The sequence below is a fragment of the Bradyrhizobium sp. GW821-FHT13H06 genome, assembly GCF_058803975.1.
Window position 1 is genome coordinate 57167 of sequence record NZ_JBXAPN010000006.1, and the last position, 55611, is coordinate 112777.

Annotated in this window: 53 protein-coding genes and 1 tRNA gene (1 of these 54 running past the window's edge); 20 read left to right on the forward strand and 34 right to left on the reverse strand. The window is 65.3% G+C overall.

Annotated features, from left to right (window positions below; genetic code table 11):
• Together tcuB and tcuA are read right to left on the reverse strand one after the other, a co-directional pair.
• Nucleotides 1–1028, reverse strand: partial view of a tricarballylate utilization 4Fe-4S protein TcuB gene (gene tcuB, locus AC1RQP_RS24185; RefSeq protein ID WP_492938784.1) — the 5' portion only. The gene continues 73 nt to the left of window position 1, outside the view; 1028 of the gene's 1101 nt are visible here — the first part of the coding sequence; the start codon lies at nucleotides 1026–1028; its stop codon lies off the left edge, out of view.
• Complete coding sequence (tcuA, locus tag AC1RQP_RS24190) at nucleotides 1015–2406, reverse strand: FAD-dependent tricarballylate dehydrogenase TcuA (RefSeq protein ID WP_492938785.1); 1392 nt, start codon at nucleotides 2404–2406, stop codon at nucleotides 1015–1017. Before tcuA ends, tcuB begins: the two co-directional genes overlap by 14 nt.
• A 151-nt stretch (nucleotides 2407–2557) precedes the next feature.
• Here tcuA and AC1RQP_RS24195 point away from each other — a divergent pair, with 151 nt between their 5' ends.
• The gene (locus AC1RQP_RS24195; protein WP_492938786.1) at nucleotides 2558–3241 is read left to right on the forward strand and encodes a GntR family transcriptional regulator; all 684 of its coding nucleotides are present in this window, start codon (nucleotides 2558–2560) and stop codon (nucleotides 3239–3241) included.
• 5 nt (nucleotides 3242–3246) lie between these two features.
• Here AC1RQP_RS24195 and AC1RQP_RS24200 read toward each other — a convergent pair whose 3' ends face one another.
• From AC1RQP_RS24200 to mobB, 15 genes are all read right to left on the reverse strand, one after another.
• On the reverse strand, nucleotides 3247–4002 hold the full coding sequence (locus AC1RQP_RS24200) for an IclR family transcriptional regulator (RefSeq protein ID WP_492938787.1): 756 nt from the start codon (nucleotides 4000–4002) through the stop codon (nucleotides 3247–3249).
• 8 nt (nucleotides 4003–4010) lie between these two features.
• Complete coding sequence (locus AC1RQP_RS24205; protein ID WP_492938788.1) at nucleotides 4011–4892, reverse strand: NAD(P)-dependent oxidoreductase; 882 nt, start codon at nucleotides 4890–4892, stop codon at nucleotides 4011–4013.
• A 62-nt stretch (nucleotides 4893–4954) separates the two neighbouring features.
• Nucleotides 4955–6151: an ABC transporter substrate-binding protein gene (locus AC1RQP_RS24210; protein WP_492938789.1), complete on the reverse strand. Its 1197-nt coding sequence runs from the start codon at nucleotides 6149–6151 to the stop codon at nucleotides 4955–4957.
• 16 nt (nucleotides 6152–6167) lie between these two features.
• The gene (locus tag AC1RQP_RS24215) at nucleotides 6168–7025 is read right to left on the reverse strand and encodes an alpha/beta fold hydrolase (RefSeq protein ID WP_492938790.1); all 858 of its coding nucleotides are present in this window, start codon (nucleotides 7023–7025) and stop codon (nucleotides 6168–6170) included.
• Nucleotides 7022–7465, reverse strand: coding sequence for a hypothetical protein (locus tag AC1RQP_RS24220; RefSeq protein ID WP_492938791.1), 444 nt, complete (start codon nucleotides 7463–7465; stop codon nucleotides 7022–7024). Before AC1RQP_RS24220 ends, AC1RQP_RS24215 begins: the two co-directional genes overlap by 4 nt.
• A gap of 173 nt (nucleotides 7466–7638) precedes the next feature.
• Nucleotides 7639–8721 (reverse strand): HupE/UreJ family protein, encoded by a 1083-nt coding sequence (locus AC1RQP_RS24225; protein WP_492938792.1) that lies wholly within the window; start codon nucleotides 8719–8721, stop codon nucleotides 7639–7641.
• Between the two features lie 12 nt (nucleotides 8722–8733).
• A complete protein-coding gene (gene ybaK, locus AC1RQP_RS24230) occupies nucleotides 8734–9207 on the reverse strand; it encodes a Cys-tRNA(Pro) deacylase (protein WP_492938793.1) in 474 nt (157 codons plus the stop codon).
• Nucleotides 9208–9430: 223 nt separating this feature from the next.
• Complete coding sequence (gene fdhF, locus AC1RQP_RS24235) at nucleotides 9431–12199, reverse strand: formate dehydrogenase subunit alpha (RefSeq protein ID WP_492938794.1); 2769 nt, start codon at nucleotides 12197–12199, stop codon at nucleotides 9431–9433.
• Nucleotides 12196–13902, reverse strand: coding sequence for an NADH-ubiquinone oxidoreductase-F iron-sulfur binding region domain-containing protein (locus AC1RQP_RS24240; RefSeq protein ID WP_239621653.1), 1707 nt, complete (start codon nucleotides 13900–13902; stop codon nucleotides 12196–12198). The genes fdhF and AC1RQP_RS24240 overlap by 4 nt, the downstream gene beginning before the upstream one ends.
• A gap of 383 nt (nucleotides 13903–14285) precedes the next feature.
• Complete coding sequence (locus tag AC1RQP_RS24245) at nucleotides 14286–15938, reverse strand: OFA family MFS transporter (RefSeq protein ID WP_239621652.1); 1653 nt, start codon at nucleotides 15936–15938, stop codon at nucleotides 14286–14288.
• 350 nt (nucleotides 15939–16288) lie between these two features.
• Nucleotides 16289–18313 (reverse strand): sensor histidine kinase, encoded by a 2025-nt coding sequence (locus AC1RQP_RS24250; RefSeq protein WP_492938795.1) that lies wholly within the window; start codon nucleotides 18311–18313, stop codon nucleotides 16289–16291.
• Nucleotides 18306–19739, reverse strand: a complete 1434-nt coding sequence (locus AC1RQP_RS24255; RefSeq protein ID WP_061878740.1) for a sigma-54-dependent transcriptional regulator — start codon at nucleotides 19737–19739, stop codon at nucleotides 18306–18308. The genes AC1RQP_RS24250 and AC1RQP_RS24255 overlap by 8 nt, the downstream gene beginning before the upstream one ends.
• Nucleotides 19740–19881: 142 nt before the next feature.
• The gene (locus tag AC1RQP_RS24260) at nucleotides 19882–20115 is read right to left on the reverse strand and encodes a sulfurtransferase TusA family protein (RefSeq protein ID WP_061024365.1); all 234 of its coding nucleotides are present in this window, start codon (nucleotides 20113–20115) and stop codon (nucleotides 19882–19884) included.
• Between the two features lie 46 nt (nucleotides 20116–20161).
• The gene (locus AC1RQP_RS24265; RefSeq protein WP_492938796.1) at nucleotides 20162–21418 is read right to left on the reverse strand and encodes a molybdopterin molybdotransferase MoeA; all 1257 of its coding nucleotides are present in this window, start codon (nucleotides 21416–21418) and stop codon (nucleotides 20162–20164) included.
• Nucleotides 21419–21427: 9 nt separating this feature from the next.
• Nucleotides 21428–21955: a molybdopterin-guanine dinucleotide biosynthesis protein B gene (mobB, locus tag AC1RQP_RS24270; protein ID WP_028181370.1), complete on the reverse strand. Its 528-nt coding sequence runs from the start codon at nucleotides 21953–21955 to the stop codon at nucleotides 21428–21430.
• 208 nt (nucleotides 21956–22163) lie between these two features.
• On the opposite strand from mobB, the gene AC1RQP_RS24275 reads away from it, so the two are divergent.
• Together AC1RQP_RS24275 and mobA are read left to right on the forward strand one after the other, a co-directional pair.
• A complete protein-coding gene (locus AC1RQP_RS24275) occupies nucleotides 22164–23054 on the forward strand; it encodes a formate dehydrogenase accessory sulfurtransferase FdhD (RefSeq protein ID WP_131873679.1) in 891 nt (296 codons plus the stop codon).
• Nucleotides 23035–23691, forward strand: a complete 657-nt coding sequence (mobA, locus tag AC1RQP_RS24280; protein ID WP_492938797.1) for a molybdenum cofactor guanylyltransferase MobA — start codon at nucleotides 23035–23037, stop codon at nucleotides 23689–23691. The genes AC1RQP_RS24275 and mobA overlap by 20 nt, the downstream gene beginning before the upstream one ends.
• A gap of 5 nt (nucleotides 23692–23696) precedes the next feature.
• Here the strand turns inward: mobA and AC1RQP_RS24285 are convergent, their stop codons facing one another.
• The 4 genes from AC1RQP_RS24285 to AC1RQP_RS24300 all read right to left on the reverse strand — a co-directional run bounded on the left by AC1RQP_RS24285 (nucleotide 23697) and on the right by AC1RQP_RS24300 (nucleotide 28050).
• Nucleotides 23697–24008, reverse strand: coding sequence for a hypothetical protein (locus AC1RQP_RS24285; RefSeq protein WP_239621646.1), 312 nt, complete (start codon nucleotides 24006–24008; stop codon nucleotides 23697–23699).
• A 90-nt stretch (nucleotides 24009–24098) separates the two neighbouring features.
• On the reverse strand, nucleotides 24099–26048 hold the full coding sequence (locus AC1RQP_RS24290) for a molybdopterin biosynthesis protein (protein WP_492938798.1): 1950 nt from the start codon (nucleotides 26046–26048) through the stop codon (nucleotides 24099–24101).
• A 13-nt stretch (nucleotides 26049–26061) separates the two neighbouring features.
• Nucleotides 26062–27168: a molybdopterin-binding protein gene (locus AC1RQP_RS24295; RefSeq protein WP_492938799.1), complete on the reverse strand. Its 1107-nt coding sequence runs from the start codon at nucleotides 27166–27168 to the stop codon at nucleotides 26062–26064.
• Between the two features lie 54 nt (nucleotides 27169–27222).
• Entirely contained in the window at nucleotides 27223–28050 is an 828-nt protein-coding gene (locus AC1RQP_RS24300; protein WP_492938800.1) for an ABC transporter substrate-binding protein, read from the reverse strand.
• A gap of 286 nt (nucleotides 28051–28336) precedes the next feature.
• Between AC1RQP_RS24300 and AC1RQP_RS24305 the strand changes: the two genes are divergently transcribed.
• The gene (locus tag AC1RQP_RS24305; RefSeq protein WP_492938801.1) at nucleotides 28337–29230 is read left to right on the forward strand and encodes a substrate-binding domain-containing protein; all 894 of its coding nucleotides are present in this window, start codon (nucleotides 28337–28339) and stop codon (nucleotides 29228–29230) included.
• A 99-nt stretch (nucleotides 29231–29329) separates the two neighbouring features.
• A complete protein-coding gene (locus AC1RQP_RS24310; RefSeq protein ID WP_492938802.1) occupies nucleotides 29330–30544 on the forward strand; it encodes an ABC transporter substrate-binding protein in 1215 nt (404 codons plus the stop codon).
• 189 nt (nucleotides 30545–30733) lie between these two features.
• Here AC1RQP_RS24310 and AC1RQP_RS24315 read toward each other — a convergent pair whose 3' ends face one another.
• Entirely contained in the window at nucleotides 30734–31708 is a 975-nt protein-coding gene (locus AC1RQP_RS24315; protein WP_492938803.1) for a TAXI family TRAP transporter solute-binding subunit, read from the reverse strand.
• 104 nt (nucleotides 31709–31812) lie between these two features.
• On the opposite strand from AC1RQP_RS24315, the gene AC1RQP_RS24320 reads away from it, so the two are divergent.
• From AC1RQP_RS24320 to AC1RQP_RS24330, 3 genes are all read left to right on the forward strand, one after another.
• Nucleotides 31813–32787: a Bug family tripartite tricarboxylate transporter substrate binding protein gene (locus tag AC1RQP_RS24320; RefSeq protein ID WP_492938804.1), complete on the forward strand. Its 975-nt coding sequence runs from the start codon at nucleotides 31813–31815 to the stop codon at nucleotides 32785–32787.
• Nucleotides 32788–33305: 518 nt separating this feature from the next.
• Nucleotides 33306–33381 (forward strand) — tRNA-Ile (locus tag AC1RQP_RS24325).
• Nucleotides 33382–34064: 683 nt separating this feature from the next.
• Nucleotides 34065–34910 carry a hypothetical protein gene (locus AC1RQP_RS24330; protein ID WP_492938805.1) on the forward strand — a complete coding sequence of 282 codons (846 nt, stop codon included), beginning with the start codon at nucleotides 34065–34067 and terminating at the stop codon, nucleotides 34908–34910.
• Nucleotides 34911–35341: 431 nt separating this feature from the next.
• On the opposite strand, the gene AC1RQP_RS24335 is transcribed toward AC1RQP_RS24330, so the two are convergent.
• The 5 genes from AC1RQP_RS24335 to AC1RQP_RS24355 form a co-directional block, all read right to left on the reverse strand.
• On the reverse strand, nucleotides 35342–35677 hold the full coding sequence (locus AC1RQP_RS24335; RefSeq protein ID WP_492938806.1) for a helix-turn-helix domain-containing protein: 336 nt from the start codon (nucleotides 35675–35677) through the stop codon (nucleotides 35342–35344).
• Complete coding sequence (locus tag AC1RQP_RS24340; RefSeq protein WP_492938807.1) at nucleotides 35674–35901, reverse strand: type II toxin-antitoxin system RelE/ParE family toxin; 228 nt, start codon at nucleotides 35899–35901, stop codon at nucleotides 35674–35676. The genes AC1RQP_RS24335 and AC1RQP_RS24340 overlap by 4 nt, the downstream gene beginning before the upstream one ends.
• 27 nt (nucleotides 35902–35928) lie before the next feature.
• Nucleotides 35929–36726 (reverse strand): adenylate/guanylate cyclase domain-containing protein, encoded by a 798-nt coding sequence (locus tag AC1RQP_RS24345; RefSeq protein ID WP_492938808.1) that lies wholly within the window; start codon nucleotides 36724–36726, stop codon nucleotides 35929–35931.
• 268 nt (nucleotides 36727–36994) lie between these two features.
• Nucleotides 36995–37207, reverse strand: coding sequence for a hypothetical protein (locus tag AC1RQP_RS24350; RefSeq protein ID WP_061879353.1), 213 nt, complete (start codon nucleotides 37205–37207; stop codon nucleotides 36995–36997).
• 1 nt (nucleotide 37208) lies between these two features.
• A complete protein-coding gene (locus tag AC1RQP_RS24355) occupies nucleotides 37209–37433 on the reverse strand; it encodes a hypothetical protein (protein WP_061879354.1) in 225 nt (74 codons plus the stop codon).
• A 516-nt stretch (nucleotides 37434–37949) separates the two neighbouring features.
• Between AC1RQP_RS24355 and AC1RQP_RS24360 the strand changes: the two genes are divergently transcribed.
• Both AC1RQP_RS24360 and AC1RQP_RS24365 read left to right on the forward strand, forming a co-directional pair.
• Complete coding sequence (locus AC1RQP_RS24360) at nucleotides 37950–38318, forward strand: rhodanese-like domain-containing protein (RefSeq protein ID WP_492938809.1); 369 nt, start codon at nucleotides 37950–37952, stop codon at nucleotides 38316–38318.
• Nucleotides 38319–38525: 207 nt separating this feature from the next.
• A complete protein-coding gene (locus AC1RQP_RS24365) occupies nucleotides 38526–38705 on the forward strand; it encodes a hypothetical protein (RefSeq protein WP_239621628.1) in 180 nt (59 codons plus the stop codon).
• Nucleotides 38706–39002: 297 nt separating this feature from the next.
• On the opposite strand, the gene AC1RQP_RS24370 is transcribed toward AC1RQP_RS24365, so the two are convergent.
• Nucleotides 39003–40193 carry an adenylate/guanylate cyclase domain-containing protein gene (locus tag AC1RQP_RS24370; protein ID WP_492938810.1) on the reverse strand — a complete coding sequence of 397 codons (1191 nt, stop codon included), beginning with the start codon at nucleotides 40191–40193 and terminating at the stop codon, nucleotides 39003–39005.
• A 116-nt stretch (nucleotides 40194–40309) separates the two neighbouring features.
• Nucleotides 40310–40894 carry a HutD/Ves family protein gene (locus tag AC1RQP_RS24375; protein ID WP_492938811.1) on the reverse strand — a complete coding sequence of 195 codons (585 nt, stop codon included), beginning with the start codon at nucleotides 40892–40894 and terminating at the stop codon, nucleotides 40310–40312.
• 214 nt (nucleotides 40895–41108) lie between these two features.
• Between AC1RQP_RS24375 and AC1RQP_RS24380 the strand changes: the two genes are divergently transcribed.
• Nucleotides 41109–41564, forward strand: coding sequence for a hypothetical protein (locus tag AC1RQP_RS24380; RefSeq protein WP_492938812.1), 456 nt, complete (start codon nucleotides 41109–41111; stop codon nucleotides 41562–41564).
• 5 nt (nucleotides 41565–41569) lie between these two features.
• On the opposite strand, the gene AC1RQP_RS24385 is transcribed toward AC1RQP_RS24380, so the two are convergent.
• Complete coding sequence (locus AC1RQP_RS24385; protein WP_492938813.1) at nucleotides 41570–43666, reverse strand: adenylate/guanylate cyclase domain-containing protein; 2097 nt, start codon at nucleotides 43664–43666, stop codon at nucleotides 41570–41572.
• 305 nt (nucleotides 43667–43971) lie between these two features.
• Here AC1RQP_RS24385 and AC1RQP_RS24390 point away from each other — a divergent pair, with 305 nt between their 5' ends.
• Genes AC1RQP_RS24390 through AC1RQP_RS24405 form a run of 4 tightly spaced genes read left to right on the forward strand, consistent with a single transcriptional unit; the run spans nucleotide 43972 to nucleotide 46516 of the window.
• The gene (locus AC1RQP_RS24390) at nucleotides 43972–44277 is read left to right on the forward strand and encodes a BufA1 family periplasmic bufferin-type metallophore (RefSeq protein WP_239621623.1); all 306 of its coding nucleotides are present in this window, start codon (nucleotides 43972–43974) and stop codon (nucleotides 44275–44277) included.
• Between the two features lie 43 nt (nucleotides 44278–44320).
• The gene (gene bufB, locus AC1RQP_RS24395; protein ID WP_492938814.1) at nucleotides 44321–45238 is read left to right on the forward strand and encodes an MNIO family bufferin maturase; all 918 of its coding nucleotides are present in this window, start codon (nucleotides 44321–44323) and stop codon (nucleotides 45236–45238) included.
• Nucleotides 45228–46010, forward strand: a complete 783-nt coding sequence (locus tag AC1RQP_RS24400) for an HvfC/BufC N-terminal domain-containing protein (protein ID WP_492938815.1) — start codon at nucleotides 45228–45230, stop codon at nucleotides 46008–46010. Before bufB ends, AC1RQP_RS24400 begins: the two co-directional genes overlap by 11 nt.
• A complete protein-coding gene (locus AC1RQP_RS24405; RefSeq protein WP_492938816.1) occupies nucleotides 46007–46516 on the forward strand; it encodes a DoxX family protein in 510 nt (169 codons plus the stop codon). Before AC1RQP_RS24400 ends, AC1RQP_RS24405 begins: the two co-directional genes overlap by 4 nt.
• Before the next feature lie 183 nt (nucleotides 46517–46699).
• Here AC1RQP_RS24405 and AC1RQP_RS24410 read toward each other — a convergent pair whose 3' ends face one another.
• Genes AC1RQP_RS24410 through AC1RQP_RS24420 form a run of 3 tightly spaced genes read right to left on the reverse strand, consistent with a single transcriptional unit; the run spans nucleotide 46700 to nucleotide 48783 of the window.
• On the reverse strand, nucleotides 46700–47545 hold the full coding sequence (locus tag AC1RQP_RS24410; protein WP_492938817.1) for an SDR family NAD(P)-dependent oxidoreductase: 846 nt from the start codon (nucleotides 47543–47545) through the stop codon (nucleotides 46700–46702).
• 1 nt (nucleotide 47546) lies between these two features.
• Nucleotides 47547–48107, reverse strand: coding sequence for a carboxymuconolactone decarboxylase family protein (locus AC1RQP_RS24415; RefSeq protein ID WP_492938818.1), 561 nt, complete (start codon nucleotides 48105–48107; stop codon nucleotides 47547–47549).
• Nucleotides 48085–48783, reverse strand: coding sequence for a TetR/AcrR family transcriptional regulator (locus AC1RQP_RS24420; protein WP_492938819.1), 699 nt, complete (start codon nucleotides 48781–48783; stop codon nucleotides 48085–48087). Before AC1RQP_RS24420 ends, AC1RQP_RS24415 begins: the two co-directional genes overlap by 23 nt.
• Before the next feature lie 165 nt (nucleotides 48784–48948).
• Here AC1RQP_RS24420 and AC1RQP_RS24425 point away from each other — a divergent pair, with 165 nt between their 5' ends.
• The 5 genes from AC1RQP_RS24425 (at nucleotide 48949) to AC1RQP_RS24445 (ending at nucleotide 53983) form a co-directional block, all read left to right on the forward strand.
• Nucleotides 48949–50160 (forward strand): ABC transporter substrate-binding protein, encoded by a 1212-nt coding sequence (locus AC1RQP_RS24425; RefSeq protein ID WP_492938820.1) that lies wholly within the window; start codon nucleotides 48949–48951, stop codon nucleotides 50158–50160.
• A 2-nt stretch (nucleotides 50161–50162) separates the two neighbouring features.
• Nucleotides 50163–51056, forward strand: coding sequence for an MBL fold metallo-hydrolase (locus AC1RQP_RS24430; protein ID WP_492938821.1), 894 nt, complete (start codon nucleotides 50163–50165; stop codon nucleotides 51054–51056).
• A gap of 230 nt (nucleotides 51057–51286) precedes the next feature.
• The gene (locus tag AC1RQP_RS24435; protein ID WP_239621614.1) at nucleotides 51287–52255 is read left to right on the forward strand and encodes a Bug family tripartite tricarboxylate transporter substrate binding protein; all 969 of its coding nucleotides are present in this window, start codon (nucleotides 51287–51289) and stop codon (nucleotides 52253–52255) included.
• Between the two features lie 244 nt (nucleotides 52256–52499).
• Entirely contained in the window at nucleotides 52500–53039 is a 540-nt protein-coding gene (locus AC1RQP_RS24440) for a VOC family protein (RefSeq protein WP_239621613.1), read from the forward strand.
• 131 nt (nucleotides 53040–53170) lie between these two features.
• Nucleotides 53171–53983, forward strand: a complete 813-nt coding sequence (locus tag AC1RQP_RS24445) for a class I SAM-dependent methyltransferase (RefSeq protein ID WP_239621612.1) — start codon at nucleotides 53171–53173, stop codon at nucleotides 53981–53983.
• A gap of 28 nt (nucleotides 53984–54011) precedes the next feature.
• Here the strand turns inward: AC1RQP_RS24445 and AC1RQP_RS24450 are convergent, their stop codons facing one another.
• On the reverse strand, nucleotides 54012–55565 hold the full coding sequence (locus AC1RQP_RS24450; RefSeq protein ID WP_492938822.1) for a L,D-transpeptidase: 1554 nt from the start codon (nucleotides 55563–55565) through the stop codon (nucleotides 54012–54014).
• Nucleotides 55566–55611 lie beyond the last annotated feature (46 nt).

Below are 55611 nucleotides of genomic sequence, written 5' to 3' on the forward strand. Positions count from 1 at the left end.
CCGTAGGGCATGGTGATGAACAGCGCGAACACGGCGCCGAGATGCAGCGCGAGCAGCGGCCCCATCGCGCCGGTCTCGCGCAGGACCAGCAGCAGCATTCCCGTGAGGCCGGTCAGGAACAGCATGGCGATGAAGCCGACATCCATGCCGTAACGGCTCTCGTCAAGCAATGCCGGATCGCGGCGCATCTTGGCCGTGAACAGGCCGATCGGCCCGACGATCAGGCCGATGCCGCCGAGCGAGCCCAGCACCACGGGCAGGTCCCACCACGGATACGGCGCCTCGCGCCCGAGCAGATAGTGATAGAGCGTCGCCACCGACGTCGCGGCGAAGCACAGCAGGAAGCCGTAGAAGGTCAGGTGATGACAGAGCTTGCGCCGGTCGGTCGGCTTGTCGTCCTCGTTGTAGCAACCGACGCCGCCGCCATGGAGATAGCGCAGCTCGCCGGCATCGCGGATCGCCTGAAAGATCGAGCCGCCGTCGGCATGGCCACCAATGGGTGCGCCGATGTCGCGCCAGAAGGCGCGCACGCTCATGACGAGGGCCAGGATGGCGTAGAGGAAGGCGGCACTGAACAGAGCGGCCATGGTGTTATGTGGCATCAGCTTGTAGAAGGCGCCGGGGCCGGTGTGCACGCCGAACAGCACGCTGCGATCGTTGAGCGCGGCGAAGCCGAGGATGAAGGCGGCCATGCTGAGCGCGGCGATGACGCTGATGACGAGCCCGTTGCGCGCGAACGCACCGGACAGCGCCCGCGGCCAGGCGTAGGCCGCATAGGACTCCGCGCGCGCGACCGCGAGCGTCTTGGGGACGTTGACGTTGAACTCGTGCGGCGGCGAGAACTGGCAGTCGACGTAGCAGGCACCGCAGCCATGGCAGAGATTGGCGAGATAGTTGAGGTCGCCGTCGGAGAAGGCGCGGCGCATCTCCATGGCCGGAAACACCGCGCACAAGCCCTCGCAATAGCGACAGGAATTGCAGACCGTCATTAGACGGTCGGCTTCGTCCAAAATCCTAGTTCCGTGCATGTTTTGCCGCTTCCCGTCCCGCGATCCGCCCGAACACGCTGCCGATGGTCATCCCCATGCCGGCGGCATAGCCCTTGCCGAGCACGTTGCCGGCCATGATCTCGCCGGCCGCGAACATGTTGCCTGACGGCTTGCCGCCCTTCATCAGCATCCGCGCCTCCTTGTTCACGCGCGTGCCGAGATAGGTGAAGGTGATGCCGGGCCGGACCGGATAGGCGAGATAGGGCGGTGTCTCGATCCGGCGCGCCCAGTGTGTCTTCGGCGGCGTGATGCCTTCGGTACGGCAGTCGTCCAGGATGGTATGGTCGAAGGTGCCTGATAGCACCGCGGCGTTGAACTCGGTGATGGTCTTCTCCAGCGCGGCCGGATCGAGCTCGAGCTTACCGGCGAGTTCCGCCACCGTCTGTCCGGCGATCGGCGGAAACAGCGTCGGCATGAAAGAGGTGACCACGGTGGAATCGAAGATGATGTAGGCGATCTGGTCGGGCTGCGCCGCAACCAGCCGGCCCCAGATCGCATAGCGCTTCGGCCAGATGTCCTCGCCCTCGTCGTAGAAGCGCTGCGCGTGCCTGTTGACGACGATGCCGAACACGACCGAGTCGTGCCGCGTGATGATGCCGCCGTCGAATTTCGGCGCACGGGCGTCGATCGCGACCGCGTGGCACTGGGTGGGATCGCCGACCTCCTGCACGCCCTTGTCGAGCAGCATCTTCAGGACCGAGCCACGATTATAGGGCGTGCCGCGGATCAGGAAATTGTCGGCGGCCTCGCCCCAATATTGCTTCAGCCATTCGATGTTGGCCTCGAATCCGCCCGCGGCGGCCACCAGCGAGGTCGCGCGGATCTCGGTCTCGCCCTTGATCGGCCGCTTGAGGCGGGCAGCGAGGAACATGCCGTCCTCGATCACGAGGTCGGTGACCTCGGCGTCGTATTCGACCTCGACGCCGAGCCGTTCGGCGGTGAGATAGAGCGCGTTGAGCATCGCGCGGCCCCCGCCGAGAAAGAAGGAGTTGGTGCGGCCGAGGCTCAGCGTGCCGCCGAGCGAAGGCTGCCAGCGCACACCCTGCTCCACGATCCAGTTCAGGATGTCCTTGGATTCGTGGATCATGTGGCGCGCCAGCACCTCGTCGGTCTGCCCGCCGGTGACGCGCAGCAGGTCCTCCCAGAACTCATCTTCCGTATAGGGACCGGTCAGGATTTCGGTCGCCGCGTCGTGGGCGCAACGCATGTTGCGGGTGTGACGGGTATTGCCGCCGCGATAGAACTTTGGCGCCCCCTCAAGCACCAGCACCGAGGCGCCGCCGCGCCGGGCGCTGATCGCTGCACACAGCGCCGCATTGCCGCCGCCGATCACCAGCACGTCGTATTTGCTGCTCATGCCGTCTGCCCGATGGCACCCGAGATTAGAGATTTTCTGTCCGTCAGCGGCATGCTCGACCAGTTCCACCATTGCGCACGTTTGTATACAAAGATATACATCGGGCGTGCAAGCGGCGTCTCTGCATGGGCAGGATGCGCATCGAGGGATCATGGCCAGACGCCCGGCAAGGACAGGCGGGTCGATTTCGCGCAGCGCCGGCGTTGCGTTGGGCGAAGCCGTGTTCCGCTCTCTGTGCGAGGCGCTCCAGGCCGGCAGCTACCGCGCGGGCGACCGCCTGCGCGAGGAGGAAGTCGCCCAGCGGCTCAAGGTCAGCCGCACTCCGGTTCGCGAAGCGCTGGGCCGCCTCGCGGCACGCGGCTTCGTCGAGCCTGCCGGCGGCCGCGGGCTGATCGTCCGCAATCTCGACATTTCCGAGGTGCTCGAGCTCTACGCCATGCGCGAGATCATGGAAGGTGCCGCGGCGCGCCTCGCCGCCGAGCACGCCTCAACGACGGAGATCGACGCGCTCCGAGACATCGAGCAGGCTTTTGTCGAGGCGTCCGGAACCGACACGGCGGAGATGGCGCGGCTCAACCGCGCCTTCCACGAGGCCATTTGCCGCGCCGCCCGCAACCGCTATCTCGACAACGCTTCACGGGAATTGCAGGACTGGATCGCCCTGCTCGGCCCGACCACCTTCACCGTATCGGGCCGCCCCTCGACCAGTCGCGGCGAGCATCAGGCCATGATCGAGGCCATCGCTGCGCGCGACGGCGACACGGCGGAAAAGCTGGCACGCGCGCATATCCGGGAAGCGCTGCGCTGCCGGCTGAAATTGTTGCAGAAGCAATAGGCCGCCTACCGCCTCACCCTGCGCGCGGGACGCGCCTCTTCAGCCGAGGCCGGCAAGGCTTCGTCAAGCAGTTCGGTCGGACCGCCCAGCGTGCGCGTCAGGCGGACGGCAGCCTTCAGCAACAGCGACGTCATCGCCTTGATATTGTCCCGCGTGAAGCGCAGCTTCGGCCCCGAGAGCGACAGGGCACCAACGCATTTGCCAGCGGGGCCGAACACCGGGCAGGCAAGTCCGGCGCAATCCGGATCACGCTCGCCAAAGGACACGGCGACGCAGTCCTTTCGGATCTCGTCGTAGCCCTCGCCTTTCTCCCCGTCGAAGGCGAGAATAACGCGGCCGGCTGCGCCGCGGTCGAGCGGCAGGAGCATGCCGGCCTCGACCCGGTCGAGCGTCGAATGCCGGGAATCGACACGAAAGACGCACAGCCTGCGCCTGGCGTCATGCCGCACATGATACGACGGGCTTTCGGTGCCGTCGGCCACGAGCTGCCGCAACAGCGGCACCACCTGATCATGCAGATTGTTGCTGCGCTGGTAGACCGCGCCGAGCCGGAACGGCGTCGGGCCGAGGTGATAGCGACCGTCGGCGAACTGCACGAGATAGCCGAATTCCTGAAGCGACGTCATCAGCCGCAGCAGCGTGCTCTTGTACATTTTGGTGCGCCGGGCGAGCTCGGCCAGAGTCATCGGCTCCGGCGCATCCTCGAAGGCCGCAAGGATGCTCAGAGCGCGGTCGACGGCGGCGACACCGGACGAAGGCATGCGGTCTCCTAGTCAGGGAATCCGGAGGGATCGATGAGCTTTGCGATGACGGGAAAATAAGCGTCGCCCATGCCCTTGTCGATCGTCTCCTGGAAGATCGTGCGCATCAGCGCCGCGCCGCGCAGATTTAGCCCGGCCTGCGCACCCAGCTCCAGCGCGTAAGAGAGATCCTTCATTGCATACTCGGTCGAGAAGGCGCGCAGCGGAAACTCCCTGGCGACGATCGCCTTCATGCCATGGTTACGCAGCGCGAAGCTATCCGCCGACCCCTTGGACAGGGTCTCCAGCAGCAGCTTCGGCTCGACGCCGCTGTGCTTGGCGATCGCGACCGCCTCCGCCAGCGCATTGACGGTCTCGAACAGCACCATGTTGTTGAGGATCTTCGTGACCTGTCCGGCCCCGGTGTCGCCGCAGAGGGTGACATCCGTGGCGAAATGCCGGATCAGCGGCTCGACCTTCGCGAACTGCTCGACTGTCGCGCCGACCATGACGCTGAGCGTGCCGTCCTGCGCAGCCTGACGCGTGCGCGCGATCGGCGCGTCGATCCAGAGCGCACCCTTGTCGGCGAGTTGCCTCGCGAACGACCGCGTCAGGCCGACATCGGAGGTGCCGAGATCGACCACGGTCTGGCCGCTTCCGATGGCCGGCAGGATGCTTTCGAAGACCGACATCACATGCCTGGCACTGGGAAGGCACAGGAAGATCGTCTCGGTGCCGCCGACGACATCTTCGACCGACCTTGCCGCGGTCCCTCCATCCGCAACGATCCGCGCCAGTGGCTCTGCGGCGAGGTCGAACGCCAGCACCGGCCGTCCGCTCTTGCGCAAGAGGTTGCGGCAGATCGGCTCGCCCATGACCCCGAGACCGATGAACCCAATCGAACCAGACATTCCGTTATTCTCCCTCGAAAATCCTGCGGCCGGGCGGGTGCGGGCCCGCCCGGCCGACGCAGTTACTTCACCAGCGGACAGCCGCCCTCGCTCATCGGCCGGAACACCTCTTCACCCGGCTTGGAGCTGACGATCCGGTAATAGTCGAACTTGTACTTGGACTCCTCCGGCTTCTTCACCTGCACCAGATACATCGCATGCAGCACGCGCCCGTCGGGACGGATCGCAACGTCCTTGTTGTACATATCGTTGACTTTCATCTCGTGCATCTTGGCGGCAACGGCCGTCGCATCCGTCGTGCCCGCCGCCTTCACCGCGGCAAGGTAGTGATGCACGCCGCTATAGACCCCGGCTTGCACCATGCTCGCGACCTTGCCGTCCATCAGAGCGGCATAGCGCTTCGACCAGGCCCGGGTTTGCTCGTTGAGGTCCCAGTAGAACGAAGTCGTCACCTGCAAGCCCTGGGTGACCTTCAGGCCGAGGGAATTCACGTCCGTGATGAAGACGAGAAGACCGGCGAGCTTCTGGCCGCCTTCGACGATGCCGAACTCGCCCGCCTGCTTGATCGCGGTCTGCACGTCCGCGCCGGACGTCGCCAGCCCGACGACGTCGGCCTTGGAGCCCTGCGCCTGCAACAGGAACGACGCGAAATCGGCGGTGCCGAGCGGATGCGCGGCCGAGCCGATCACCTTGCCGCCGGCGGCCTCGATGAATTTGGTCGCGTCGCGCTGAAGCGCGTGGCCGAAGGCATAGTCGGCCGTCACGAAGTACCAGGTCTTGCCACCGGCCCGCGTGATCGCATCGCTGGTGAGCTTCGACAGCGCGTAGGTGTCGTAGTTGAAGTGGAAGCTCACCGGCGAACAGGACTTTCCGGTAAAATCGGACGAGCCGGGGCCTGAGATCACGAAGATCTTGTTCTTCTGCTTGGCGACTTCAAGGATGGCAAAGCCGGCCGAAGAGGCTGCGCCGTCCGCAATCATGTCGACGCCTTCATTGTCGAACCATTTGCGCGCGGTGGCCGATGCGATATCCGGCTTGTTCTGGTGGTCGGCCGAGATGATCTCGATTTTCTTGCCGAGCAGCTCGTTGCCGAAATCCTCCGCGGCGAGTTTTGCGGCGGCAACCGAGCCGCGCCCGCCATTGTCGGCGAACACGCCGGACTGGTCGTTGAGCACGCCGATCCTGATCACATTGCCGGCTGCTAGCGCTGTGCTCGCCTGTGCGGCCAGAATTGCCGCCATGATCCAACGCAACTTCATAAGATACGCCTCCCGTTTACGAATTTTGCTTGTTGAGGATGTCTTGCAGCACCGGCGCGATGTAGCGCCGGAACTGTTCCGGGTTCTCACTCATCGGAAAATGGCCGAGCCGCTCCATCACGGTAGCCTTCGCGCCGGGAATGCCGGCGGCTGTCCGCAGCGTGTCCTCCGGCGTGCAGGAGAAATCGTACTCGCCGGTGAGGAGATAGAGCGGACACTGGTTGACGTCGATGTTACAGGTGCGCCCGCGCAGATCGCCATCGACGCGATAGAAATATAGATCGCCCTTGAAGATGCCGGGGCCGCCCTGCTTGTAGCCCCACAGCGTCTCGTTGCGCGAAGCTTCCGGGCCGCCAGGCGCGATCAGCCCGGACACCAGGGCGGCGCAGACCTCGCCGCCATGAACGTCGGGCCGGTTCAGCCAGGCCGTGTCGTACCAGGGCTGCTGGAAGTCCGCAGCCTCGAGGCCGATCAGGGCGCGGAATTCGCCCGCATGCTCGATGGCGAGATTGAGCACGATACGGCCGCCGATCGAACAGCCCATCACCACCGGCCGCTCCAGCTTCAGCGCGTTGCAGAACGCACGGATGGTCGCGGTGTAGCTTGCGGTGGTCAGCCGATATTCGGTGCCGTATTGGCTGTCCGGCGGATTGGACTTGCCGTGCCAGGGCATGTCGAAGGCGATGACGCGGAAATGCCTGGTGAACTCGTCATCCACGAGCAGATGCCGCCATTGCCGCGCATCGGAGCCGGCGGTGTGGAGGCAGACCAGTGGAATGCCGCTGCCGTTTTCCTCGAAGTAGATGCGGTTGATCTCTCCATTGATTTCGACATGCACGTAGCGCCCGACGATCGGCTCGACGAAGCCGCTCATGACGCACCTCCAAAACCGTTCTGTCGGGGCAGCGCCAAGAGATCCTTGAAGTACTGAAGATGCGTCATGAAGGGATGCAGATCCCCTTCAAGTGTCGCCTGTCCGCGCTTGGTCAGCGCGAGCAGGTCATGCCAACCCGCCGGCGGCATCTTCTGCCAATAGGCGGCAAACGCCGCCGGCGTCGCACGGTAGGCGAACCGCCACGAGCGCATCAGGACAGGAGCCGGCGTCATATCCACGATCTGCCCGGCGCGGATGGCAAGGTGAAATGGCTGCGTGCTCGGCCCGAGCAGGCAGTCGACGTCGAGCCAGCGCCCGCGGGCGGCCAGGGCGGCATCGCGTGCCAGCAAGTCGGGGATCGCCGTGAAAGCCGCGATGACGGCGTCGGGCGAAAATGACACCGGCTGGCCGTCGCCTTGATGGACGCGTTCGGATTCCATCGTTCCGTCCCTTCCTATCCATCGTTCTGTCAGGCAGAACGTTATTCTATTTCATCTTCGCTTCTATACAGAGCTTGTCGGCGAACTCAAGTGCATGGGGCCCGCATGCGGTGCCGCGGGGATGCCACCAGTTCGGGGATGAAGTTTTGTCTCGCCGCCGGCGTAGCCCGAGATCAAGCTTCGAGGACGCGCGCGAGCAGCCAATAGCCGCCGAGCAGGCCGATCACCGCGGACACTGCATAGACCAGCCCCGCCGCCCTCACCGGCTCGGACCGATCCTCAGCACTCAGTCGATCGGCCACGCGGAGGATCGGCAGCGCGACTGCGACGATCGCAACCTGTCCGATCTCGACGCCGATGTTGAAGGCGGCCAGCGCCGGCACCGCCGCGTTGGGTGGCAGCCCGATCTCGCGAAGCGCACCGGCGAAGCCAAAACCGTGGATCAGCCCGAACAGAAAGGCCATGCGCCAGCGCTTGTCGACATCGCGCGAGAAGAAGTTCTCCACGGCGACGAAGACGATCGAGGCCGCGATCGCGGGCTCCACAAGGCTGCTCGGGATGACGAGGACATCAAGCGCGGCCAGCGACAAGGTGATCGAATGGGCGATGGTGAAGGCCGTCACGATCTTGACGACCGGAATGAGCCGTCTTGCCCACAGCACCACGGCAATCAGGAATGCGACGTGATCGTAGCCGAGGAAGATGTGCTCGATGCCGGTGAGGAGATAGCGCTGCATCGTCGACCACAGCGGCGGCGCGGTCGAGAGGGTGACCGTCGTGTTGCCAGCGTCGAGCAAGGCCTGCGCCTCCGATCTGCCCTGCGCGACCAGCACGACCTGTCGCGCGGCCGGGTCTTTCTCGGTCAGCACGGTCGAGCGATAGATGAGGTCGCCGGGGGCGTCGGCGCAGGCAAAGCTGTTGCGATAGATGATGCCGTCGCCGTCCGCCAGGATCGCTGCATTTCCGGCCGAGCAAGCCCTGGCGTCGGCTGTCACATTCAGGTGCGTGCTCATATAGACGAGGATGGCGGATCTGGCTGCTTCGACCGCCGCAGGATCGACCGCGTCCTGCCGCGTATCATAGATCCTCGTGCCGATCAGGCGATCGACATCGCTGCCCTTCAATCCGATCTCGACGCTCACCGTGCGATCGGCGGTCAGCACCACGCGCGCCGTGACGAGGTTGACCTGATGCGCTTCGGCCGGGAGAGCGATGGCGAGCAGCGCCGCAAACCACAGGAGCAGCGTGCACCTCACGATCCCGCTCCGTCACGCCAGCACATCCGCCACGACCGCCTTCAAGACATCCCGCACATCGGCCGGCTTCAGCCGCACCTGCAAGCCGCGCTGGCCACCATTGAGATAGACCAGCTCATGCGCGAGCGCGCGCTGCTCGATTACGGTACCGACCTGCTTGCGCTGGCCGAACGGGCTGATGCCGCCGACCTTGTAGCCGGTAACGCGCTCCGCCTCGGGCGGCTTCATCATCTGCGCCGACTTGCCGCCCGCGGCAGCGGCGAGCTTCTTCATAGAGACCTCCTGGTCGGACGGCACGATCACGCAGACCGGCTTGCCATCCACCAGCGCCATCAGCGTCTTCAGGACCCGCGCCGGGTCCTCGTCGAGCGCGGCAGCCGCCTGGAGGCCGATACTCTCGGCGTCGGGATCATAATCGTAGGCATGGACGGTGAAGGCAACACCGGCGGCCGTGAGCGCGCGCGTGGCTGGGGTGACTTTGGACATGCGCCAAATCTACCACCCTGATTGCGAGGAGCGAAGCGACGACGTGGGCACATTTGCCCACCACACAACTACTGTCATCGCCCGGCTTTGACCGGGCGATCCAGTACTCCGAGACAGTTATGGCTCAATGGATGAGCCGCGGCGTACTGGATGCCCCGCCTTCGCGGGCATGACAGCGGTTTGTATGGCAAGTCTCGTGCGCGCGGTAACGGCGAGACCTTCCCTACTCCGCAGCGTCGCGCATCTCCGCGCGTTCGGCTCTGACCGCGCAGAACTTGAACTCCGGGATCTTGCCGAACGGATCGAGCGCCGGGTTGGTCAACAGGTTCGCCGCCGCTTCCGCATAGCAGAACGGCATGAACACCATGTTCTCCGGCACGTCGCGGTCGGATCGGACCTTGACCTCGACGGCACCGCGGCGGGTCTCCAGGCGAATGAAATCGCCGGGCGCGAGCTGCTTCCTGCGCATGTCCTTCGGCGACATGAAGGCGACCGCCTCCGGCTCGATCTGGTCGAGCACCTGCGCACGGCGCGTCATCGAGCCGGTGTGCCAGTGCTCCAGCACGCGGCCGGTCGAGAGCACCATCGGGTATTCGTCGTCGGGAATCTCGTCCGGCGGGATCACCTTGGCCGGCACGATCTTGCCGCGGCCGCTCGCGGTCGGGAAACCGGTCGTGAAGATGATCTCGTTGCCGGGCTGGTCCGGAGCGTCGACCGGATAGGTGACGGCGCCTTCACGTAGCAGCCGCTCCCAGGTGATGTTCTTCAGCGACGGCATCAGCTGCGCCATCTCGGCGAAGACGTCGCCGGCGCCGGCATAATTCCACGGCAGGCCCATGCGCTTGCCGATCTCCTGGATGATCCAGAGATCCTGCCGCGCATCGCCGGGCGGCTTGATCACCTGGCGCGCGAGCTGGACGCGGCGGTCGGTGTTGGTGAATGAGCCCTCCTTCTCGGCGAAGGCCGAGGCCGGCAGGATGACGTCGGCGTGGAACGCGGTCTCGGTGACGAAGAGGTCCTGGACCACGAGATGATCGAGCATGGCGAGCGCCTGGCGCGCATGCTGGAGATCGGGATCGGACATCGCGGGGTTCTCACCCTCGATATACATGCCCGTGATCTCACCGGCATGGATCGCGTTCATGATCTCGACCACGGTCAGGCCGCGCACGGGATCGAGATCCTGCTGCCAGAGCTTTTCGAAAGCGCCGCGCATGTCGTCACGCCCGACCGGCTGGTAGTCCGGCAGGAACATCGGGATCAGGCCGGCGTCGGAGGCTCCTTGCACGTTGTTCTGGCCGCGCAGCGGATGCAGGCCCGTGCCGGGACGGCCGACCTGGCCGGTGATCAGCGCCAGCGCAATCAGACAGCGCGCATTGTCGGTGCCGTGGACATGCTGGCTGATGCCCATGCCCCAGAAGATGATCGACGATTTCGCCCGCGCATAGGTTCGCGCCACCTCGCGCAGCGTCTGCGCCGGGACGCCGCAGATCGGCTCCATCTTCTCCGGCGTGAACTCCTTGATCTTCTCCTTGAGCTCCTCGAACCCCTCGGTGTAGCCGGCGATGTACTGATCGTCGGTGAGGCCCTCGGTGATGATCGTGTTGATCATCGCGTTCAGCATGGCGACGTCCGAGCCGGGCTTGAACTGCAGATGCTTGGTCGCATGACGCGACAGCGACTGCCGGCGCGGATCCATCACGAACAGCTTGGCGCCGTTCTGCTTCACCGCGTTCTTGATGAAGGTCGCGGCGACCGGATGGTTCACGGTCGGATTGGCGCCGATCACGATGATGACCTCGGCGTCCATCGCCGCAGAGAACGGTGCCGAAACCGCGCCCGAGCTCAGGCCTTCGAACAGCGCCGCCACGGACGAGGCGTGGCACAGCCGGGTGCAATGATCCACGTTGTTCGAACCGAAGCCGGTACGCACCAGCTTCTGGAACAGATAGGCCTCTTCGTTCGAACCCTTGGCCGAACCGAAGCCGGCCAGCGCCTTCACGCCCTTCTCGTCGCGGATCTTGACGAGCCCCCTGGCCGCGATGTCGAGCGCTTCCTCCCAGCTCGCCTCGCGGAAATGGGTGAACGGATTGGCCGGATCGACCTGGTCGTTGGCGTCCTTCTTCGCATTCGGCAGCCGCACCAGCGGCTTGGTCAGGCGATGCGGATGGTGGATGTAGTCGAAGCCGAAGCGGCCCTTCACACAAAGACGATTGTGATTGGCGGGGCCGTCGCGGCCTTCCGCATAGATCACCTTCTCGTCCTTGACCTCGTAGGTCACCTGACAGCCGACGCCGCAGAACGGGCAGAGCGAGTCGACCTTCCTGTCGGCATAGGTGACGCGGGTCTGCTTCTCGTCCAGCATCACGGCCGGCATCAAGGCGCCGGTCGGGCAGGCCTGCACGCATTCGCCGCAGGCGACGCAGGTGGACTCGCCCATGGGATCGTCGAAGTCGAACACGATCTTGGAATCGTGATTGCGATAGGCCATGCCGATGACGTCGTTGACCTGGACCTCGCGGCAGGCGCGCACGCAGAGGCCGCACTGGATGCAGGCATCGAGATTGACGCGCATCGCCGGATGGCTGGCGTCGGTCGCCCAACGCTCGGCGGCGGGGAAGCGGCTCTCGGTGACGCCCGTCGTCTCGGCCCAGTGCCAGAACTTCGAATCCGGATCGTGCGAGGTCTCGCGCGCCGGCTGGTCGGCGACCAGCAGCTCCATCACCATCTTCTGGGCCGACACCGCGCGCGCGGACTCGGTTTTCACCTTCATGCCGACCGATGGGGTGCGCTTGCAGGACGCCGCCAGCACACGCTCGCCCTCGATCTCGACCATGCAGGCGCGGCAATTGCCGTCGGGGCGATAGTCCGGTGCCGGCGAATAGCACAGATGCGGAATCTCTCGTCCCTGGCGCTTTGCGACTTGCCAGATCGTTTCGCCGGGATTGGCCTCGACCTGCTTGCCGTCGAGCTCGAACGTAATCTTGGTCATTCGGCCGCTTCCTTGAACTCGTCAGGGAAATATCTGATCACGGAGGACAGCGGATTCGATGCCGCCTGTCCGAGCCCGCAGATCGAGGCATCGCGCATCGCCTGGCTCAATTCGTCCAGCAAGGCCCGGTTCCAGACCGGCTTTTGCATCAGCAGCGCCGCCTTCTGGGTTCCGACGCGGCACGGCGTGCACTGGCCGCAGCTCTCGTCCTCGAAGAACTTCATCAGGTTCAGCGCCGCCGCGCGCACGCTGTCCTTTTGCGACAGGATCACGATCGCGGCCGATCCGATGAAGCAGCCGTATTTCTCCAGCGTGCCGAAATCGAGCGGAATGTCGTCCATCGACGCAGGCAGAATGCCGCCGGACGCGCCGCCCGGAAGATAGGCGTAGAACTGATGGCCATCGGCCATGCCGCCGCAATATTCCTCGATCAGCTCGCGCACGGTGATGCCGGCGGGCGCGAGCTTCATGCCGGGATTCTTGACGCGCCCCGAGACCGAGAAGCTGCGCAGACCGTGACGCTCGTGACGGCCATGGCCCTTCCACCAGTCGGCGCCCTTCTCGACGATGTCGCGCACCCACCACAGCGTCTCGATGTTGTTGATCAGGGTCGGCAGGCCGAACAGACCGACCTGGAAAGGATAAGGCGGCTTGTGCCGAGGCAGGCCGCGCTTGCCCTCGATGCTTTCGAGCAGCGAGGATTCCTCGCCGCAGATGTAAGCGCCGGCGCCGCGCCGCATGTGCAGGGTCGGGCCGCCCGGCGGCAGCTTTGCGATCTCGCGCTGGAGGATCTCGCGCGCGGCCGGATACTCGTCGCGCAGATAGATATAGACGTCGGAGGCCTGCACCACATGCGCGCCGATCAGCATACCCTCGATGAAACGATGCGGATCGGTTTCGAGATAATAGCGGTCCTTGAAAGTGCCGGGCTCGCCCTCGTCGCCGTTGATCGCCATCAGCCGCGGGCCGGGCTCTCCCAGCACCGCGCGCCATTTGCGCCCCGTCGGGAAGCCGGCACCGCCGAGGCCGCGCAGCGAGGCGTCGTCGAGCGCCTTCAGCAGATCGTCCTTCGGCAGCTCGCCCGAGCGCACCTGGCCCAGCAGCTTGTAGCCGCCCCCGGCGACATAGGCGTCGTAGTCGACATATTCGGGCAGATGCGCGTGAGTGTCGCCGGCCTTTGCCGCCGCCATCACATTGGCGACGGTGGCGTGATCGACGAAGTTGTGACCGACCTCGGCAGCGGGTGCGGTATCGCAGCGGCCGACACAGGGCGCGCGCACGACGCGGATGCCCGGTCCGGCTTTGCTTTGCAGATCTTGCAGCAGCTTCTCACCGCCGAGCATCGCGCAAGTGAGGGAGTCGCAGACGCGGATGGTGAGCGGCGCAATATCCTGCTCGCCCTCCTTCACCACGTCGAAATGGGCGTAGAAGGTCGCGGTCTCGAACACCTCGGCGAAGGAGAGCTTCATCTCGTCGGCGAGGGCGGCCAGATGCGCGGCCGAGATCTGGTGATATCTGTCCTGGATCTGGTGCAGATACTCGATCAGCAGGTCGCGCCGACGCGGGCGGTCGCCGAGCAGCAACTCAATTTCATGCGCAGCGGCCGGATCGACCTGGCGTCCCTTCGGGGTCGCCTTGGCGCGCCGGCGTCCCTCTCCGGGATGCTCGAAGGAGCGGACCTTGTGCACGTCGTCATGGCTCATCGATTCGTCCCGATCTCGACTTTTAGAACGGCTCCACTTTTAGCTCCTGGCATGCCAGATGCCAAGCGATTTCTCATGCACTCGGAAGCAGTTAAGCGCAGCTCAGGGGTAACCTGGATCGCTGACGGGTACGGCCTTGCGTTCATCCAGCGCGCGCCAACTCTGAGAGCGAAGCCTTTATTGATGTCCAGATCAATAAACGCTTCCCATGCTGCGATAGCGAAAGCCTATCGATTGCGAGTTTCGGAGTATGCAGCGCGACGCTCCATTGGCAGCGACACAAATGAGCTTGCGAACCATCGAAATTCCCCAGAAGTCATTTTGAAGCGATCGGGATGAGCAGCGGGAGCGCGCATGGCGCGCTCCCGGCGGTGAATGCGCGATCAGAAAATCTTGACCGCGCTCTCCAGGGTCTTCCAGACACCCCAGGCGAGCGGAATGCCGACGAAGGCCCAGAACAGCGCCGCCTTGGCGTCGAGCCCGCCGAAGCCGATGCCGTAGGAGCCGTGCGGTCCGGCGGCGGCGGCGCTGGCGCTGGCGGCCTGGAGCTTGGCGACGTCGGCATCGCTCATATGCCACTTCGAGTCGACGGGCTTGATCAGGTAGTTGCAGATCAGGCCTGCGACCAGCATGGCGCAGAGGATGTACATGGTGGTGTTGTAGAGCTGGTCGCGGGGAACGCCGGCCGCGAGCTGGAACTCGCGGATGTAGTTCACCACGACCGGGCCGATGATGCCCGCGGTCGACCATGCCGTCAGCAGGCGCCCGTGGATGGCACCGACGAACTGGGTGCCGAACATGTCGGCGAGATAGGCCGGCACGGTGGCGAAGCCGCCGCCATACATCGACAGGATGATGCCGAAGCCGAGCACGAAGAGCAGCTTCGAGCCCATCGCCGCGAAGGTCGGCGCCAGCGCGTAAAGCACGATGCCGAGGATGAAGAACGTGTAGTAGGTGTTCTTGCGTCCGATCTTGTCCGACAGCGAGGCCCAGAAGAACCGGCCCCCGATGTTGAACAGCGACAGCAGGCCGGCGAAGCCCGCGGCGATCGCTGCGATCTGCGCCTTCTGTCCGGCATCGAGCTGGTTGAAGCCGACGTCGGGCAGGCCGATCAACTTGCCGGCGAAGATCTCCTGAAGCATCGGCGAGGCCATGCCGATCACGCCGATACCGGCTGAGACGTTGAGACACAGCACCCACCAGATCAGCCAGAACTGCGGTGTCTTGTGCGCGTCATTCAGGTGGACGTTGTTCTTGGAGATCATCGCATTGGCCTTGACCGGCGCCGTCCAGCCCTCGGGCTGCCAGCCGGTCGGCGGAATGCGATAGCGGAACGCGCCGATCATCATGAACACGAAGTAGATGACGCCCATCGCAACGAACGTCTCCCAGACGCCGACCGAGGTCGGGCTCTTGAAGTAGTTCATCAGGAGATTCGCCAGCGGCGCGCCGATCATGGCACCGCCGCCAAAGCCCATGATGGCCATGCCGGTCGCCATGCCGCGGCGATCAGGGAACCATTTCACCAGCGTCGACACCGGCGAGATGTAGCCGAGGCCAAGACCGACGCCGCCGATCACACCCGAGCCCAGCCACATCAGCCAGAGCTGGTGGGTGTAGATGCCGATCGCGCCGAGAAACAGGCCGCCGCACCAGCACAGAGCCGCGACGAAGCCGGCCTTGCGCGGACCGACCCGCTCGAGCCAGCCGCCCCAGATCGCGGCGGAGACGCCGAGCAGCACGAAGAACAGCGTGTACATCCAGCCCAGGCTGGCGACCTTCCAGTCGCAGCTCGTGGTGAACAGCTCCTGCCACAGCGACATGTCCGGACAGGCCTTCGGCGCCGTGACGCCGATCGCACGCGACAGCGGCAGCCAGAACACCGAGAAGCCGTAGGCCATGCCGATACAGAGATGGATGCACAGCGCCGCCGGCGGCACCAGCCAGCGATTGAAGCCGGCCGTCGCGATCGTGCGTTCACGATCGAGGAAGCCGGAAGCACCGACCGGTGCAAGAACAGTATCGGCAGTCGTCATAAGTATTACCTCCCAGGCGCGGCCTTGCCGGCACATCGGTTTGAGACCGGTCGTGTGCGAGCTTGGCAGCCGCGCATGACTGGTCGGATTTCATGCCGAAGCGGAATCATCCGGTGCGCATCGCGTCATATGCGCCGAGCAAGCAGCCGATCGCGGGTTGTCCCTTCGCCTCGCAAGCAGCGTTGCCGTGACGGCTATTGCGCTATTGCGCCCTCATCCCCCCTCAACACCCTGTCCTGAGATGAGCAACGCGCGTGCCAGAAGTCGCATCGTGACGATTCAACGACTTCCCGCAGCGCAATGTGCTGCGGCGGACAGAATGTCCTGGAAGCCTCGGACAAAATGTCCAATCAGGTCGCTTCCGGCAGCCACACCGTGAACGTACTTCCGGAGCCGACGCGGCTTTCGGCCGTGATCTGTCCACCCTGGCGCTTGATCAGCGTCTGGCTGATGGAGAGGCCGAGCCCGGTGCCTTGCCGCCGTTTCGTGGTGTAGAAGGGATCGAAGATCTTCTCGATCACCTCTTCGTTCATGCCGATGCCGGTATCGGTGACCTCGATGGCGACGCCTCGATGGCCGTCGCGCTCGACATCGAAGGAGCGGAGCGTCAGGGTTCCGCCGTCCGGCATGGCGTGGATCGCGTTGACGATGAGATTGACCAATACCTGCTGCAGCTCGTTGCGGTTCATCAGCACGAGCCGGTTGGCGCGGTCGTCCCTGACCACGGCGATCTCGGTCTTGTTCAGAAGATGCTGCACCAGCGGCAGACAGTCGGAGATGACGCTGGCCGGCGCATGGCGCTCGACATAGCCGGCATATTCCTCCGGCCTTGCAAACTGCAACAGCTTGGTCACGATCTGGCTGATGCGGTGAATCTGCTCGTCGAGCAGGCGAAACTCGACCTTCGCCTTGTCGGCATCGGCGCCGAACACGCTGCGGATGACGTCGAGATTGCCCTGCATCACCGCGATCGGATTGTTGATCTCGTGGGCAACGCCGGCGGTGATCTCGCCGATCGCAGCCAGCTTCTCGGACATGATGAGCTGCTTGGTGGTGGCCTCGAGCTTGAGATTGGCGTGCTCGAGGTCGCGGGTGCGCTCCCGCACGCGGACGTTCAGCTCCTCATTCCATTCCCGGAGCTGCCGGTCGCGCTCCTGGATCTGGTCGAGCAGGCTGTCGAGATGAACCGCGACGCGGCCGATCTCGTCACCCAACACCGGCATGCTGGTGCGGGCGGAGAGGTTGCCGCGCTCCACCTCGGCGATCGTCGCCGTGACGCGCTCCAGCGGCATGAAGATGGAGGTCGCCCAGCGCAGGAAGATCGGCACGGTCGCGGCGGTGATCGCGATGAACGCTGCGACGATGATCACCAATGTCTGGTATTTGGCTTCGCTGAACGGCTTCTCCAGGAAGCCGACATAGAGCATGCCGACCCGCTTGCCATAACTGTCGACCAGCGGCTCGTAGGCGGAGATGTACCAGTCGTTGACCACGAAGGCGCTGTCTAGCCAGGTGCGCCCCTCGCCCAGCACGGCCGAGCGCACCGCCGCCGACACGCGCGTGCCGAGCGCGCGCCGTCCCTCGAACAGGCGGACGTTGGTCGATATCCGCACGTCGTCCAGGAACAGCGTCGCGGTGCCCTGGCTGCCCTCCGGCAGGCTCGCCGCGCGATAAACGAGATCATTGATCGTGTCGATGAATTCCAGATTCTGGTTGAGCAGCGTGCCGCCGACCAGCGCAGCGGCGCCACCGTCGGGCAGCATCGCCCGACTCGCCGCATGCACGACCATGCCGCGCGTCTCCGTGCTGCGGTCGGTCGGCACCGCGTTCGGGGTCGGCACGAGGTCCAGTCGCGCGCGCTCGGCCAGGGCCGGGGAAATCGCGGCGAGCTCGTCATTGCCGAAAATGTCGACGCCCGTCGCAGGGACCTGGCCCGACAGCGCCGACACGATGATCGGCCAGTCACTTCTCGGTTGATGCTGCAACGGCGGCGATGAGGCCAGGACGTCGCCGCGACCGTTGGTCAGATACAGGAAATCGAGACCGATCTCCCTGCGGGTCTCGTCGAGCAGATCCTGCAGGGAGCCGCGCGCATCCGGCGCCAGCACCTCGTGGAAGCGGGCCGACAGGCTGAGCGCCCGGATCTGGACGCCGGTCTTTTCCAGGATGCGGGCAAGATATTGGTGGGCGATGGTGAGATCGCCGTTCACCTTGGAGATCAGGGTCGCGTCGAATTTCGCGTTCCAGCGATAGATCGCAACGCCGAGCAGGAGCGGCAGGATGACCAGCATCGGCAGCAGCGCGATCGCGAGCAGCCGGAAGCGGACGGAGCGTCCCCGCACGGGCTCGCCGCTGCGGCCGGCAGCATCAGACATCCCACAACGCGCATTTGCGGTCGATGGTCTTGCGCGAGATGCCGAGACGCCGAGCCGCCTCCTCGCGGTTGCCATTGACCTCCTTCAGCACGCCGAGAATGTGACGGCGCTCGAGCTCGGCGAGACTGTCGGCAGGCGCCGACTGACCGTTGTTGCGGGGACCGGCGAAATCGTCGGGGAAGGCGCCGAGGATCAGCGTGCGCTCGATCAAATTGCGCAGCTCGCGCACATTGCCCGGCCAATCATAGCTTGCGAGCGCCGCCCGCACCGAGGCGTCGATCGGCACCGGCGGCATGCCGAGCTGCACCGACAGCTTGCTCATGAAGATGGTGGCGAGCTCCTGCACGTCGTCGCCGCGATCCTTCAGGAGCGGCAGGCGGATCTGCATCACGTTGAGCCGGTAGAACAGGTCGGCCCGGAAGCGGCCCTTCTCGACCTCCTTCTGAAGCTCGGCATTGGTCGCGAAGATGAAGCGCAGGTCGACCGGAACTTCACGCTCGGAGCCGACCGGACGCACGCGGCGGTCTTCGAGCACGCGGAGCAGCTTGCTCTGCATCGGCAGCGGCAGCTCCCCGATCTCGTCGAGGAACAGCGTGCCGCCATGGGCATACAGGAACAAGCCCTCGCGGCCCGAATCGGCGCCCGTGAAGGCGCCCTTGATGTGTCCGAACAGCTCGGCCTCGATCATGTCGGGCGGGATCGCCGCGCAATTCACCGGCACGAAGGGCTTGTCGGCGCGGTCGGACAGCGAGTGGATCGAGCGCGCTGCCACTTCCTTGCCGGTGCCGGATTCGCCGGTGAGGAGAATCGAGGTCGGCAGGCGCGCGACGCGCGCAATGGTCTCACGCACGCGCAGCGTCGCTGCCGACTGTCCGATCAGATTGTCGCGCAGAAAGGTGCGGTCTGACGAGGCACGCAGAGCGTAGCGCAGGACATAATTCTCGCGCTGGAGGCGGACGCGGTCGAGGCATCGTGCCACCGCGTTGAGGATCTGGTTGGAGCGGAACGGCTTGAGCACGAAATCGGCCGCACCGGCGCGCAGGGCCTGGATCGCGGTGTCGAGGTCGGCATAGGCGGTGATCAGGATCGCGTCGGCGAAAAAGCCGACGGCGCGCTGCTCGGCGAGCCAGTCGACGCCATTCTTGCCTGGCATGATGTTGTCGAGAATGACGACGTCGTAGCGGTTGGAATCGAGCTTGCGCGAGGCCTGGTCGGTATCGGCCGCCTCGTCCACCAGCTTGCAGCGCGGCGCAAGCGTGCGCACCAGGAAATTGCGCATGCCCGGCTCGTCGTCGACGATCAGGATGGAGGCCTGCGCCAGCGCGCTGAACTCCGGTCCTGCAGCCGCCTTGCCGAGCTTGACGTCAGGCTCGCGTCCCACCGCGGGATTTGCGGCTGCGCTTGCCCTCGATGTTGAGAAAGTCATGCCCGATGTCTTAGGTTTGAGAATCTTGGGTTTGAGATCATCCACCGCGATAATCGGCATCTTTCGCAGCGCAGCGAAAGCTACGGCCGTTCCCCCGCAGGCGCAGCATAGTCAAACGTCGCCGCCGTGAACATTCGCCTTTTTACGGGGCGCCGCTCTTTTCGACCAGGAACACGATGCGCGCCTCGTTGCGCTCGGTGATCTCGACCTTGTCGCCGGTCTCGCGGATCAGGTTCGGAATGTCAATCACCGACAGGGGATCGGTGCAGTGAACCTCGAGCTGATCGCCCGGCTGCAAAGGCTTGAGCGCCTTGCGCGTCTTCAGGGCGGGCAACGGGCATTTCAGTCCGGTGAGATCGAGCATGGTTCTGGTCATGGCTGCAGCATGGCGGGACCGGTCGATCGCGTCAACGCAAGGGCGCCTAGAGCAGACCCGCGTAGGACAGGAAGCCGACGTCCTGCCCCGGCTCGACATTCGTGATGTCCTCGCCGAGTTCGACGAGGCCATCGGTCTCGACCAGCGACGACAGCAGCCCGGCCCCTTCGCGCGGAAACTTGATCGCCTCGAGCGCACCGTCCTGCGCGCGCCGCAGGGAGGCGCGCACATATTCGCGCCGGCCGGCCTTCTTCCTGTAAGAGAACGCCGCGCGCAGCGGGATGGGCGTCAACGGCTCCGGCAAGCCCCCCGCCAGCGCCAACACCGTCGGTCGCACCACATGGACGAACGTCACGAAGCTCGCGACGGGATTGCCGGGCAATCCGATCAGCGGCGTGCCGCCGATGATGCCCATCGCCACGGGACGCCCGGGCTTGATCGCCATCCGCCACAGCACCAGCGAGCCGATGCTCTCGACCGCCGCCTTGACGTGATCCTCCTCGCCGGTCGAGACACCGCCGGTGGTGAGGATCAGGTCATGGTGACCTGCGACCTGCTTCAAGCCGTTCGCGAGCGAACTGCGCTCGTCGCGCAGAATGCCGAGGTCGCTGACCTCGCAGCCGAGCCGGCGCAGCATCGCCATCAGCATGAAACGGTTGGAATCGAACAGCTGCGAGGCGGCGCGCGGTTCGCCGGGCGACGCCAATTCATCCCCGGTCGAGAACACGGCGACACGGATGCGCCTGACGACCTCGAGCCCCGTCAGGCCGAACGCGGCGGCAAGGGCGACATGCTGCGGTCGCAAGCGTTGGCCGGCGCGCAGCGCGACCTGACCTTGCGGAATGTCCTCGCCTGCGGGACGGACATTGGCCCCACGCTTCAGCCCCGGCGGCAGCACGATCCTGCCGGAGCCATCGATGCGGACGTCCTCCTGCATGAAGACGGTGTCCGCATCGGGCGGCATCGGCGCGCCGGTGAAGATGCGCGCGGTGTGACCGGGCTTGATCGGCGCCTGTGCAACGCCGCCGGCCTGGATGCGACCGTCGAGCGGGAACGCCCGTTCGGCGCTTTCCGGAAGGTCGGCATTGCGCAGGGCGTACCCGTCGACGGCGGAGTTGGTGAACGGCGGCAGCGGCAAAGGTGCGGCCACATCGCGCGCGAGCACGCGGCCGTCGGCATCGACGAGCGCCACGGTTTCGAGATCGACAATCGCGTTGACGCGCGTCGTGATGAGGCCAACGGCTTCGTCGACCGACATCATCGGGCCGCCGAAGGCAAAGCAATCGTCCGATAGTTGCGCCATGGTGCCTCGTCAGCGTATCGCGGCGCTCTTTGCCACCGCTTCCTCGACCGGCATCGCCGCGCGCAGCAACAGTTCCGCGGCAGCCGCGATATCGTCGAGATGGACAGTCGGCAGCCTGGTGTCAATCGCGACGTCGCTCGCAATCCCGGCAATCCCGGGATCATCGGGAAACAGCAGCGGCTTGCCGTTGCCGGCGCGGTGCACCTCGATCTTGCGATGCGGCTCACGCTTGAAACCCTCGACCACGACGAGATCGACGGCGGAGAGCTTGCCGAGCAGCTCCGGCAGCCGCGGCTCCGCCGCCCCGCGCAGCTCGTGCATCAGGGCCCAGCGGTTCGAGGAAGCGACCAGCACCTCCGCCGCGCCGGCCTCGCGATGGCGCCAGGAATCCTTGCCGGGCACGTCGACGTCGAACTGGTGATGCGCATGCTTGATCACGGAGACACGCAGGCCTTGCGCATTGAAATGCGGAATCAGCCGCGTCAACAGCGTGGTCTTGCCCGCACCGCTCCAGCCTGCAAGGCCGATGACTTTCATAACCGTTCGATCTCCGCCAACGGCTCGCTGGCCGATGGAACCTCCGGCCTCTCCCCGTCATTGCGAGCGTAGCGAAGCAATCCAGACCGCCTCCGTGGAAAGATCCTGGATTGCTTCGCTGCGCTCGCAATGACGAACGGAGGCATTTTGTCCATTCCCCGCCATGCATATATCGGCTTGACCCGAATGTCATGCTAACCTCGCCGCCATGATGAAGATCGACAAAGCCCCGGTGCCCCTGATCATCCCCAACCCCGACGACCCGCGCCTGACCCAGAGCGTGACCGGGACCGACCAGACCGGCGCCAGGGTCGAGATCAAGGTCCCGATGGAGCGGCCACTGACGCTCTACCTGAATGCCCAGGAGATCGTCACCATGATGACGATCGGCGACTATCCCGAATATCTGGCGCTCGGCTATCTGCTGAACCAGAACATGCTGAAATTCAACGACGTGGTCACCGAGGTCGAATACGACGACGACCTCCAGGTGGTCGTGGTGCGCACCGCACATCACACCAATTTCGAGGCCAAGCTGAAGAAGCGCACGCAGACCTCGGGCTGCGCGCAAGGAACCGCCTTCGGTGATCTGCTAGAGGCCGTCGAGAGTGTCGCGCTGCCGAAGGCGGAGCTGCGCACCTCCTGGCTCTACCAGATGACGCAGACCATCAACACCATGCCTTCGCTCTATCTCGAGGCCGGCGCGATCCACGGCTGTGTGCTGTGCAAGGCGGGAGAACCACTCTGCTACACCGAGGACGTCGGCCGCCACAACGCCGTCGACAAGATTGCTGGCTGGATGTACCGCCACGGCGTCGAGCCTGGCGACAAGATCCTCTACACCACCGGGCGTCTCACCTCGGAGATGGTGATCAAGACCGTCCGCATGGGCATTCCGATTCTGGTGTCGCGCTCCGGCTTCACCGCCTGGGGCGTCGATCTCGCAAGGCAGGTCGGGCTGACGCTGGTGGGACGCACCCGCGGAAAGCGCTTCATCGCGCTCGCGGGCGAGGAGCGCATCGTCTACGACCAGAACCTCGCTTACGTCGAGGAGGAGTCGGCCAGGCACAAGCGCAAGGGTGAAGGTGGTGACGACTAGGATTCCGGCAACGAGCGTTCCATCGACTCTCGGCGTGCTGCTCGCCGGCGGCCTCGCACGGCGCATGGGCGGCGGCGACAAGCCGATGCGCACCATTGGCGGGCGCACCATCCTGGAGCGCGTGATCGCGCGCCTTTCGCCCCAGTGCAGCGGGCTGATCCTCAACGCGAACGGCGATCCCGCCCGCTTTGCTGCCTTCGGCCTGCACGTCGTCGCCGACGACGTGCCCGGCTTTCCCGGCCCCCTCGCCGGCATCCTCGCTGCGCTCGACTGGACCGCGACGAACCGGCCGGAGATCGAATGGGTGGTCAGCGCCGCCGGCGACTGCCCGTTCCTGCCGCGCGATCTGGTTGTCCGCCTGCATGAAGCACGCGTGCGCGAGAACGCGCAGCTCGCCGTTGCCGCATCGGGCGAGCAGTCGCATCCCGTGATCGGCCTGTGGCGGGTCGCCTTGCGCGAGGAGTTGCGCCACGCGCTGGTCGTCGAGGACCTCCGCAAGATCGACCGCTGGACCGCGCGCTATCCGCTCGCAACGGTGACGTGGCCCACCGAGCCGCTCGATCCGTTCTTCAACGCCAACACGGTCGAGGACATCGCCGAGGCCGAGCGGCTGGCCGCGCTGGACGACGCGGCCTAGCGGCGTTACGATTTCGGAAACTCGTTGAGAAGCTGCGCCCAGATGATCGCGAAGGCGATCAGGCCGCAGAGACCGAGGGCAGTGGTGAATCGCGGCAGACGGCCGATCGCAACCAGCAGCCAGGCCGGCAGAAAGAACGCCCCGAAGACCATGCCTAGCGGAAACACCGCGAGCCATTGAAAGCCGCTGCGGTCCCCCTGCGGGACATTCGCGATGTGATAGAAGGTGTAGAGCCAGAACAGCGTTCCGGCCGTCGCGATGAGTGTAGCAAGCCTGCGGAAATTGAAGGGCGTCGATGCAGTCGTGACCTGGCTCATATTCCTTGGTCGTAGCGGCGGCCATCCAAGTTCATGCTTGCCATCTCCTCCCCATCGCGCATGGCTCGAACGCCGCGCCTCGGCTGTTGTCTAGGCGGGCCGGAAACCCGCTCGCCCGAGCGCCGCGCGCACCTCATTCGAGCCGAGTGCGTCGAGAAAGGCCTGGACCGCCGGGCGCGATTTGCGCGCCGTCACCAGCGCAAAGTCATAATGCTCTTCCGCGAGCGCAATGAAACCGAGGCCGGCCGCATCGGCGACCGGCGCAATGGTCATGCCCCAGTCGGCGCGATGCTGCGCGACGGCCGCCGCGACGGCGTTGTGCGAGCGCGGCTGGTTCCAATAGCCTTCCGGGCGCGCGCCGCCGAGCAGCCGGTCGATCAGGATGCGGGTGCCGGCACCCTGGTTGCGGTTGACCATGATGCAGGCGGGATCAGAGAGCGCGCCGGCCACCGCCTCCTTCGCATCAAGGCCCTCGAAACGCCTGTCGCCCTTGCGGAAGACAATGCCCTGCATCCGCCGCCAGCCCGGCACGAGCTCGAGGCCGTCGACGAGATAGGGCGAGTTGTAGCTCTCGCTCTTGTCGTCGAACAGGTGGATCGGCGCGACATCGCATTCGCCGCGCTTGGCGGCTGCGAGTCCACCGAGGCTGCCGACGGCGATCGAGCGCACGGCCAGGCCGGCATGCGCGAGCCCAGCGGTGACGAGATCGAGGCCGGTGCAATGGCTGCCGACGATGACGAGATCCGGCACGCGCACATGCGGCGTGAACAGCGTCACCTCGGTTGCGGTCCCGGCCGGCATCTGGTCGGCGAGCGCGTCGATGCGCAAGAAACCGTCGGCCTGCGCGAAGGACGTGATCGCGCCAGAGCCCTTGCCGGAGGGATAGGCGATTAACCCATTCTTGCCCTCGACCAGCGAGACCATGACGAATTCGGTGCGACCGAGCTCGGACGCAATGCGCACCGGTACGGTCGCGTTCGCCTTGGCATCGGAGCGTGGCGGCAGGCCGGCCAGCCTGCGCAGCACCGGCACGATCATGTCGTGAAAGGTGAACATCGCCGAGGTCGGAAAGCCCGGCAGGATCACCACCGGCTTGCCGTCGCACACCGCAAGGCACAGCGGCTTGCCGGGCTTGAGCGCGACACCATGCGCGATGATGCCGGGCTTGCCGAGCCGGCCGATGATGCGATGGGACAGGTCGCCCGCGCCTTTCGAGGTGCCGCCTGACAGCACCAGCATGTCGGCATCCGCGAGCGCGCCGCGCATGGCAGCTTCGAGCCTGGCTTCATCGTCGGGAATGGCGCCGAGGAAGACGGCCTCGCCGCCATTCTCGTCGACCGCGGCCGCGACGATGGCGCCGTTGGTATCGTAGATTTCGGCAGGCGCGAGCGGCTGGCCGGGCTGAACCAGTTCGTCGCCGGTGGAGATCACGGCAACCCGCGGCTTGCGCACGACACTCGCCTCGGCAATGCCGCAAGCCGCCAGCATGCCGATCTCACGCGAGCCGACGAGGGTGCCGGCGCGCAGCAGCGCCTCGCCGCGCGCGATGTCGGATCCGGCGTACGAGACGAATTGGCCCGGCGAGACGGCGCGACGGACGTCGATCGCATTGAGGCCCGCCGGCTGGGTGTGCTCGACCATGACCACGGCATCGGCACCGCGCGGCAGCGGACCGCCGGTGGCAATCGGCGTCGCGGTGCCGGTCGCCACCTGCAGCCTCGGGGCGGTGCCGCAATGAATGGTCTCGCCATTCAGCGCGAGGCGCACGGGCGCGCCCTCGCCGGCCGCCGCAAGATCCGCGGAGCGCACCGCAAAGCCGTCGACATTGGACCTGTCGAACGGCGGCACGTCGATCGGCGCGGTGACGTCCTCGGCGAGTGCCGCACCGAGCGCGGCGGCGAGCTTGCGCAATTCGCTCGGAAGCACGCGCGGGAACAAGGCCGCCTCGAAGCGCGCCAGGGCCTCCTCGCGCGAGAGGATCTCGAGGAACTGTTCCTGCTCGAGCGCGCTGCGGTCCGGTGATTTCGGGATCATCGTCATGCCACGACCCATATCACTCCCGCAACAGATGGGCATCGACCGCCGTACCTGCCGCAAATCCCTCGTGACTGGCGGGAATGAGCAGCCACGCGTCCGCACGGGCGATGGCCTGAAGCGGCCATTCGCCCACGGCAAGCGGCATCCAGGCGCGATGTTCCCCGGCCAGCAAAGCGATCTCGGCGATGCCGACACCGGATGCGATTTTTCGCGCGAGCGGCAAGGTCACCCGTCGGCGCGGGCGACGCGCCGACAGACGATCGACCAGCGGCAGCACGAGCGCGAGCCAGGCCGCAAGCGCATGATCGGGCGAGCCGGGCAAGGCGACGACGGGAACCTGTCCGAGCCGTCCGACCGCGGCAGTGCGTCCGGGCTGGAGCGCAAGGCCGTGCGCCATCACCTCGCCGCGCTGGGCCAGGGCCATGATGGCGGCGTCCTGGCGGCCGACGCCGCTGCCGCCGATCATCAGCAGAAGATCGCAAGAGGACGCATCGAGCACATAGGCAATCGATGCTTCGTCGCGTGCCCGAGCTTGACGCGTCTCGACGTCGAGTCCCGCCGCCCGCGCGAGCCCGGCGACCATATGCATCGTTGCCGTTGCGCCCGGAACATTGACAATGTGCAGCCGGGGCCGCCGCACGCCGAGCTTCTCCAGACCCGCAACGCGCGCCATCAAGAGATCGGCCGCACCGACCGGATGGCCCTCGGCGCCGGCAGGCGTGCCTTCCGCGATGTCTTTGCCGGCGCGCCGGACGCCTTGTCCGGGCACGCCCTCCGCCAGCACCTGCACCAGCGGCCCCGACACCTCCACGGCATCGGCATCGAGCACACAGTCGGATCCTGCCGGCATCGCGTCGCCGGCCTCGACCCACACGGGCACGCTTGTCAATGGCAGCGGCGAATAAGAGGACGCGCCGACGAGATCGTTGGCGCGCAGCGCCCAGCCGTCCGCGGCGGCGATGTCGTGGGGCGGACGGGCCGCGAGCAGCGGCGTGCCTGCCGCGATGCAGCCGGCGGCTTCTGCCAGCGGCAGCTCGACCGCTGCACGCGGCTCAAGCCCGTTCAGCAACGCGGCGAGGGCGCTGTCGAGCGGCGTCAGCGAGGGCGGCAGGCGCTGGGTCATGCGCCATGATGGACCATGCATCGCCCGCTTTGGCAACCGCCGGCGATGCGGGCTTCAACCGCCCGACCTGTCGGAGTTGGGGAAGAACAGCTGCTGCCCGTCGACCTTGTAGCCGGCGATCGCCGTCTGCCCCTCCGGCGATGTCAGCCAGTCGATGAAGGTCTGCCCGAGGTCTTTCTTCACGTTCGGAAACTTCGCAGGGTTGACCAGCATCACGCCGTACTGGTTGAGCAGACGCCTGTCGCCCTCGACGACGATGTCGAGATCGCCGCGATCTTTGAAGGCGATCCAGCTGCCGCGGTCCGCCAGCACATATGCATTTGCGGCGCGCGCTGCGTGGAGCGCCGAGGCCATGCCCTGCCCGGCCTCGCGATACCAGGCGCCCTTGGCGGCGGCGATGTCGATGCCGGCGACGATCCAGAGCGCGAGTTCCGCGGCGTGGGTGCCTGACCGATCGCCGCGCGTCACGAACGGCGCGCCCTTGGCTTCGATCGCCTTCAGCGCCGTTGCGATGTCCTTGCCCTTCACGCCCGCGGGATCGCTCTTCGGCCCTATCAGCACATAATCGTTGTACATCACGTTGTAGCGCTTCACGCCAAATCCGTCGGCGATGAATTTCTCCTCCTGAGGCCGCGCGTGCATCAGCACGACGTCGACCTCGCCCCGTCGCGCCCCGTCGAGCACTTCGTCGGCGCGCCGCGCGATCACGGTGACCTCGATGCCGGCCTTGTCGCGGAAGATCGGCAGCAGATGATCGAGCAGGCCGGACTCCTGCGTCGCCGTGGTCGTGGCGAGGACGATGCCGCGGTCCTCCGCGGATGACGCCGCAACGCCCGCGGCAAGCCCGCAGAGAAGCGCAAATACAACGGACAGGCGGCCCATGATCGGGGTTCCCTTGGCTATGACGTTATCATGATGATGAGCGATTGCGCCGCACTCGTGACGCGTTTTCGCGCGGCCTGGCCGGGAAATTTCGGCAACGCCGCCGAGGCGCGCCGCGCGAGCGATTGATTCAGGATCGTTCACCAAAGCAGAAATCGCGCGTGCGGGATGTATTGCAAAGCGGCGAGATGATCGGGCATGGTTCCCGCCGACAAAAAATCTGAAATGCAGAATTCCACCTGCGTCGGGCGTCAAAAAGAAGCAATAATTTGCATAGGAATGCAGGATGGAATTCCTGACGACCAGCGAAGCCGCCGAATATCTTCGGCTCGGCGAACGCAAGCTTTACGAACTCGTCACCACCGGTGCGATCCCCTGCACCAAAGTGACGGGGAAATGGCTCTTCCCGCGGCACGAGCTCGACCTCTGGGTCCTGTCGGGACTGGCACGTCCGGCCGGCATGTTGATCGCGGAGCCGCCGCCGGTCGTCGGCGGCAGCCAGGACGAATTATTGGATTGGAGTCTGCGCGAATCCGGCTCTGGCCTGGGATCGATGAGCGAGGGCAGCGCGCGCGGGCTCGAGCGCCTGCAGCGTAACGAGGTGATGGCTGCGGCGGTGCACTTCCACGCCTTGACCCCCTCGGACGATCTCGCCAGCGATGCCAGTATCGAAGCCCTGCGGGCCACGCCGGACCTGCATGACGTGGTGCTGGTCGCGTTCGTGCGCCGCGAAGAGGGTCTGGTGCTGCCGCACGGCAATCCCAAGCGGCTGCACGGCCTGACGGACGTGCTCGCACTCGGCGCCCGGATGGCGATGCGGCAACAGGGCACGGGCGCGCAGATGCTGCTCGACGTGCTCCTGAAGCGCGCGGGCGCCTCGACGCGCGATCTGCGCCGCATCGAAACGTCGGCCCTGACCGGGCCGGATCTTGCCGAACTGGTCCGCGCCGGCCAGGCCGATTGCGGCATCGCGACGCGCGCCGCGGCGCGTTCGGCCGGTCTCGATTTCGTGCCGCTGGTCTGGGAGAATCTTGACCTCGCGATGCGGCAGCGCAGCTATTTCCGCCCGGCGATGCAGGCCGTGCTCCGCTTCCTGAACGAGCGGCGGCTGCGCCAGCGCGCCGAGGAACTGACCGGCTACGATCCCTCGCCCGCAGGACAGATCCGCTTCGCGGCCTGACGTTGACGCCTGCCCCCGAATAGTTGCAAAAGAAACCAATTCAGCCGGGCCATACCCGGATGCAACACCGGCCAACGAGCCGGCTCAGGGAGGACAAGCGTGAATCCAACCAGATTTGGACTGCCGGTCGCGGCTGCCTTGGTGACGGCATTGCTGCCGGGTGCCGCAATGGCCCAGGTCTCCGACGACGTCGTCAAGATCGGCGTGCTCACCGACATGAACGGCCCCGCCTCCGCGCCGACCGGCCAGGGCTCGGTGACCGCGGCGCAGATGGCGATCGACGATTTCGGCGGCACCGTGCTCGGCAAGCCGATCAGCGTCGTGATCGGCGACCACCAGCTCAAGGCCGATATCGGCGCCTCGCTCGCGCGGCGCTGGTACGACATCGAGCAGGTCGATCTGATCGTCGACGTGCCGGTCTCCGCGGTCGGGCTCGCGGTGCAGAACATCGCCAACGAGAAGAAGCGGCTGTTCATCACCCACTCCACCGGCACCGCGGATTTCCACGGCAAGTTCTGCTCGCCTTACGCGATCCAATGGGTGTTCGACACCCGCGCGCTCGCGGTTGGCACGGCGGATGCGGTGGTCAAGCGCGGCGGCGACAGCTGGTTCTTCATCACCGACGACTACGCCTTCGGCCACTCGCTGGAGCGCGATGCGTCCGCCGTCGTCACCGCCAATGGCGGCAAGGTGCTGGGCTCGGTGCGGCCGCCGCTGGCAACGCCCGACCTCTCCTCCTTCGTGCTGCAGGCCCAGGCCTCCAAGGCCAAGATCATCGGCATTGCCGCCGGTCCCCCCAACAACATGAACGAGATCAAGACCGGCGCCGAGTTCGGCGTGTTCAAGGGCGGCCAGCAGATGGCGGCGCTGCTCGCGCTGATCACCGACATCCACGGCCTCGGCCTGCAGGCCGCGCAAGGCCTGCTCCTGACCACGTCGTTCTACTGGGACATGGACGACAAGACCCGCGAATGGTCGAAGCGCTACTTCGCCAAGATGAACAAGATGCCGTCGATGTGGCAGGCCGGCGTCTATTCCAGCGTGATGCACTATCTCAACGCCATCAAGGAGACCGGCACCGACGATCCGCTCAAGGTGGCCGCCAAGATGCGGGAAAGGCCGATCGAGGATTTCTTCGCCCGCAATGGCCGCCTGCGCGAGGACAATCTGATGGTGCACGACCTCTGGCTGGTGCAGGTGAAGACGCCGGAGGAGAGCAAATATCCGTGGGACTATTACAAGATCCTCACCACGATCTCAGGCGACAAGGCGTTCGGCCCGCCGGACCCCGCCTGTGCGATGGTGAAGAAGTGAAAGTGGGCCGCGCTGACGGTGCACCCTCTCCCCTTGTGGGAGAGGGTGGCTGCGCGAAGCGCAGCCGGGTGAGGGGTTGTCTCCGCGGGACCAACTCTCATTTGAATCCGCGGAGACAACCCCTCATCCGGCGCTTCGCGCCACCTTCTCCCACAAGGGGAGAAGGAGGGAAGTGCGGATGCAGCGCGCTTATTTCACCACCCCGATCTCGCGAAAATACTTCATCACGCCGGGATGGATCAGCTCCGGCCTCGGCGCTGCCGCGACGGTGTTCGCCGCATTGGTCTCGCAGGCCTGGGCGAGCTTCCTGCAGAACGTCGCCTCGACACCGTGCAGTGTCTTCGCGAGCCGATAGGCGACATCGTCGGGCAAATCCTCGCGCGTCAGCACGAAGCTCCACGACCCCAGCGAAGCGATCGGCGCGGTCTGGTTCGGATAGCTGCCCGCCGGCACGGTGAGCGGTTTCAGGAACGCATGCCTGGCGCGGATGCGCGTGATCTCTTCGGCACTGGGCGCGATGAAGCGCGCGCCTGCCGGGCTCGAAGCGACCGCGGCAAAGCCGGGCCAGCCGATGCCGGCGCCCCACAGCGCGGCGACGCGGCCGTCCTCGACCATCGCGGGGCCATCGCCGGCGCGGTCGAGATAGACCGCCCTGAAGTCCTCGTCCTGCTTCAGGCCGAGCCCGTCCAGCACGTAGCGCGCCAGGATCGGCAGGCCCGAGCCTTTCGCGCCGAACGCGACGGGCTGACCGACGAGATCGCGGATCGTCCTGTAGGGACTATCCGCGCGCACCACGAACATGCCGGGGTTGGAATAGATCGCGGTGAGGATCTTCAGCCGCACGGGTGCGCGGCCGATGCCCGCGAAGGCTTCATAGGCCGGCTCGCCCGCGACGAGCGCGAGATCGAGCTCGCCCTTTTCCAAAAGCGGGATGTTCTCGTTGCTGCCCTTGGTGTTGCGTGGGGCGATGGACATTTGCGGATCGGCCGCGTTCATCACCTCGGCAAAGGCGTTGCCGTACAGCGGAAAGCCGCCGCCGGGGGTTGCGGTGCCAAGGCTGATCGTCAGGCTGATCGTCGTGGTCGGAATGGCCGTGCCTCCGGTTTGCGCGGCGGCGGGGCTTGCGAGCAGCGCCGCACCGACGAGGATCATCGCGAATCTCATGGTCGCTCCTGGGACCTGCGTCAACACCGACTTGCGGCGATATAGGCAGCGACCCGATTTTGTGAAAGCATGCAGCCAACCACAATAAAGCAATGGGAGGTGTCATGTTGCGAATCTTGCGTCACGGTTTGTTCGGACTCGCAGTTCTCTTAGGTCTTTTCAGCACCACCCCTCCCGCCTCCGCCGCCTATCCCGACCGCCCCGTGCACTGGCTGATCGGCTTCTCCGCCGGCGGCCCGGTCGACATCGTGGCGCGGATCATGGCGCAGTGGCTGTCGGAGCGGCTCGGCCAGCAGGTCATCGTCGAGAACCGCACCGGCTCCGGCGGCAACATCGCCGCCGCCGCCGCGATCAACTCGCCGCCGGACGGCTACACGCTGCTGTTCGTCGCGCCCAACAACGCGATCTCGACCTCGCTCTACAAGAAGCTGCCCTTCGACTTCCTGCGCGACACCGTGCCGGTCGCGAGCATCATGCAGCTCACCAACATGCTGGTCGTCTCCAACGCGTTTCCGCCGAAGACGGTTCAGGAGTTCATCGACTATTGCAAGGCCAATCCCGGCAAGATCTCCTTTGCCTCGTCCGGCAACGGCACCTCGGTGCACATGTCGGCCGAGCTGTTCAAGGTGATGACGAAGTGCGACATGGTGCACGTGCCCTATCGCGGCTCGGCCATCGCCTTCCCCGACATCATCTCCAACAAGGTGCAGCTGATCTTCGACAATCTGCCCTCGGCCATGGAGCAGGTGAAGGGCGGCACCGTCCGCGCGCTCGGCGTGACCTCGCCGCAGCGCTGGCCGAGCGTGCCCGACGTGCCCGCGATCGCCGAGACCGTGCCGGGCTTCGAATCGGTCGGCTTCTACGGCATCTCCGCGCCGAAGGGCACCCCGCCCGAGGTGATCGAGGTCCTCAACAAGGCCGTCGGCGAAGCGTTGAAGGACCCGAAGCTGGTGGCGAAGCTCGCCGAGACCGGCGGCATCCCCAAGCCGATGACGCCGGCCGAGTTCGGCAAGCTGGTCGCGAACGAGACCGAGAAGTGGCGCAAGGTGGTCGAGTTCGCCGGGGTCTCGGTGGACTAAAGCGCGATGCGATTAGGATGAATCGTCATCGCGCTTTAGGTTGTTGTTTAAGCATGATCTTTTCGGAAAACCGCTGCGCACTTTTCCGGATCATGCTTTAGGGCAGCGGCCCCGCCCCGGCGGCCGGCGCTCGCCGGCACGACGTTGAGGGGGCCGAGAGGCCCTCTCAAAGCGAAAACTGCGAAAACAACCCCATGTACAGTAGAAGAATGGAGCAATCACAGGGGCTTACGGAATCGCCAAATGGACACCGGCCGGATGATCGCCAGGGCCGTTTGACTTGTCGGGCAAAACAGTGGCAGAATGCGATTATTCCGAATTCAGCAATCGTCTGCGCGGAGCGTGTTCCGCGCAGCCGCGGCGTTCCGCTCGATCAGGCCGCCTGGTTCGGCGCGTTCTGCCGACGCGAGCCGAGGACCACTTCGCCTTGAAAACGCTTGAAGATTGCACCCCCGCCTCAGGCCCTGTAAACGAACCGCGCACCGTTGCCGGCCGCCCCTAGCGGCCGCCTCGCGGCGGGGCCTGTAGCTCAATGGTTAGAGCCGGCCGCTCATAACGGTCTGGTTGCAGGTTCGAGTCCTGCCGGGCCCACCAGCCTTCGCTCGCTTCGCGAGCTTCGGCTCGGCAAGCCAGTCCCACGGACTCCCGGCGAAGCGAAGGAAGGCTGTCACGCCAAAGCCGCAAGGCGAAGGCGGACTGGTTCGACGAAATGCAATTGTCGGGGTCGGAATTGGAGCACGTGAATCTTAGTCTATGGGCGAGTCGAAGCCTTTAAGCTGTAGGCATCGAAGCCCCCCGCGGGTTCAGCGCTCTACCGCAAAGAGCGCTGGCGTGCCTTAAAGCATTGAAGAGAAAATAAAATCTTCTCGGTCAGTGACTGTCTCTTCAGCCCTGCTCCAAGCGCTCGGGGGCTGCGCACGAAGTCGCAAGCAACATCAGTCTGTTATGGGCATAGGATATAAAGCTAAACTAGCTAAATGGGGCTCAGCGCTCTTTCGCCATGAGCGATGATGCCAAACTAGCATGCTAAGTATCTGATTTTCCTAGCTGCAATTTTTCACTTGGCTCGTTGTTGCCGCGGCGCGCGGCATCCATTCAATTCAGCTTGACTGTCCCGAAAGGTCGGGACCTTAGCAGGTCAGGAATGAGCCATGCGTCAGCAACAGCGATTTGAGATTGCCATTTTAGGTACACGCGTGAATGCGGAGGGCATTTTTGGCATCGTCGGAGCAATACTGATGATCGTTTTAGTCCTCCATTCATTTTGAGGTCTCGCGATGCGCTACACGCTTCATAAGTTGATCGAGGAATTTCGTGCCGATCCTGATGCGCCCTTTGCTAATCTCAATCATGCTGTCCGGGCCAGGCAGACGAGGCTGTATGATCGCCTCATTCGCGAACACGGCAGTCTCTCGCTCGAACGCATACGGACACGCGACTTGATCGCATGGCACAGAGATTGGCTCGGACCGGGGAAAGTAGCGATAGCTCACTCCCTAGTTACAAGACTTCGCGTGCTCTTCCGCTATGGCGACGTAATGCTTGAGGATCGCGAGTGCCGACGACTTTCTGATGCGCTAAGCAACATTCGATTTGAGAAGCCGGCCTTACGTAGTCAACCAATCTCACAAGTGCAGATAAATGCCTTCAGGGACGCGGCGCATCAAATGGGCTGGGAGTCGTTTGCTTTGGCTCAAGCAATACAGGTTGATTTTCATTTGACCCAGAAGAACGTGATTGGAGTTTACGTGCCCTCGTCAGCGCATATCGACACCGACGTCACACATCCAAGATATGGGAAATGGCATGACGGCCTTCGATGGTCGGACATAGATGACAACTTGAATGTTCACTTGGGAGGTCGAAGGCGGCGGACTACGTTGATTGGTAACCTCCGCAACGCCCCCATGGTCATGCAGGAACTGGCAATTTATTGCGACAAGCCTTCCGAGGAAATTACCCGTGAAGATCTTCCACAAACGGGCCCGATTATCTTAAACGAGCAAACGGCGTTCCCCCACACGACGGCCGAGTTTCGGAGGAAATGGCGTATTGTTGCTGACTATGCTCAGTTACCAAAGACAGTAATGAACAAGGACAGCACGCGCTTGCAACCGATGTGACATGCGACCGGTGGCTTGCACTGGCCACTTCGTCGCTGTTGATAAGCCAGCGTCCAAGATACCCGTTCACCATCTGCACGGCTTCCAAGAACATCGATGAAGTCTTTAGTTTCATTGACAGTGCACTCAACCATCTACGGCCACTTTCGAGGACTACGGTGACATCGCACCAAATTACTCCGATAGCTTTCGCAGGTTCACGAGCTATAGCGCACTGTCATCGTAATCCTGCCCTCAGCTCTTCTGCAAAAAGTTAAGGCCTTTCTGTTGCTTTGATTATTTCTCGGATCGGCAACAATGTGAAAGAAGGCGGCGTGACCGCATACACCCGCATGGACTCTTCGATCTCGAGCGGGTCTAAGTCGCGGTATCGCACATGAATATGAATCTCCGCTGCTGCGAGCGCCACGTACTTCAGTTGTTGCGGCCCCTCAAACCAGCTCCAACCTCAGCGACCGCCCGACCATCCGCGCCGCGCGCTGCAGCGTGGCCAGCGTGACGTTGCCATCCTTCGGGTCGAGCAGGCGGCCGATCTGGCTGCGCGAGGTCTTCATGCGCTGGGCCAGATTGTTGCGCGATATGTTCTTCTCCTTCATCGCCTGCTCGATCTGCCAGGCGAGGACTTCCTTGACGGCGATGGCTTCGAACTCGTCGCGCTTGCCTTCCTCGCCGAGGAAATCATCGAGGGTGGTGAGCTTGGCGGTGGAGCGAACGGCTTTCTTCTTCCTCGCCGCGGTCTTCTTGCCGGCCATGTCGGCCTCCTTCATGTCTCGAACTCACGGTTTCTGCGGCGCGCAAGGGCCAGATCGTCCGGCGGGGTCTTCTGGGTCTTCTTGATGAACCCGGCGAGGACCAGAATGCGGCCCTGCTGCGCGCTGAACAGGACGCGGGCGATCCGGCCGCTGGGCAGCGAGGTGCGCACTTCCCACAAGCCGTCGTCCAGCGCGCGGCACAGCGGCATCCCCACCGGCCAGCGGTATTGAACGCGCATGAGAGACGCGCCGTTCTCCCTTGCCCCTCACCCCACCACCCGCCACAACCTCCACCGCTCCGGCACGCCCTTCAGCCGGTGCACGCCGTGATCCCTCAGGCTAATCGTGGACTGCGCCGTCACCAGCTCCTTCACCGCGCTCGACACCAGCACCTCGCCGGCGCGCGCTTTCGCCGCGACGCGGGTGCCGATGTGGAAGGCGAGGCCGACCATTTCGCCGCCGCTGATGGTGTATTCACCGGCGTGCAGGCCCACCCTGATCTCGAGGCCCAGCGTGCGCATGGCCTGCTGGATCGCGGTCGCGCAGGCGATGCCGGCGGCGGGCTTTTTGAACGTCGCGAGCACGCCGTCGCCGGTGGTCACGACCTCCTTGCCGCCGCACGTCTTCAGCTCCTTGCGAACGGCGGCGTAGTAATGGCCCATCACCTTGGTCCAGCGCACATCGCCGAGCTTGGCGGCCTTCGCGGTAGAGCCGACGATGTCGACGATCAGGATGGTGGCGAGCGCCTGCCTGAGCTCGGCGCTGCGTGCGGCCGAGGGGCGCCGGTTCGCGATGGGTCCGGTCAGCGGCTCATAGCGATGATTGCGGCGCCGCGCGATCGCGGCTTTGGTGTAGTCCTGCGCGCGCTGCGCGGTGCCGCAACGAACGGTCTTCTCCTGCGGCAGACGCGACCAATAGACCTTGCGCCCGGCACCGGCGCCATGCACCTCCACGGCGCCCCACTTCAGGAAGACCGCCGAGCCAACGCGCCTGACGCACCACGCCTTCGACGTGTACCCGGAGACGTTCGACTGATGGACACCGATGCGAAGGAATTTCGGCATGAATGTGCGGCCAAAGACCGTTTGCGTAGCTTTCGCAAAAGCTAGTCGCACAACCCGGTGTTGGCAACCTGACTCCCGTTCCGCCCCCCGCCCTGCAGTGCAATCGCATGTGGAAGCGACGTCTCTATAGCCATCCTTCGAGACGCCCGCCGTTGGCGGGCCCACAGGATGAGGACGGAGTGCGCGGCAGCAGTTTCAGCGGGCACCGATGTGCTTGCCCCCCCTGAGGAGATGCCATTGCGATTGCCCTGCGCCCCCAGGCTGGCAGCTAAATTCCCCTGCCGCCGCCCTGTTTGCCGATCGTGCAGCGCCACCCGGCCAGACGTTCGGCCGGATGCTGCGCCATCCATGCGGCGAGCTGCGGCGCGCCGATCAGGCAGGACTGCATCGTGACGTCGGCGAAGTCCGAGGTCGTGACGATTTGTTCATGACAGTCCGTCGGAGACGAGAGACTGCAGAGCACGGCGATGATCCTGATCATCTCACGCCAGCTCCTTCGACCAATCGTATTCGGGCCTGGCCGCCGAGCGCGTCACCGATTTGGCGGCATCGACGCTCGAGGCCTTTTCGGCGCGGCGCTGATAGTCATCGGCGAGCAGCTTCAGCCGCGTCGCGACCACCTCGTCGGTCATGCTCATCGCAGCGCGCAGCAGGCTCTGCGCCGTTTCCATGTATTGCTTGCCTCGTCGTGACATCTGCAGCGTCATAGCATCCTCGCGCGGTTTTCTGGAGATATGTCGAAGGCGATCGGGACACGGCCGAACCAGTCGCGGTCATCCTGGCGTCGCGTCGCGAAACGTTCGACGCACTTCTTCGAGCAGAGAGGCTTCCGCCACGCGTAGTACCTGACCAGGCCGAACCGGCCGTCGCAGACGGCACAGCGCCCGATTCGACCATGAGGATTTCCAGAGCAGGTTGGCATTGACGTCTCCTCTCGTTGTCGCCTGATGTCGCCGATCACCTCTTCTGTTGCACCGGGGCTTGCCTCGCCTTCCGATGAAGCGGGCGGCATTCGTCGTCCAAGCCGCCAACGAAGCCAGTCTACGAGTCCTGCGCGGCGATCTCTTTCACCAAGGCGCCCTCAATTGCGCATCTGCACGACGCGCGGCCCGGCACATGACGGGCCGGCTAACGCCGGTCTGCCGGGCGCGGCGTCGATCGACTGGAGGCGCAGCGAAAAGCGATGTGCTATCCTCCCGCGGGGGCGGCAGGAGAGAGAACCCATGGCAACGAGTGTCAAGCAAATGCTGGAAGCTGCGAACGCGGCGGTCCCGAAGATCACCTCCGACCAGGCGGCCGAGATGATCAGGAACGGTGACACGCTGGTGGTCGACGTTCGCGATGCGCCGGAAGTCGCCGCCAGCGGCAAGATCGCGGGCGCCGTGCATGTCTCGCGCGGGATGCTGGAATTTCGTGCCGACCCGGAATCGCCCTATCACGACAAGGCGTTCGACAAGACCAAGACCGTCATCCTCTATTGCGCGTCCGGCGGCAGATCGGCGCTGGCCGGGAAGGTGCTGAAGGATATGGGCTACGAGAAGGTCTACAACGTCGGCGGCTTCAAGGATTGGTCCGGGGCGGTCGAGAAATAGGCGGAACCGGCAGCGCGGTTCCCTGCCCGGGCTGTCACGGCAAGGGGCGCATTGGCGGCGCGCCTTGCGGGACCTGCGGCGGGCGCGGGACCGTCGTCCGGGCCATTGGCGGCGCCTGACCTTGCCGCGTCCATCGGGACTTCATCTTCGTGGCAACGATTGGCCGTCACGCGTGTTGTCCTGACCTGGAACACAGCGAGGCGCGCCATGGGCAAGGATAACGAACTGAAGCCCGACGACTTCCCGATCGAAGCCGACAAGGACAAGTTGAAGACCCACAAGGGCGAGCCCGTCGCCGACGCCGAATCGGAGCAGATTGCGAATGAGATCGCCGACCGGCTGAACGAGCACGCGCACCGGGAAGAGCAGGATCGCTGGTCGGCGTAGCGGCAACCGCCGCCCCGCAGGATTGGAACGACCAGGCGTTCCCGCGCATTGGCCCGCGCCGGATCCCACATGATCCGGCAATGGCGGCCCCGGCACGAACCGCCCCCGGACGGCCGGGGCCGCCTGATCGCGAGCGAAAGGAGCGAACATGAAAGCGCTTGTTCGAGCGCCCCGGCGAGATCAAAGACGGAGCGCCCCGGGGACAACGAAAGGCAAAGCCAGGGCGGCCAGATGAACGCACCGGGCGCCGGCACGATGGGAACGAACCGCAAATAGGCGCGGGCGGAGGTCGCGCCCTCACTCCGGATACGCGAACAGATCGATCGGCTCGCTGAAGCCGCGCACCGCGTGCTGGCCGACATGCTCCAGGGCGAACTCTTTCTCCACCAGCTCGGCGAAGGCGCGCGACAGCAACACCTTCTTGCCGATCGTCTTGGTCAGCGCCTCGAGGCGGGAGGCCATGTTGACGGCCGGGCCGATCACGGTGAAGTCGAGCCGACTGGTCGATCCGATATTGCCGTACATGACGTCGCCGACGTGGACGCCGATGCCGTAGTTCAGCGGCGCGCGGCCGGTGCCGCTGTTCCGTTCGTTCAGCGCGGCCATGGCCTGCCTTGCCTCGGCCACGGCATGCAGCAGGTTCGCGCAGGCGTCGGGCGCGCTGAGCGGGAAGATGGCGAGCAGCCCGTCGCCGATGAATTTCAGGATCTCGCCGCCGTGCCGCGCGATCGGCTCCGACATCGCGTCGAAATAGTCGTTGAGCAGGTCGATGACGTCGTCGCGCGGCCAGTTGTCGGAGATCTTGGTGAAATCGCGCAAATCGCAGATCATGATCGCGGCGCGCACCGTGGTGCCGGTGCCGCGCCTGGTGGCGCCGGCCAGGATCAGCTCGCCGGCATGGGAGCCGACATAGGTCTCCAGCAGCGTGCGGGCCAGGCGGTTCTTGATGCGAATCTCGCTGACCAGCGCCAGCACCGGCAGCACCTTCTTCAGACCGGCGATATGCGCATCGTCGAAACCGCCGGGCCGGTCGGTCGCGAAGGTGACGATGTGGCGCTTGCCGAGCGTATGGTAGAGCGGCCAGGCGACATAGTCGGTGAAGCCCTTGGCGCGCATCTCGTCATAGAGGGCGTGCTTGCGGCCGAGCGAGGGATCCTGCTCGAGCCTCTCGCGCAGCTCGGTGGCGCCGTCATGGATCTCGTGGGCGGCACTGCCGATATATTCGGGCCGCTCGCGAACTTCATAGTCGACCAGCGCAATCTCAGCCTCGCGGCTCCCGTCGGACCACATCATGCGGGCCCCCAGCCATTGCGGGTGATTGATCAACACGTGGAGCGTCGCCCGCTTCACGGGAATGCCGGCCTGCTGGAGGCGGATGCACATCTGCGCGAAGATGTCGTCGATGAAACGCTCGTCGCGCGTGCCGTTGGTCAGCCAGTCGATGACGCCGTCGGCAGGCGTGGGGGCAAGGTTGTCTGGCGCGGTCATATTCTGCCCCTCGAGCTGCGATCTGCTACCGAAGCAGATATCATGCTCCGGCCCGGCGGCGTCAACCTGGCCAGTTGCATGGATTGTGCGCAGCAGGCGACCGGTGCAGCGGTCGCCTAAGCGAGCAGCCGGATCGATCCCAGCACCGCGAGGCCCGAGACGAGCGCGAGCGTCGCCGGCTCCGTCAGCTCGACCTTCAACGTGCCCTCGTCGGGAATCGTAAAATTCTCGTCATCGAGACGGATGCGGCATTCGCCGCGCGCGGCGTAGACGAGATGCGTGCCCGCCGCGAGCGGCCGCTCGCCCGGCTCCCTGAGCGCGAGAAGATCGATCTCAGCCGCACCGCGCCGCGCCATGAGGTTCACGACCTCGACCGGGCCGGCCTCGAGCTCGGTGACGATCTCGAGCTCGCCGGTGAAGCGCACGGTCGTAAAAGGTTCACGTTCGTCGAATGCCTGCGTGGGCGACTTCAGCACGAGCCCACGCCCGCCCACGACCATCTGCAAGCGGTCGATGCCGGGCATGTAGGAGAAGGGACCGGGCGCCACGATCGGCGTCGAAGCAAAGCGCCAGAGCAGGCTGTCCCAATTCTTCCGGGGCGCATCGTCCCGATGAGCGTCCGCAATGTCGGTGAAGATGCCGCCGCCGTTCTTCCAGGGCGAGCGGGTATAGTCGTCAGGCTTGAGCAGCGTGGTTTTCATGTCTTTGGGTCATCCGGGAACAGCAAGAGGGCACGAGCTACTCACGTATCATGCGCCTGACGGACTGGCTTAGCCAATCGGCTGGACCGTTCTTGCTCAGCCCTGATCACCAGATCGTGCGGTTCAGATTGATGACACTCGGCACACTGCACGCTAAGATTGCACGTTTGATTTAAATGACGTCCTTCTGGCACTGCCTTTTGGGCGATCTTCCATGTTCAAAATTATCGAGAGAAGCGATCTCACCGAAATCCACTTGCGCCACGTTCCCGAAGGCCATTTTTACATGTTTCGAGTTACCATCGTCGGAGGTCGGCACCTGATCGAAACAGGAAAGATGGCTGAAAATCCACATTCGCACACCGCGGCCTACAGGTACGCGCGTCAAGCAAGGGAGTTTGCCGCCGAAATCGCAAGTCGACGTGATTATCTGTTACTTCCTCTTGAGCGTTTTGCATCACCCATCTTGGTGGAATCACCAGCTCCGGAGGATGGAGCTTCTGATATGGCAGCGCGACAGTCGCAAAGGGCTCAAGACGCACCTCCTGCCGAGGCAGCACGACCGTTGCAAACGCCTCAAGACGACAAAGCGTCATCCAAGTTCTCTTTAATCATGGGCATACTGCTATTCGTTGGGCTTCTCGCGCTGCTCCATGCCCTATCTCGCTGACGCCGTCATTTCGACGTCAATGCCGCTACGGCCCGCCAGGCGGCATCGGGCGCAGCCGACATGAGCTGCCGGCAGCGGTCGCGCATCAAGACGGCCGGACGATCATGGCTGCGCCGTTTCAGCACCGCTTCGAAATCGGCGAGCGCATCAGCAAACCGGCGTGCGCGATAGGCGGCGAGGCCGCGCTCGTAGTCCGCGATCCAGCCGGTCGCGTCGCTATCATCGACCGTCTCGCCCGCGATCCCGATCAGCTCGTGGACGGAGATCCCCTCCTCGCGTCCGTAGACCGCGATGCTGTCGACCTCGCGCGTGATGACGACGCCGCGCGCCAGACGTTCGGTCGCCGCGCCGAGCAGGATCCGCGTCCCGTAGGATTTGTTGGCGCCTTCGAGCCGGCTGGCGACGTTCACGGCATCGCCGATCACGGTGTAGTTCAGCCGCAGCTCCGAGCCGATATTGCCGACCAGCATGCGGCCGGAATTGATGCCGATGCGGATCTGGAGCCGCTGGCCGAGATCGTCGACAAGGCCCGACTGTTCGATCGCGCTCCGGCAGGCGAGCGCCGCGCGGCAGCATCGCGCGGCGTGATCGTCTTGCGGCTGCGGCGCGCCCCAGAACGCCATCACGGCATCGCCGATGAACTTGTCGATGGTCCCGCCATGGGCAACGATGATTTCCGAGGTGATGTCGAGATAGCGCGACAGCAGCGGCACCACGCGGTCGCCCATCCGCTCGGACAGCCCGGTGAAGCCGGCAATGTCGATGAACATCACGCTGAGCTCCTGGACGCTACCGCCGGGCCTCGCCTCGACGCCCTGGCGCAACAAGCCGCGGACGAGATCCGCCGGGATGAACTTGCGGAAGGCCGACAATCCCGCCGCCATCTCGGCGATCGCGCCCGACAGGCTCGCGATTTCCCTGAGCCGCGACGGATGGCGGCGGACCTGCTCCAGCGCGAAGGCCTCGACATGGCGCAGCTCGCCGACGACGCGTGACAGCGGCGCGGCAATGACGGAGCGCGCCAGCGTCGCCGAGGCCAGCGCCGCGAGCACGGCGCCGATGGCAAGGCCAAGGATCAGGCGCCGCAGCGTCGTCTCGACCGGCCCGAGAAACTCGGCCTCGGGGATCACGGTCGCGAGCGACCAGCCGGGAAACGACAGCGGCGTCAGCGCGACTTCATAGGCGGCGCCGCCCGACATGAGCCGGCTTCGCCAGGCCTCCCTGCCGCCGGCCTCGCCCGCCTTGCCGAGCGCCAGGCGCGCGAGCGGCAGCAGCGCCGTGTCGCCGCGCGCCGGATGGAGCTCGTCGGCATCCTTGTCCGGCGCCGCGACGAGCTCGCCGCTATCGTCGACGATGAAGGCGGTCCCCGTGCGCCCGACCTCGAGCTGCGACAGGAAGCGCGCGAGCCTGGTGTATTCGATGACGACGGCCAGTACGCCTTGCCGCTCCTGATAGACGTCGATCGGCCCCGCGAAGGCGATCGACGGCCGCACGCCAGTCGCATGGTCCAGCACCCTGAACCATTGCGGATCATCCGCGGTCAGCCCGGCCTTGAACCAGGCCTGATCGGCGACGTGAAACGAGGTCGGCTCAAAACGGCGGTTGGCGAACTCGATGTCGCCGGGCACCACCTCATATTCATCGACGCGGCGCTGGCCGGCATGGTCGGTCCGCGAGATCTCCATCATCTCCAGGCGGCGATCGCCGAGCTTGTGCGCGGCGAAGAAGGAGCCATCGGGCCAGCCGAACGCGACCCAGGAAATCGTCGCCTGCGACTGCAATTGCGAGAGAAAGACGAACTCGCGCTTGTCGGCCTCGCGAGTGTCGAGCACGTTCTGGAGGAACAGCGTGCGGATCGCCGTGTGGGCGGCGCGCGCCTCGTCGACGATGGCCGAGACCTCCTTGCGCACGGCCGCGACGATCTGCTCGTTGATGGTCGAGGCGAGCTGCCGGCTGGTCGCCTCCGCCGTGCGCCACCACAACAGGCTGGACAGCGCGGCCGTCAGCAGGATCGCGGCCAGGACCAGCGCGGAGACCGCAAGGCGGATGCTGACCGTCAGCCCTGCGATCGCGCGAAGCCGTCGTTCGGAATCGACTTTCATCGCTGCTTTCGCGCCTCGTTGCGAGCCACTGACATGTCTTACGCCGCCGGCGCTCGTTCGTTACGTCTGGCAGGAGCGAGCGCGCACAGCCAATGCCCGGCGGCTACCATCTCGATAGAAGCTGGGCATTGGCTTCGAGCCGACGCTTGCCCGCTAATCCCCGCTCGAGCGCACCGCCCGTGCGCCCGATCCAACCGGTCTCACGGATTCGTGAGCAAGCTGCCTGTAACGCAGGTGGCGAGCGGAGCGAAGGAGACCATGCGCAGTCGCCTGCCAGGCGACGCCATCTCGAACAGGAGAACTCGATGTCTGCCAAACATGCTGTCACCTCCCTCGTCCTCGCCGGTGCGATGTCGACCGCGCTCGCGACCCTTGCCGCCGCCAGCCCCCTGACCAAGGCCGAGGGCGATGCGGCCGTCGCCGCCAAGAAGGAGAAGTGCTTCGGCGTCGCACTGAAGGGCCAGAACGATTGCGCAGCGGGTCCGGGCACGACCTGCCAGGGCACCTCGACCGTCGACTTCCAGGGCAACGCCTGGAAATTCGTGCAGGGCGGCACCTGCACCAGCATCGAGCTGCCGAACGGCAAGAAGGGTTCGCTCAAGCCGGTGTAACGGCCGGCGCGACATCGCCAGGACGCACGAACGGAGCAGCACGATGAGCACGGTGACCAATTCGACCGGACCTGCGGCCGTGCCGCTCCGTTTCGCGGCGCCGATCGGCGGCGTTGCCGGGACGAGCTTCAAGCCCGAGCATCTCCCCGCCATCCTCGCGGCAGAGCCTCGGCGCGGCTTCTTCGAGGTCCACGCCGAGAACTACATGGGCGCCGGCGGCCCACCGCATCGTGCGCTGGAGGCGATCCGCCGCGACCATCCGCTCTCGCTGCATGGCGTCTGCATGTCGATCGGCGGGCCCCGGCCGCTCGACAAGGCGCATCTGGCGCGCTTCCGCGGCCTGGTCGCACGCTACCAGCCGGCGCTGGTCTCCGAGCATCTCGCCTGGTCGACGCATGAGACCAGCTTCTTCAACGATCTGTTGCCCCTGCCCTATACCGAGGCGACGCTGGCTTGCGTTTGCGATCACATCGACCAGGTGCAGGAGGCGATCCGCCGCCCGCTGCTGCTGGAAAACCCCTCGACCTATGTCGCGTTTCGCGAGTCCTCGATGAGCGAGACCGACTTCATCCGCGCCATCGCCGAGCGCACCGGCTGCGGGCTGCTGCTCGACGTCAACAACGTGTTCGTATCCGCAACCAACCAGGGCTTCTCGGCGCTCGAGTATCTTGCGGAGTTTCCGCTGTCGCGAGTCGGGGAACTTCATCTCGCGGGCCATGCCGAGCAGGCCGACGACGAAGGCGACCTGCTGTTGATCGACAGCCATGACGGCCCGGTCGCGGACGCCGTCTGGAAGCTCTACGAGATCGTGATCCGGCGCCGCGGCGCGGTGCCGACGCTGATCGAGTGGGACAGCAGGATACCGGACTGGCCGGTGCTGCAGGCGGAAGCCGCCGCGGCCCAGGCGATCCTCGACCGTCATCAGTCCGCCATGCCGGCAGGAGAGCGTCATGCCGCATGACGCCGGCCTGTCCTTCGCCGCCTCGTTCGCGCCGGCGCTGCTGGATCCGGCGCGCGGCACGCCCGACGGCGTGACCGGCCCGAACGGCAAGGCCGCCGGCCGGCGCTACGACGTCTACCGCAACAACGTCACGGTCAGCCTGATCGACGCGCTGGCCGCGATTTATCCGGCGGTGCAGCGCATCACCGGCGCCGACTTCTTCCGCGCCATGGCGCGTACCCATGTCCGGAGCAATCCGCCGACATCGCCGCTGCTGTTCGAATACGGCCGCGACTTCCCGGAGTTCATCGCGCGGTATGAGCATGCGCAGGCCATGCCCTGGCTCCCCGACGTCGCCCGCATCGAGCGCGCCTGGCTCGATGCCTATCACGCCGCCGACGCGCTTCCGCTGTCGCCGGCCCGGTTGTCGGCAGTGACGTCCGATCGTTTGGCTGATCTGGTGTTCATTCCGCATCCCGCCACGCGATGCCTGCGCTCTCGATATGCCGCCGTGACGATCTTTGCCGCCAACCGCGACGATGCACCGATCATGCGCATCGATGCCTCCACGCCCGAGGATGCCCTGATCACGCGACCGGAGTTCGACGTCACCGTGCGCCGCCTTCCGCCCGGCGGGGCGGTCTTCGCGGACGGCCTGATGTCGGGGCGACCGCTCGGCGAGGCCGCGGCGTCGGCGCTGGAAGCTTCAAGCGAGTTCGACATCGCCGCGAACATCGCCGGACTGATCGAAGCCGGCGCTTTCACCTCGCTCGCTTGCGGAGACCCATCATGATCACGGACCAGCACATGGCCACCGACAGCGGCCTGCCGTCGCCCGGAGTGCTCATCGACAAGGCCAATCATCTGGTGCAGACGGTTGCGACGCCCTCGCTCGTCCAGCTCGTACTGCGCGTCGCGCTGGCGGTGCCGTTCTGGCGCTCGGGCATGCTCAAATGGGACGGCTTCCTCAGGCTCAACGACACCGCCGTGACGCTGTTCAGCGACGAATTCATGCTGCATCTGCCGGGCGGGCCCTATCACTTTCCGGCACCGACGGTGATGGCCTTCCTGTCGGGTTCGGGCGAGATCATGTTCCCGATCCTGCTGGTGCTGGGACTGGGCACGCGGTTCGCGGCGCTCGGGCTATTGTTCATGACGCTGATCGTGGAGCTCACGGTGCCGGATGGCTGGCCCATCCACCTCACCTGGGCCGCCATGGCGCTGGGCATCATGGCTCACGGGCCGGGGCGCCTTTCGATCGACCATCTGCTCTGTCGCGCGCGGTCGCACGGGCGATAGGCACGCACAATGTCGTGCATCCACACGACGACCGTCATCCCGAGGTGCGCGCCCTTGCGCGCCTCGAAGGATGGGCCGTGGGGGCTTGTGGCCCATCCTTCGAGGCTCACCTTGCGATGCGATGCATCGCAAGGTGAGCACCTCAGGATGACGTCAGTGCGTGCGGTTGGCCGTTTAGGCCTCTCACATCCCGCTCAGGCCGCTATCGACCGCGAGGGTCTGCGCGGTGACGTAGACGCTTTCGTCCGAGAGGAAGAACAGCACGGCATAGGCGATCTCCCATGCGGTTGCCTGGCGGCCGAAGGGAACATGGCCCTTGCCGCGGTTGGGGCGCCCGGCACCGGCCTCGCGGCCATTGGGCGTATCGACGAGGCCGGGATAGACGAGATTGGCGCGGATTCCACGCCGCGATCCGAGATGGGCGATGTTGCGCATGAGGCCGCCGAGCGCGGCCTTGGAGGAATCGTACACCGCCATCTGCGAGCCGGCCTTCAGCGCGGCGATGGAGGAGATGAAGACGATGGCGCCACCATCGTCGAATCTCGGCAACGCGGCGCGGCAGCATAGCATGGGGCCGCGGACGTTGACGTCGTAGATCCTGTTCCACTCCTCCGGGCTGACCGCGTCGAGCCCGACCTTGCCGAAGGTGCCGATGTTCAGCACCATGCCGTCGAGCCCGTCCATGGCGCGGTGCGCTTCCGCGATCATGCGAACGACGTCAGCCTCGGAGGTCACGTCGGCCGCGATGGCAAAGCCCTCGCCGCCTTCATCGGTGATGCGCTTGACGGTCTGCTCGGCAGAGCTGCGGTTGAGGTCGGCGACCGCGACCTTGGCACCTTCGCGTGCGCATAGAATGCTCATGGCCCGGCCGTTGCCGATCGGGTCGGTGGCGGCGTCGAAGACGCGCTGGCCGCCGCCGGCGATCAGGATGCGGCGCCCTGTCAGACGCCCCCTGCCCGGCGCTTCGCCCAGCGATTCCGCGCTCGGCGGACGGACGTAACGGTCCGGCTTGCTCTCGGTCTCCGCCATTTCAGCCGCCTTGTTTCTTGCCGCCGTCATAGACCTTCATGCCGGCTGCGGGGTCGAGATCGGTTTCGGTCGCCTCGGTGAGGCGGGCCATCATCATGTAGAAGCCGAGCGCGACGATGGATTCGACGATCTCCTGGTCGCTGAAGTGTTTTCGCGCGGCAGCGAAGGTCGCTTCCGCCACGCGGACGTTCTCGACCACCTCGCGGCCGAATTTCAGCAAGGCGCGCTCGGCCTCGCTCAACGCGGCGGCGTCGTAATCTGCGCGCTCCACGGCATCGATCTGTCCCTGCGTGCAGCCGACGCCGAGCGCGATCGGCACGTGCTGGCGCCATTCATAGGCGCCGCCTTCGAGCTGCGCGGCCTGGAGGATCAGCAGCTCGCGGTTGACGGCCGAGAGCTTCTGCTTGTGCAGGATCGAATTGCCGAGCCGCATCGCCGGGATCATGTTGGCCTCGGCGTGGGCCATCATGCGGAAGATGTTGAGCTTGACCGGCATGCGGTCGAACGAGGCGCGGATGTCGCCGCTCGTCGTCTCCGGATCAATCAGGGGCAGCCTTGCCACGCGTTTCTCCCTTGGGCTTTCGTTTCTTGTTGTCGTCGTCATGGCCTGCCGCAATCAGCGACAGGAAGAACGCGAGATAGCGGTCGATCGCCTCGATCACCTTCGCTCGCGGCGAGGGCGCCGCGCCCATCACGTAATGTTCGAGACGGATGTAGATCAACCCGGCGGCGAACAGCCGCGCGGTCTCGCGCGGATCGGGGGTGGAAACCAAACCGGCGAGCGCAAAGCCGCGGAAATAATCCGTCATCAGGCTCTGCTCGCGCGCGTAGAAATGATCGGCGAACTTGGCGCGGATGCCGGGGACGCGGTTGCGCTCGGCGGTGATCACCTTCTGAAACTGGTGCTCGCGCGGATCGGACCATTGCTCGACGAGGTCGAGCGCGAACTGCCGGCAGAACGCGGCGGGCTGCCGCGCGAGCTGCCTGTAGCGCGGCTCCTCCAGCCGGCTCGCCGAGCTGGCCGGACCATGCTCGGCGACGATCGCCTCCAGGATCGCGGCCTTGCCGGGGAAATGATTGTAGAGGCTGCTCTCGCGGATGCCGACGCGCCGAGCGAGCTCGCGCATCGAGGCGCCGCCATAGCCGCTTTGCGCAAACAGATTGAGCGCTTCGGAAAGGATGCGCTCGCGGGTCGTGGGCGCAGCCGATTCCGCCGCGCTGGAGGTGTGGACAGCCATGCGGTTGACTAACGAACGATCGTTCGCTAGTCAACCGTACGAACGATCGTTCGTTTCGTCAGTCTGGCGGCAACGGTCGCGGCCCGCAAGTTCGCTTTCGGGTGCTGTCCTCGCGTTTCAACTCCGCTCCATCGAGAGGCGGAGAGCAATTTGGGAGATGACGTCATGGCGCGCCTTGCCCGCCCTCGGCTTTATGCGGCCTGCATCCTGTTGCCGCTGCTCGCAGCAAGCACCGCCCAGGCCCAAAGCGCGAAATACGATCCCGGCGCCGACGACAAGACCATCAGGATCGGCACCACCGCGCCGCTGAGCGGCCCGGTGTCGGCCTTCGCGCAGATCGCCAAATCGGCGGAGGCCTATTTCCGCAAGGTGAACGACGAGGGTGGCGTCAACGGACGGCGCATCCAGATGATCATCGCGGATGACGCCTACAGCCCGCCGAAGACGGTGGAGCAGACCCGGCGGCTGGTCGAGAGCGAGGAAGTGCTCTTGATCTTCGGCGGCGTCGGTACGCCAACCAACAGCGCCGTGCACAAATATCTCAACGAGCGCAAGGTGCCGCAGCTCTTCCTCGGCTCCGGCGCAGCCAAGTGGGATGACCCGAAGAATTTTCCGTGGACCGTCGGCTGGCAGCCGACCTATCGCGACGAGGCGATCGCCTACGCCAAGTACATCAAGGCGAGCCACGCCAATGCCAAGGTCGGCGTGCTCTACCAGAACGACGATCTCGGCAAGGACTATCTGAAGGCGCTGGAGGAAGGGCTCGGCAGCGGCGAGGCGATCGTCGCGCGGGCGGCTTACGAGACCTCGGCCCCGACCGTCGACACCCAGATCCTGCAATTGAAGACCGCGGGCGCGGATGTCGTGCTCGTCGCGGCGACGCCGAAATTCGCGGCACAGGCGATCCGCAAGATCGGCGAGATCGGCTGGAAGCCCGTGGCCATCATCTCGAACGTCTCGGCCTCGATCAGCGGCGTGTTGGAGCCGGCCGGCAAGGACAATTCCACCGGCGTCATCTCCAGCCAGTATCTGAAGGACGCGACCGACCCCGCGCTGAAGGACGATGCCGGCTACAAGGAGTGGCTGGCGTTCATGGACAAGTACATGCCGGACGCCAACAAGAGCGACTGGCTCAACGTCTACGGCTACACCATCGCGCAGACGCTGGTGACGGTGCTGAAGGCATCAGGCAGCGACCTCACCCGCGCCAACGTCATGAAGCAGGCGACCACCATGAAGGACGTGCGCCTGCCGATGCTGATCAACGGCACCGCCGTGAGCAACTCGCCCGAGCGCTTCACGCCGATGACGAGCCTTCAATTGATCCGGTTTGACGGCACGCGCTGGGTGCCGTTCGGCGGTCTCCTGAAGAACTGATCATGCGGGGGTTGCGGATCGGCAGCATGCGGGTCGATCTCGTCAGCGAGATTCCCGCACTCGCGTTCGACAAGAGCTGGCTGTTCGCCAACGTCACCGACGCTGTGATCGCGGAGAACCGGAGCTGGCTCGACCACCGCTATATCGAGCCGGAGACCGGCCGCTTCATTCTCAGCCACCATTCCTACCTGGTGCGCACGCCGCGCTGGACCGCGATCGTCGACACCTGCTGCGGCAATCACAAGCATCGACCGCGCGTGCCGCCGTGGAACGACCTGAATCAGCCCTATCTCGAAAACTTGCAGGCGCTGGGCGTTGCCCCCGAGCAGGTCGATTTCGTGATGTGCACGCACCTGCATGTCGATCACGTCGGCTGGAACACGCGCCTCGTGGACGGGCGCTGGGTGCCGACCTTCCCTAACGCGCGCTATCTGATGGGGCGGGCCGAGTACCACCATTTCGAGGCCGCGCACAATGCTGCGCCGAAGAGCCCGGTGAACCACGGCTCGTTCGCGGATTCCGTGCTGCCGGTGGTCGCGGCCGGCCTCGCCGAATTGGTCGAGACCGACCACCGTCTGTTCGACGATCGCGACGCGGCCCTGCGCTTCGCGCCGGCGCCCGGCCACACCGCCGGCAACATGCAGATCCATCTCAATGGCGGTCACGATCACGCGGTGATGTCCGGCGACGTCATCCATCATCCGATCCAGTGCGCCGCGCCGTGGCTGTCGAATGCCGCCGACGTCGATCCGGCTGCCGCACTCGCAACGCGAATGGCGTTGCTGGAGGAGCTCGCCGACACGCCAAGCTACCTGCTCACCGGCCATTTCCCCGCACCGACCGCGGGACGCGTGATCCGGCGCGGCGAGGCCTATCGATTTCGTTTCGAGGACTAGACCATGAAGCTGAGTTCGATCGGCGGCCCCGGAGTTCACCTCTCCCCAGCGGGGAGAGGTCGGATTGCGCAGCAATCCGGGTGAGGGGCCGCAATGCGAAGCGAGACCGTAACCCCTCACCCGGATCGCATCTTTCGATGCGACCCGACCTCTCCCTATGGGAGAGGTGATCCGAGCTCGTGGCTCGCAATCGATTCAACCAAAACCTATTCTTCTTCAGGAGATGCCACATGATGCTGCGCACGGCCACGCTTTCGTTTCTCGCATTGCTGTCGGCGACGCTGGCGTTGCGCGCCGAGGACCCTGCCGCCTACCCCACCCGCAAGATCAAGATGCTGCTGCCCTATGCGGCCGGCGGCGGCGGCGACGTGGTCGGCCGGCTGCTTGCAGACAGGATGAGCAAGACGCTCGGACAGAGCATCTATATCGAGAACCACACCGGCGCCGCCGGCACGCTTGGCACGCAGATGGTCGCGACATCTCCGAATGACGGCTACACCATCACCGTCGGCGGCATGACCACGCATGTGCTTGCCCCCGCGATCTATCCAAAGCTGCCCTACGATCCGATCAAGGATTTCACGACCATCGGCCGCGTCGGCACCTCCTCCATCATGCTGGTCGCGACCAGGAACTTTGCCGCCAATGACATCAAGGGCCTGGTCGCGCTGGCCAGGAAGGGCGAGCCGATCCAGTACGGCAGCTGGGGCGTCGGCTCGACCGGTCAATTCTGCGCGGAGATCCTGATGCAGCAGACCGGCATCAAGATGGACCACGTGCCGTTCAACGGCATCGCCAAACTTGCCGGCGATCTGCTCGGCGGCCACATCTCGCTCGCGACGCTCGACGTCGCCACGGCGACGCCGCTGGTGAAGGACGGCTCGATCAAGGCGCTCGCCGCCTGCGGCGAACGTTCGCCGAGCCTGCCGGATGTCGCCAGCTACAAGGAACAGGGCGTGGCATTCGATCGCAGCCTGTCCTGGGCGATGTATGCGCCGGCGGGGCTCGCTCCGCCGACCGCGCAGAAGCTGTCGGCAGCCCTGAAGGAGGCGCTCGGCGACGAGGTAGTGAAGCAGAAGCTTCTGGGCCTCGGCATCACCCCGCAATTCGTCCCTGGCGACGAGCAGCGCGACATCAATGCCCGCGACATCGCCGCCTGGAAGCAGGTTGCCAAGGATGCAGGCATCGAGGTCAAGTGAATAGCTGGGCTATCGCACATGAAGAAAGACTTGGCGGAGAGCTTGCTCGCGGCCATCCTTCGAGACGCCCGCCTACGGCGGGCCCTCAGGATGAGGTCGGGTTTTACAGCAAGATTGCAGACCCTCATGGTGAGGAGCCCGCCAAGGCGGGCGTCTCGAACCATGCAGGCCGCGCTTGTCCGGCAGCCTCTTGCTGCCAATGCGATAGCTCCGAAGTGAACAAGGCAGGAATGGGAGCGCGGGCATGAGCCGCATCTTCGGCGCGGTGCGCCAGAACGGATATGTGGTGCGGGACATTCACGCCGCGATGACGCACTGGATCGAGGTGATGGGCGTCGGCCCCTGGTACTACATGGACCGGGTCAAGACCGATTGGTTCCGCCATCGCGGCCAGGATTCCGCCGTCGAGATGAGCATCGCACTGGCCAATTCCGGCGATCTCCAGATCGAGTTGATCCAGCAGCGCAACGACGCGCCTTCACTTTACAAGGAGTTTTTGGACGCCGGGCACGAAGGGCTCCAGCACATGTCGTACTGGAGCCACGACTATCAGGCGCTCTACGACAGGGCGATCGGGCTCGGCTACAGGATCGGCCATGAGGGCCAGATCGGCGGCGAGAAGGGACGCTTTGCCTATTTCGACACGCAGGCCCATCCGGGCACCGTGATCGAGATTTCCGACATCAGCGGCACCAAGGGACCGTTCTTCGAGAAGGTCCGGCAGGCCGCGATGAACTGGGACGGCACGCGGCCGATCCGCGAGGTCGGCGGCGGAAAATCGTAAGGCTCGATGACCGGCTCTGCCGATGTTCGCTGAGGGCGCGCAACGCCGTGCTGAGCCGGTCTATTTCACATCCTTGCCGGCGCATCCGTGGTAAGGTCGGGCCTCACGTCCGAACCTTCAGCGAGGCAAGCATGTCCGACACTGACAAGGTTTTCGCCGGCCCCATCCCAAAGCTCTACGATGAGCATCTCGTCCCGATGATCTTCGCCGGTTACGCCGACGACATCGCAAGACGCATCGCCGCGCTCTCGCCCTCCGCGCTGCTCGAGATCGCGGCCGGCACCGGCGCCGTGACGCGCGCCGTGGCGGCGGCGTTGCCGGGCCGCGTCCGCTACGTTGCGACCGACCTCAACGAGCCGATGCTCGCGGTCGCGGCGCAGCGTCAGGCGGGCGATGACCGCATCTCCTGGCGCCAGGCGGATGCGTTGGCTCTTCCGTTCGGCGACGCCGAGTTCGACGTGGTCTGCTGCCAGTTCGGCGCCATGTTCTTTCCGGACCGCGTCAAGGGCTATTCAGAAGCAAAGCGCGTCCTGAAGCCGGGCGGCACGTTTCTCTTCAATGTCTGGGACCGCATCGAGGAGAACGTGTTCGCCGATGACGCGACGACCGCCCTGGGCAAGCTGTTTCCCGACGATCCGCCCCGCTTCATGGCGCGGACGCCGCACGGCTATTTCGACCAGGCGATCATACGGGCCGATCTCGAGCGCGCAGGTTTCGGCAACGTCTCGATCGAAACACTGGCAGCCACCAGCCGAGCACCGTCGCCCGACCTCGTGGCGTTCGCCTATTGCCAGGGTACGCCGCTGCGCGGCGAAATCGAGGCGAGAAGCGGCGGCGATCTTCAGGCCGCGACGGACGCTGTCGCCGCTGCGATCCGCGCGCACCATGGGTCCGGACCGGTCGAAGCCAAGATCCAGGCCCTGGTGATCACGGCGCGGCCATAAGCTTGCGCCGCAGGCAAGCCCGGCTTCCCTACCAAAAGCCGCGCTGCATCGGCTGCGCCGGCTGATAATACTGATATTGGCTGCGCCGGCGCGGATTGGCCGGCTGGACGTACGGATCACGCTGCTGGAAGAAGAAGCCGAAGCCGTTACCGCCGTTGTCCCAACCGTCATCGCTCGCGATCATGGCAGGCGCGGTCGGCTTGCGCGTGATGAAGCCGCCCTGCGGCTCGTTGCTCAGCACCGCGACGAACTCGGTGCGGTAATTGGTCTCGCTGCTCAGGGGCTCATCCGAAACGACGATCGACGAGCGCGGCAACGCGGTCGGTCCGATGCGATCCCACACGTCCTGCGGGATGGTGATGCGGTCGAGCGCGTTCCTCGCCTCGTCGCCGTTCTCGATCGTGACCACGTTCCAGCGCAGGCCGATATCGGTCTTCGCCATCGCCGTGAAGATATGCGTGCCGAGCGGCTGGTCGGGATTGCGGATCGTGACGGGAACCTCGATGCTGGTGTCGAACACCTCACCGCCGCCGTCGGGCGCCGGCTTGTGCGTGTTCCGCCGCACGTAGAGCTTCTGCGTCGCGCGGCTGATGTAGACCGAGACCGGCTCGCCTGCGAGTTTCGCGTCGGTCGCCGCCTTCACGGCGTCGGCTTTCCGGGTCGCGGCCGCCTTCGCGGCTTCCTTGGTGGCGGCCACCGCATCGCGCTTCTGCTGCGCGGCGGCCCTGGCGGCGTCGAGCTGCGTCGCCGCGTCGGCAGCCTTGGCCGCCGCCTTTTGCTGCAACTCCTCGGCCTTGGCGCGGGCCTGATCGGTTTTGGCGTTCGCGAGCGTCTTGTCGGCGAAGGCGAGCTCGGCATCCGCGCGGGCCTTCTGCTGTTCCAGCTTGCGCAGCGCGGCGGGAAACGAGGCAGCTTCCTTCGCGGCAGCGGAAGCAGCCTTCTTGGCCGCATCGGCGGCCCTCGTGGCCTCCTCGGCCTCGGCGGAGAGCTTGTCGGCCAGGCCGGGCGCTGCCGCGATGGCGTCCGGTTTCGGCACGAACAGCGAGGGGTGGGAGAAGTCGGCCGGGACCGCGTCGTGCGGCGAGATGATCACGCGCATCCCGATATTCGTCTTGTCGAACAGATTCTCGGCAAAGCCGAACGGCATGCGCACGCAGCCGTGCGAGGCGGCATAGCCGGGCAGCGGTCCGCCATGCAGGGCAATGCCGTTCCAGGTGATGCGCAGCATGTTCGGCATCCAGGCATCGTCATACATGGTCGAGCGGTGATCCTTGTCCTTCTCGACGATGGCGAACACGCCGGCCGGCGTCTCGCGGCCCGTGGTGCCGGTCGACACCGGCGCGCGCATGATCCAGCCGTCGGCATCGTAGAAAGTGACCTGCTGGCTCTTGATCGACACGATCGCCATGATCGGCTCGCCGGCCACACGCGGCGCCACGGCCTCGGCCGCCTGGCGCGGCTGCTTGGCAGCGGTTGCCGGGGTCGCCGTCAATGCGACCATTGCCGCCAAGGCCACGATTCCGGAAGGCCCCCAACGCCGCATCGCCACGGTGGATTTCGCCGTCGTCAGTCGGTTTTTCATGCCATCCTCGGTCGAAATGCCAGTCCGCCTGTGTCGATCACGCGTC

Coding starts and splice junctions, on each gene's coding strand:
- tcuA (WP_492938785.1), bottom strand. CDS start 2,406: ATGAGCAGCAAATACGACGTGCTGGTGATCGGCGGCGGCAATGCGGCG.
- AC1RQP_RS24195 (WP_492938786.1), top strand. CDS start 2,558: ATGGCCAGACGCCCGGCAAGGACAGGCGGGTCGATTTCGCGCAGCGCC.
- AC1RQP_RS24200 (WP_492938787.1), bottom strand. CDS start 4,002: ATGCCTTCGTCCGGTGTCGCCGCCGTCGACCGCGCTCTGAGCATCCTT.
- AC1RQP_RS24205 (WP_492938788.1), bottom strand. CDS start 4,892: ATGTCTGGTTCGATTGGGTTCATCGGTCTCGGGGTCATGGGCGAGCCG.
- AC1RQP_RS24210 (WP_492938789.1), bottom strand. CDS start 6,151: ATGAAGTTGCGTTGGATCATGGCGGCAATTCTGGCCGCACAGGCGAGC.
- AC1RQP_RS24215 (WP_492938790.1), bottom strand. CDS start 7,025: ATGAGCGGCTTCGTCGAGCCGATCGTCGGGCGCTACGTGCATGTCGAA.
- AC1RQP_RS24220 (WP_492938791.1), bottom strand. CDS start 7,465: ATGGAATCCGAACGCGTCCATCAAGGCGACGGCCAGCCGGTGTCATTT.
- ybaK (WP_492938793.1), bottom strand. CDS start 9,207: ATGTCCAAAGTCACCCCAGCCACGCGCGCGCTCACGGCCGCCGGTGTT.
- fdhF (WP_492938794.1), bottom strand. CDS start 12,199: ATGACCAAGATTACGTTCGAGCTCGACGGCAAGCAGGTCGAGGCCAAT.
- AC1RQP_RS24240 (WP_239621653.1), bottom strand. CDS start 13,902: ATGAGCCATGACGACGTGCACAAGGTCCGCTCCTTCGAGCATCCCGGA.
- AC1RQP_RS24245 (WP_239621652.1), bottom strand. CDS start 15,938: ATGACGACTGCCGATACTGTTCTTGCACCGGTCGGTGCTTCCGGCTTC.
- AC1RQP_RS24250 (WP_492938795.1), bottom strand. CDS start 18,313: ATGTCTGATGCTGCCGGCCGCAGCGGCGAGCCCGTGCGGGGACGCTCC.
- AC1RQP_RS24255 (WP_061878740.1), bottom strand. CDS start 19,739: ATGACTTTCTCAACATCGAGGGCAAGCGCAGCCGCAAATCCCGCGGTG.
- AC1RQP_RS24260 (WP_061024365.1), bottom strand. CDS start 20,115: ATGACCAGAACCATGCTCGATCTCACCGGACTGAAATGCCCGTTGCCC.
- AC1RQP_RS24265 (WP_492938796.1), bottom strand. CDS start 21,418: ATGGCGCAACTATCGGACGATTGCTTTGCCTTCGGCGGCCCGATGATG.
- mobB (WP_028181370.1), bottom strand. CDS start 21,955: ATGAAAGTCATCGGCCTTGCAGGCTGGAGCGGTGCGGGCAAGACCACG.
- AC1RQP_RS24275 (WP_131873679.1), top strand. CDS start 22,164: ATGATGAAGATCGACAAAGCCCCGGTGCCCCTGATCATCCCCAACCCC.
- AC1RQP_RS24285 (WP_239621646.1), bottom strand. CDS start 24,008: ATGAGCCAGGTCACGACTGCATCGACGCCCTTCAATTTCCGCAGGCTT.
- AC1RQP_RS24290 (WP_492938798.1), bottom strand. CDS start 26,048: ATGACGATGATCCCGAAATCACCGGACCGCAGCGCGCTCGAGCAGGAA.
- AC1RQP_RS24295 (WP_492938799.1), bottom strand. CDS start 27,168: ATGACCCAGCGCCTGCCGCCCTCGCTGACGCCGCTCGACAGCGCCCTC.
- AC1RQP_RS24300 (WP_492938800.1), bottom strand. CDS start 28,050: ATGGGCCGCCTGTCCGTTGTATTTGCGCTTCTCTGCGGGCTTGCCGCG.
- AC1RQP_RS24305 (WP_492938801.1), top strand. CDS start 28,337: ATGGAATTCCTGACGACCAGCGAAGCCGCCGAATATCTTCGGCTCGGC.
- AC1RQP_RS24315 (WP_492938803.1), bottom strand. CDS start 31,708: ATGAGATTCGCGATGATCCTCGTCGGTGCGGCGCTGCTCGCAAGCCCC.
- AC1RQP_RS24320 (WP_492938804.1), top strand. CDS start 31,813: ATGTTGCGAATCTTGCGTCACGGTTTGTTCGGACTCGCAGTTCTCTTA.
- AC1RQP_RS24330 (WP_492938805.1), top strand. CDS start 34,065: ATGCGCTACACGCTTCATAAGTTGATCGAGGAATTTCGTGCCGATCCT.
- AC1RQP_RS24335 (WP_492938806.1), bottom strand. CDS start 35,677: ATGAAGGAGGCCGACATGGCCGGCAAGAAGACCGCGGCGAGGAAGAAG.
- AC1RQP_RS24340 (WP_492938807.1), bottom strand. CDS start 35,901: ATGCGCGTTCAATACCGCTGGCCGGTGGGGATGCCGCTGTGCCGCGCG.
- AC1RQP_RS24345 (WP_492938808.1), bottom strand. CDS start 36,726: ATGCCGAAATTCCTTCGCATCGGTGTCCATCAGTCGAACGTCTCCGGG.
- AC1RQP_RS24350 (WP_061879353.1), bottom strand. CDS start 37,207: ATGATCAGGATCATCGCCGTGCTCTGCAGTCTCTCGTCTCCGACGGAC.
- AC1RQP_RS24355 (WP_061879354.1), bottom strand. CDS start 37,433: ATGACGCTGCAGATGTCACGACGAGGCAAGCAATACATGGAAACGGCG.
- AC1RQP_RS24360 (WP_492938809.1), top strand. CDS start 37,950: ATGGCAACGAGTGTCAAGCAAATGCTGGAAGCTGCGAACGCGGCGGTC.
- AC1RQP_RS24365 (WP_239621628.1), top strand. CDS start 38,526: ATGGGCAAGGATAACGAACTGAAGCCCGACGACTTCCCGATCGAAGCC.
- AC1RQP_RS24370 (WP_492938810.1), bottom strand. CDS start 40,193: ATGACCGCGCCAGACAACCTTGCCCCCACGCCTGCCGACGGCGTCATC.
- AC1RQP_RS24375 (WP_492938811.1), bottom strand. CDS start 40,894: ATGAAAACCACGCTGCTCAAGCCTGACGACTATACCCGCTCGCCCTGG.
- AC1RQP_RS24380 (WP_492938812.1), top strand. CDS start 41,109: ATGTTCAAAATTATCGAGAGAAGCGATCTCACCGAAATCCACTTGCGC.
- AC1RQP_RS24385 (WP_492938813.1), bottom strand. CDS start 43,666: ATGAAAGTCGATTCCGAACGACGGCTTCGCGCGATCGCAGGGCTGACG.
- AC1RQP_RS24390 (WP_239621623.1), top strand. CDS start 43,972: ATGTCTGCCAAACATGCTGTCACCTCCCTCGTCCTCGCCGGTGCGATG.
- bufB (WP_492938814.1), top strand. CDS start 44,321: ATGAGCACGGTGACCAATTCGACCGGACCTGCGGCCGTGCCGCTCCGT.
- AC1RQP_RS24400 (WP_492938815.1), top strand. CDS start 45,228: ATGCCGCATGACGCCGGCCTGTCCTTCGCCGCCTCGTTCGCGCCGGCG.
- AC1RQP_RS24405 (WP_492938816.1), top strand. CDS start 46,007: ATGATCACGGACCAGCACATGGCCACCGACAGCGGCCTGCCGTCGCCC.
- AC1RQP_RS24410 (WP_492938817.1), bottom strand. CDS start 47,545: ATGGCGGAGACCGAGAGCAAGCCGGACCGTTACGTCCGTCCGCCGAGC.
- AC1RQP_RS24420 (WP_492938819.1), bottom strand. CDS start 48,783: ATGGCTGTCCACACCTCCAGCGCGGCGGAATCGGCTGCGCCCACGACC.
- AC1RQP_RS24425 (WP_492938820.1), top strand. CDS start 48,949: ATGGCGCGCCTTGCCCGCCCTCGGCTTTATGCGGCCTGCATCCTGTTG.
- AC1RQP_RS24430 (WP_492938821.1), top strand. CDS start 50,163: ATGCGGGGGTTGCGGATCGGCAGCATGCGGGTCGATCTCGTCAGCGAG.
- AC1RQP_RS24435 (WP_239621614.1), top strand. CDS start 51,287: ATGATGCTGCGCACGGCCACGCTTTCGTTTCTCGCATTGCTGTCGGCG.
- AC1RQP_RS24440 (WP_239621613.1), top strand. CDS start 52,500: ATGAGCCGCATCTTCGGCGCGGTGCGCCAGAACGGATATGTGGTGCGG.
- AC1RQP_RS24445 (WP_239621612.1), top strand. CDS start 53,171: ATGTCCGACACTGACAAGGTTTTCGCCGGCCCCATCCCAAAGCTCTAC.
- AC1RQP_RS24450 (WP_492938822.1), bottom strand. CDS start 55,565: ATGAAAAACCGACTGACGACGGCGAAATCCACCGTGGCGATGCGGCGT.